The sequence below is a fragment of the Pseudomonas sp. PVC-3-1 genome (genome assembly GCF_057444315.1).
In genome coordinates, this window is record NZ_CM172023.1 from 2,775,113 (window position 1) to 2,829,240 (window position 54,128).

Sequence of the window (54,128 nt, forward strand, 5' to 3'; positions counted from 1 at the left end):
CGCTCACCCTCAACGTTCTGCGGCGCCGTGGCGCGGCCGAGGAAGGCGCTGACGCGGCGGTTGATGCGGGTCAGCAGCGGCGACTTGAGCGGACGTTCGATGTCACAGAAGAGGATCAGGCGCGATTCGTCCGTCTCGTTCTTCACCCAGTGAACGAAGGTCTCGTCGAACATCACGTCCTGGCCGTCGCGCCAGGCGTAAGGCTGGCCGTCGACGAAGATGCGGCACTCGTCGGAGTTCGGCGTGGCCAGGCCCAGGTGGTAGCGCAGCGAGCCGCCGTAGGGGTCGCGGTGCTTGTTCAGGTGGCTGCGCGGTGGCAGGCGAGTGAACATCGCGCCCTTGACGTTGGGGATGCTGCTCACCAGCTCCACGGTCTTGGGGCACAGCTGCTGTGCCGAGGGCAGGGGGCCGTCGTACCAGGTCAGGTAGAAGCGGGTCCAGCCCTTCTTGAAGAAGGAGCCGAAGCCGGCTTCGTTGTTGTTCAGGGCATCGCGGATGTAGCCCTCGTCGAACAGCTGCTCGGCTTCCTCGCGGATCATCTGCCAGTTGTCGCGCAGCTTGTCGAGTTCGGGGAAGCGCTCGCGGTCCAGGTAGGGCTTGGACGGCACGCTGGAGTTCAGGTACATCAGCGAGTTGTACGGGGCGAACCAGGCGGAGTGGTTCACCACCTGGCGCAGGAAGGGCAGTCGAACCTTGCCGCGCAGGTGCACGTAGAGGATGGCGACGAGGAAGATGGCCAGTATCGCGAGAACGATGAGCTTCAGCATCGAGGTTACGAGTCCGCTCCAGATGAGTGAATTCGAGCCAGGCACTTGCGCTGCGCTGGCACAGGCCCGAGGATTATACCCCCTGAGGACAGTCCCGCTGCACCTATGCGTTGGTCTGGGATTTGTCTGGCATCAATTGGGCTGTTGGAGAGCCTTGATTCATGAGCATGTCATTGCGTGATCAGTTGCTGAAAGCCGGGCTGGTCAACGAGAAGCAGGCCAAGCAGGCCGGCAAGCAGAAACAGAAGCAGCAACGCCTGGAGCACAAGAACCAGGTAGCCAAGGACGACAGTCAGCGTCAGGCAGCCCTGCAGGCCCAGGCCGAGAAGCAGGCTCGCGACGCCGAACTGAATCGCCAGCAGCAGGAGAAGTCCGAGAAGAAGGCCAAGGCCGCGCAGATCAAGCAATTGATCGAGGGCACGCGCCTGCCGAAGCTGGAGTCGGACGACTACTACAACTTCGTCGACAACAAGAAGGTCAAGCGCATCGCGGTCAACGACCTGATCCGCGACAAGCTCAGCCGTGGCAGCCTGGCCATCGTCAGCTATGACGGTCGCTACGAGATTGTCCCGCGTGATGCCGCGCTGCGTATCCAGGAGCGCGACGAGCGTCGCATCATCGTCCTCAGCGAGCCCAGCGGCGAGCCGGACGAGAACGATCCGTACAAGGATTATGTGGTGCCCGACGACCTCATGTGGTGAGGTCGTTGCGGCGGTTCAGCCTGCCGCATCCAGCACCACTCTTGCGAACAGCGCCTGCGCCGACAACGGTGTGATGGCGCGCAGACGGTCCAGCCGGAGTTCCCGGCTGGCGTCGTCCACTCGCACTTCCAGAAATTCCTCCAGCGATCCGTCAATGTTTCGCCGCGAGTGCGTGGTGAAGGCCTGGGCGTCGAACGCCAGGCCGTCACGCAACTCAATACGCAGCCAGTAACGGTAGAGGCAGGCGATCTCCAGGTAATCATGGAGATCGCACTGCAGCGGCTGGTAGTCGCCCATGTCGCCGGCCCTATTTGAGGTCGGCCAGTGCGGCGCCGAAGTTCAGGTGCAGCACCTGCCCATCGACCACCAGCGCCGGCACCGATTGCACTCCGGCCGCCTCGGCTTCGGCGACGCGCGGCGACTGCTCGCCCAGGTGCACCACTTCAACCTCTCGATTCAGCAGCGGCAACAGTGCACGCTCGGCTTCGACGCAGACGGGGCAACCGGCATGGTAGTAAACGGCTTTGCTCATGATCGTTCTCCTGATTAGTTATGTATCGATTCGATACCATTTCAGTCTGCGAGCGGAACAGGTCTTCTGTCAAACTGGTTTTTGATCGATACTATCTATCGGGAGGATTAGCCCATGACCGATACGACCCTGTACGACTACCTCGAACGCATCGCCAGTCTGATGCGCGCCTGGGCTCGCGAGCAGCCGCTGATGGCCGATCTGCAGCCAATCCAGCTGAGTGCGCTGAACTACCTGGCGCGCTGCAACCGCTATTCGAATACACCGCTGGGGGTGACGGATTTCCTCGGGCTGACCAAGGGAACGGTGTCGCAGTCGCTCAAGGCACTGGAGGCAAAGGGGCTGATCGAGAAGCGTCCGGACGCCCAGGACCGCCGCAGCGTGCATCTGGAACTGACACGGGAGGGCTGGGGGCTGATCGATGCCCTGGTGCCGCCGGCCTTCCTGCGCCGCGCCGAGGAGGCGCTGGGGGAGCGCAGCGAGTTGCTGGTCGAACTGCTGCGGGAGTTGCTGGCGACCGTGCAGCGCCAGGAGAACGTGCCGGGCTTTGGCCTGTGCCGCACCTGTCGCTTCCATCAGAAGCTGGATGATGGCGCCCTCTGCGGGCTGACGGGAGAACGCTTGGACGCGCGCGAAGGCGAGCTGATCTGCCGCGAGCATGCCGCGCCTGACGAAGCGGCCTGAGTCGATAGTTGTAGGAGCGAGCTCGCTCGCGAACTGAATTGACTCCGAAGTCGCCGGGAGCGCTGTTCGCGAGCAAGCTCGCTCCTACAAGATGCGGTAAGGCACAAATGAAAAAGCCGGGCATGAGCCCGGCTTTTTCATGACGCGGAAGCTATCAGAAGCGATAGGTCATCTGCGCGGTCAGGCCGTGGGCGCTGTTGTCGTACTTGGCGCTGTAGGCCGGCTGCAGTTGCAGGCCTGCCAGTTCCTGGCCGTCGGGCTGGTTCACACCGGCGGTGGATTCCCACAGGTAGGCGTATGCCACGTCGATGGTCATGTCGGCGTTGGGCGAGTAGCCGGCGCCCAGGGTGAAGATCTTGCGATCGCCCACCGGGATGCGCACGGTACGGTGCTCGTTGGTGGTCGGCGACGGATCGTAGGCGAAGCCGGTACGCAGCACCCACTGGTCGTTCCACTGATAGGAGGTGCCGATGGCCGCGGACCAGGTATCGTGCCAGCTCAGGTCTTCGCCGATGGTGTCGAAGGCTGCAATCGGAGCGCCGGTGTTCTGCACTTCGATGGACTTCAGACGGCTCCAGCGCGTCCAGGTGGTGCCACCGTAGACGGTCCAGCGGTCATCCAGTTTCTGGGTGATCGACAGGTCCAGGGATTCGGGCAGGGTGATGTCCAGGCTGGCGTCCATGCGCGAGTCGAACAGGCCGGCCGGCGAGTTGGACACGGTGGTGTGGCCCTTGAGTTCGTACTTCACCTTGGAGTGGTAGGTGGCGCCGATCGAAGTGCTTTCGGTCGGGGTGATCAGCAGGCCGACGTTGAAACCGGCGGCGGTGTCATCACCCTTGATGCTGATCTCGGTGTCATTCGGCGCGCCGAACAGGCCTTTGGTGGCCAGGTCGTTTTCCAGCTTGCCGTCGATGCGGTTGATGGTCGGACCGAAGCCGACTGCCACCACGTCGTTGAACTTGTAGCTGATGGTCGGCTGGACGGTGATCACCTGGACCTTGCTGTAGGAGCCATGGGAACGGCCCTGGAAGCTGCTTTCGTAGTCGTTGATGATGCCGTACGGCACGTAGATGCCCAGGCCGACGCTGACCTTGTCATCCAGCGGGGTGACGAAGTAGCCGAACGGAACGGCGGCCAGCGGAACGGAATCGCCCTTGTTGGAGCCGGTGGCAGTGCTGTTCGCGTCGCTGATATCGTCCTTGGCAGAGACAACGGCCAGACCGCCGCTGACTTCAGTACGCTTGAGCTTGGACATGCCGGCAGGGTTGCCGTAGATGGTGCTGGCGTCCAATGCCGAGGAAGCGCGGCCCGCGTAGGCGGTACCGGCGCCGCTGGCGCTCTGCTCGTTGATGGCGATGCCGTTGGCAAGCACCTGGGCAGAGGCAGCGCTGATGGTCAGTGCGAGGGTGGTCTTGAGCCATGTTGTTTTCATTGTAAGAGCAACTCCTGTGTTTATCGGCGCGCAAGCTACCAAGATTCCCGGGTCTTGGGTAGTGGTTGGCAGGCGCTCTACCTTGGGCTTCAGGGCTCAAACGAGCGTTCCATCTGAATGATGTCCGTTCGTCGCTGTATGTAAATATTTTCTGACCGGTTGGTCAGTATTTGGGTGTGTGATGTTCAGGCGACGCGGCTGAAATTTCCGACGTAGCTGTGCCAGGCGTCGACGAAGTCATGGAGGCGTCCGTGAGGGTGGAACACTTGGCGCCAGATGCGGGCCAGTTCCATGGGGTCATCTGTCAGCGGCAGGGGCAGGCGTTCCGCTTCCACCAGCATCCAGGCGATGGCGGTGCTGTAGCGCAGGTTGACCGTGAGTTCCAGGTGCGGCGCGTCGAGGAAGGCATGCTGGCTGGCCAGCCCTCGGACGCGGCTGGCCAGCTCGGGGTCCAGCGCCAGGAATCCGTCCCAGAGCGTCTGGTGTCGCTGCTCACCAATGCGATACAGCCCGTGGCCATGGCTGTCATCGAGGGCGCTCCCCAGCGCCGACTGACAGGCCGCTGCCCCCAGCAGCAGCGATTCGGCCGCGACACTGTGACGCCCCAGGTAGTGCAGGGTAGGGCGGATCACATACTGGCAGAGATCGTTCGCGGCGATTCCCATGACATCCTCGTCATCAATGACCGGCGGGGCTGGGCGTCTTGGCAGCTTCTGATGATTATCCTCGGCCCCGCCGGAAGCGGACTTAGCCGCTCGATTTGAAGTGTAGTGCGATGAAGATGATGTAAAGGACTGTTTTTAAATTGTTTCGTCGGCGCGGCTTTCCTTCATATTCCTTCTGGCGATTAGATGCTCGGCGCTAACTCCGGCATCGTAGAGAGCTTTTCCTCGGCCTCTTCATGGCCCTGGTCTGCCGCCTTCTGGTACCAGGCGCGGGCCTGCGCCGGGTTCTTTGCCACGCCACGACCCTTGGCGTAGCTCTCGGCGACCTGGAACTCGGCGTCCACATCACCCTGTTCGGCCGACAGCAGGTAGAGGGCGAAGGCCTTCTTGTAGCTGCGGGTCACGCCGGTGCCGTTCTCGTACATGATCGCCAGGTTGAACTGGGCGTCCTTGTCACCCTGGTCGACGGCCTTCTGGTACCAGTACACCGCCTTGGCCGAGTCCTGCTCGACTCCATCGCCATTGTCGTAGGCATTGCCGAGGTTGTACTGGGCGCAGGCATGGCCCTGCTGCGCGGCCTTTTCGTACCAATAGGCGGCCTTCTCGTAGTCCTGGTCGTACTCGTCGCTGCCCGAGTCGTATTCCAGGCCGAGCGTGTACTGGGCGGAGGCGTGGCCGGCCTTGGCGGCTTTCACCAGGTCCTCGCCATAAAGATCGGACCACTGGTCCTGGATGGCGCAGGGGGTGGCTTCGAGCTCTGCGGCGTGGGCGGGGATGGCGCTGCACAGGCCCAGCAGCAGGCTGGCCAGAAGGGTTTGGCGGATGCGCGAAGGCATGTGTTCACTCCTTTGAAGAATGGGCACGAGTCTGACCGATGCCCTGACACCTATCCATAGGAACGGAGGGCGCCGGTGTGAAGCGCCTTCCGTTTTTTCCGCCGGAGCGGGGTGATCAGTCGCCCTTGGCCACCGGGCGCCGGGCATCGGTGATCCATTCGCTCCATGAGCCCGCGTACAGGCGCCCCAGCGGATAGCCCGCCAGGCTCAGGGCGAACAGGTTGTGGCAGGCGGTGACGCCGGAACCGCAGTAGGCCACCAGGTCCTCGGCCGGGCGTCCGCGCAGCAGGCCGGCGAAGCGCTGGTGCAGGTGTTCCGGGCGCAGGAAGCGGCCGTCGTTGCCGAGGTTGTTGGTGAAGGCGGCGCATTGGGCGCCGGGGATGTGCCCGGCGACCGGGTCGATGGGCTCGACCTCGCCACGGAAGCGTGGCAGGCCGCGGGCATCGATCAGCGGCAGTTCAGCCTCGCCGAGTTTAGCGGCCAGTTCGCTGGCGCTGATCAGCAGGCTGTTGTCCGGCTCGCCCCTGAAGTCGCCAGGGCGCAGCGGTGTTTCGGCGGTGGTCAGGCGCAGGCCGGCGTTGCGCCAGGCGGTCAGGCCGCCGTCGAGCAGGTAAACGCCCTCGCTCTTGCCCAGCCATAGCAGCAACCACCAGGCGCGCGCGGCAAAGGCGCCGGGGCCGTCGTCGTACAGCACCACTTCGCTGTCGGCGTTCAGGCCCCAGGCGCGCAGGTGTTCCTGCAGGTGCTGCGGATCGGGCAGCGGATGACGGCCGGTGGTGCCAGGAATCACCGGCGAGGAAAGATCCCGGTTGAGATCGGCGAAATGCGCGCCGGGGATATGGTTCTCCCGGTAGCTGCGTGCGCCGTAGGCCGGGTCTTCGAGGGCGAAGCGGCAGTCGAGCAGGACGAGATTCGGGTCATCGAGGCGGGCGGCCAGTTGCTCGGGAGTTAGCAGGCGGGCTTGGGTCATGGGCGCATTCCTGTGTCGTGACGGGGCCGAAACGCATCATAAGGCTTGTACGATGAAAAGTTGGTGGGAGTTGGCGAACATGCACAACCAGCAATCGGCGCCGCGCAAGGCCGGCCCGCTGCGCGTGGCCCTGGTGGGGCTGGCGACCGTTCTGATCACTCTGGGCTACAGCGTCCGGGTCCTGGCGCTGGGCGCCATCGGCCGGCTGCGCCGCAGCAAGGTCGACGGTTTTACCCGCGATTGGTCGGGCAGTCTGCTGCGTCTGACCGGAGCGCGAATGAGCCGCCATGGCGAGGTGCCGGACTTCGGCGACGGCCGCCGCTACATGATCCTCTGCACCCACTCGAGCTTCTACGATATTCCAGCGATCTTCGTGAGCATGCCCGGGTCGATCCGCATGCTGGCGAAGAAGGAGCTGTTCGCGGTGCCGGTTTGGGGCGCGGCCATGCGCGCGGCGGAGTTCCCCTCCATTGACCGGCACAACCGTCACCAGGCCATGGCCGACCTGGCCAAGGCGCGGGAAATGATGGAAAGCGGCATCGTGCTCTGGGCCGCGCCCGAGGGCACGCGCTCCAAGGACGGCAAGCTGCAGCCGTTCAAGAAGGGCTGCTTCCGCCTGGCCCAGCAGACCGACGCGATCATCGTCCCGGTGGCGATTCGTGGTATCCAGCAACTGCTGCCGGCCGGCGGCCTGAAGCTGAATCTGGGCATGCCGGTGGAAGTGCATGTCGGTGCGCCGATCGATTCCACCCAGTTCACCGAGCACGGCATCGACGCGCTGATGAGCAAGGTGCGCGAGCGCATGCTGGAGTTGCTGGAGCCTTCCGCCGCGCCGGTGCCGGCGCCGGCCCTGAAAGAGCAGGCGCCGGCCTGAAGCGTCAATGGATGGGCAGCCGGCCGATGCGGTCGTTCTCCAGGCTGCCCAGGTAGAGCACGCCGTTCACCGGCTTGGCCGAGGTCACCATGCGCAGGTGCTGGCCGCTGGTGTCATGCAGGCTGCGCACGATCTCGCCTTTCTCGTTCACCTGGATCACCAGGCCGTAGGGCACCGGCTTGGGAAGCACGGCGCGCGGCAGCTTGGTGAGCTGGCGTTTCAGCCAGGGCATCTGCTGGATCATGTCAGCGTCGGCCTTTCGCGGCGAGGGCAGCGCGACCCAGAAGGTGCCGCTGCGATCACTGGCGAGGTTGTCCGGTAGGCCCGGCAGGTTGTCGATGAACACCTCATGCTGCCCGGCCTTCTCGCCCTTGAGCCAGTAGCGGGTGATGCGGTAGCGATAGGTCTCGTTGACCAGCACGAAGTCCTCGTTCTGTGACAGTGCCACACCATTGGCGAAGTACAGGTCCTTGAGCAGCGTTTCGGTCTTGCCGGTAGCCGGGTCGTAGCGCAGCAGGCGGCCGTGGGGGCGGGCTTCGAGAAGGTCGAGTATGTAGTCAGGCTGGTGGAAGCGGCTTGAGGCGTCGCTGAAATAGATGCGGCCATCGCTGGCGATGTCCAGGTCGTCGGTGAAGGCGAAGGGAACGCCGTCCGCTGAATCGGTCAGCACGCGGATCTTGCCCTGCGGATCGATCTCCAGCAGTCCCTTCCAGGCGTCGGCGACGATCAGGTTGCCGCTCTTGTCGAAGGCCAGGCCGAGCGGGCGGCCGCCGGTCTCGACAAAGGTTTCGGCCTTGCCGTCGGCGCCGATGCGCACGATGCGCCCGTCATCCAGCCCGGCGAAAACCCGGCCCTGGCTGTCCACGGCGGTGTCTTCGGGGCCGACGATCTGGCCCTGGGCGAGGAGTTCGGCCTTCATCAGTGTGTCATTGGGTTCCATCACGCCGGTCATCGCCGGCGCCATGGGCGGCGTCCAGGCCAGCGGGTCGATGGGGCTGGGCGTGAGCGCCAGGTAGACCGCCAGGGCGGCCACCAGCAGGACAACCAGTCCGAGAAGCTTTTTCATGCGCAAGCTGCCTTCTTGTTGTTGTGGGCGGGGCAAAGCGTAGAAGTTGCCATGCAGTCGTCACAGACCGATGGCCGAGTGGAATGCTCGCACATCATGCATCTCTATATAATGCGCGCACCGAAACGAAGGAGATGTTCGTGACCGTCCTCGACATTCAGTGGATTCGCGACGATGCCACCCTGGAGCGCAAGTGCCAGGACTGGAAAGAACTGCCGTACCTCGCGCTCGATACCGAGTTCATGCGTGTCGATACCTTCTACCCGGAAGCCGGGCTGGTGCAGGTGGGCGACGGCAGCGGCGTGTGGCTGATCGACCCGCTGCTGATCCGCGACTGGTCGCCTTTTGCCGCACTGTTGGAGTCGCCGCTGGTGGTCAAGGTGTTCCATGCCTGCGGCGAGGACCTGGAAGTCTTCCAGCGCCTGACCGGTAGCCTGCCGCAGCCGCTGTTCGATACCCAGCTGGCAGCTGCCTACCTGGGCATGCCGCATTCCATGGGCTACTCCAAGCTGGTGCTGGAAATCCTCGGCCTCGACCTGCCCAAGGACGAGACCCGCTCCGACTGGCTGCAGCGGCCGCTGACCGACATGCAGGTGCGCTACGCCGCCGAAGACGTGCAGCACTTGGCCGAGGTCTACGTGAAGCTCGCGCCGCGCCTGAGCGATGAGAAGCTGCAGTGGCTGCTGGCCGACGGCACCGACCTGACCCTCAACCAGAGCCGCGTGAGTGACCCGCAGCAGGCCTACCTCGACGTCAAGCTAGCGTGGAAGCTGGGTCGCCAGCAACTGGCGGTGCTGCGCGAGCTGTGCGTGTGGCGCGAGGAGCAGGCGCGGTTGCGCAACAAGCCGCGCAACCATGTACTGCGCGAGCACACCCTGTGGCCGCTGGCGCGCTTTCAGCCCAGCGACAAGGTCGCGCTGGCGCGCATTGACGACATGCACCCGCGCACCGTGCGGCAGGACGGCGACACCCTGATCGCACTGATGGCCCATGCGGCGAAGCTGCCCGAGGCGGTCTGGCCGCAAACCCTGCCCGAGCCATTGCCGCGCGAAATCACCCCGGTCCTGAAGAAGCTGCGCGAAGTCGGCCAGAAGGAAGCCGAGCGCCTGGAGATGGCGCCCGAGCTGATGCTGCGCAAGAAGATTCTCGAGGCCCTGCTCAAGACTGGCTGGCCCAACGGCCCCTACCAACTGCCCGATTCGCTGCAAGGCTGGCGCCGCGAGCTGATGGGGCAGGCCCTGCTGGACAGCCTGGCTGCCCAGGCTCCCGAATAACGCGGCCCACTGCATAACGTGGCCCACTCAATTACGCGGAAAGCACCGACATGAAACGCATCTGCTCCATCTACAAAAGTCCGCGCAAGAACGAGATGTACCTGTACGTCGACAAGCGCGAAGCCCTCAGCCGCGTACCCGAGGCGCTGCTCGCGGCCTTTGGCGCGCCCAGGCACACCTTCGACCTGGTCCTGAGCCCCGAGCGTCAGCTGGCTCGCGAAGATATCAATGTCGTGCTGGAAAACATCGAGAAACAAGGTTTCCACCTGCAGATGCCGCCGGCCGAAGACGAGTACATCGAACACCTGCCCGAGGAGTTGCTGCGCAGAAACGACCCGGTCTGATCGCGACTGGCTCGTCACTCCGCTCAGGCCGCGTATTTGCCCAGTGCTGGCACTGTGCAAGTTCGCGGCTTGAGCGCATTATGCGCGGAGAAATAGGGTTCAACGGAGCGGAACGCTTGGTCTCTGGCTGTGTCTATAGCCGCCTGACTTCCCTAGAACTGACCACGGTTTACCCCAGGGAAGCTCCCTTGAAGCGAGTCCAGATGCGCCAGCCGGAAATGCTCCACCGTTCGAAGCGAAAGGCCTGACCATGCGCCTGCTCGTACTCGATCGCGAACACGCCCTCTACGCCGCCCTGCTGATGGCGGCCGAACCCCGATTGACGGTGATCTCCGGCAATAATCCGGAGAACCTGCTGGAAGCGGCTGCAGAATGCCCGGTGTGGCTCGGCGAGCCGACTTTGGCGGCGCAACTGCTGCGCCGGGGCGTGCATCCGGTGTGGATTCAGTCGAGCTGGGCGGGCATCACCCCGCTACTGGCCGACGACCTGCCCAAGGACTATGCCCTGACCCGCGCCGTCGGCATCTTCGGCCAGGTCATGACCGAATACCTGCTCACCTACATGCTCGCCCACGAACGGCAGTTCCTCGGCCGCCTGGCCAGCCAGGTCGGCGTGCAGTGGGACGACCGTGTGCCGGGCAGCCTGAGTGGCCGGCAGATCCTCATTGTCGGCACCGGCGAGATCGGCCAGGCTGTGGCGCACATGCTGGCGCCCTTCGGCGTGGAACTGGTCGGCGTGGCGAAGAACCCGCGCGCTCTGGTGCCCTTCGGTCGCATGGGTGGGCTGGATGACCTGCCGCGCCTGGCCGAGACTGCCGACTACGTGGTCAACCTGCTGCCCGATACGCCGGAAACCGCCGATATCTACAACCTCGCGCTGTTCCATCGGATGAAGCCCACCGCGCTGTTCCTCAATGCCGGGCGCGGCACATCGGTCGTGGACGAAGACCTGGTCGCGGCGCTGGAAGGCAACCAGTTGGCCGGTGCGGTGATCGATGTCTGTCGCCAGGAGCCACTGCCGACGTCGCACCCGTTCTGGCACACACCGCGCCTGTTGCTGACCGGGCATACGGCTGCGCCGACGCTGCCGAGCCTGTTGATCGACCTGTTCCGCGACAACCTGACCCGCTTCTGGGCGGGACAGGCCATGCGTGGCGAGGTGGATTTCTCCCGCGGTTACTAATCGCCGTCACACCCATGAAAAAGGCCCCAATCGGGGCCTTTTCTTTTGGCTTTTCGCAGGAGCGAGCTTGCTCGCGAACCGATGGGCAGCGTGCCTTGCGGGTTCGCGAGCAAGGACTAGGCGTCCCCCTCGCTCCTACAGGTAGCATCAGAGCGAGAAATCGCCCTCGGCCACGATCTCCGCCAGTGGGCGGCGCGCATTGGGCACTTCGCGAGCCTGCAGGCTTTCGGAGAGGATCGACTTGTCGCCCAGTTTGCCAATGGCGATCACGGCGTGGATCTCATGGTCGGCCGGAACCTTCAGCTCGGTGCGCGCCAGTTCGCGATCGAAGCCGGCCATGCCGTGGGTGTGCCAGCCGGCCAGGCTCGCCTGCAGGGCGAGGAAGCCCCAGGCGGAGCCGGTGTCGAAGCTATGCCACAGGGCCGGTTTCTCCTCGCTGGAGCCGGGTGGGGCGAAGGTGGTCTTGGACAGCACGACGACCAGCGCCGACGCATGCTGCGCCCAGCCGCGGTTGAACTCGCCCAGCAGGTTCAGGTAACGCTGCCAGTTCGGCGTGTCGCGCAGGGCGAAGAGGAAACGCCAGGGCTGCGAGTTGAAGGAGGACGGCGCCCAGCGCGCGGCCTCGATGAAGCTCAGCAGGGTCTCCTGGGGAATGGCTTCGCCGTTGAAGGCGCGGGGCGACCAGCGATTGATGAACTGCGGGTCGATGGGGTGCTCGGAAACGCGAGGGTTGGCGCTCATGATGGCTCCTTGAAGGGCTTGGAATCTGCCGATGGTGCCGTGGTCGGCCGGGCATCGCGGTGGGGGCGGGCGGCTGGCGGGTCTCGCGGCACTGGTAGAAGGCAGGCGGACCGGGCCCGTGGGGCGATCAAACTAACCAGCGCGGCCCGCTCTGGCAAGCATTGCGCGGTCAATGGTCGCCTGCACTTGGCCTTGCTGCTCGTGGGGCTTAGACTTTGCGCCCCGTGAAATTGCCCCTGTACAAAAAATGGCCGCCAAAGTCGAACCCTTCTGGAAACGCAAAACCCTCGACCAGCTCGATCAGGAAGAGTGGGAGTCGCTGTGCGACGGCTGCGGCCTGTGCTGCCTGCAGAAGCTGGAGGACGAAGACGACGGCACCGTCTACTACACGCGTATCGCCTGCAAGCTGCTGGACCTGAAGACCTGCCGCTGCACCGACTACGCCAATCGCCGTGCCAGCGTGCCCGACTGCATTCAGCTCACTCCGGCCCAGGCCGACGAGTTCCAGTGGCTTCCGCCGACCTGCGGCTATCGCCTGGTATCCGAAGGCAAGGACCTGCCGCTGTGGCACCACCTGGTCTGCGGTGATCCGGACGCGGTGCACCATGAGCGAATCTCCCAGTCGGGGCGCATGCTCGCCGAAGGCTCGGTGCCCGAAGACGACTGGGAAGAGCACCTGATCTTCCGCGCCGGCTGATCCTTCCGCCGCTCAGGTCGCCCATGGCATGCTGCGCGTCTTCCGCCCCGGAGCCGCGCCATGCCCAGTCTCGAAAGCCTCAGCCTGTTCTTCATCGCCACCCTCGCGCTCAACCTCACGCCCGGCCCGGACATGCTCTACGTCGCCTTGCGTTCGGCCGCCCAGGGTACGGCGGCTGGTCTGATGTCGACGCTCGGGATCGGCGCTGGTTGCGTGGTGCACATGCTGGCGGCGGCCTTCGGGCTGTCGGCGTTGTTGATGATGTCCAGTGTGGCCTTCGGCGTGCTCAAGTGGCTGGGCGCGCTTTACCTGATCTGGCTCGGCGTGCAGTTGATCCGTGGCGCCTGGCGCGAGCAGCAGCACACCAGGCTTGAGCCCGCGCGGTTGGGCCGGGTGTTCTTGCAGGGCATGCTGGTCAACGTGTTCAACCCCAAGGTGGCGCTGTTCTTCCTCGCCTTCCTGCCGCAGTTCGTGCCTGCTGGCAGCCCGAACTTCGTGCTGCAGATTCTCTGCCTCGGCTTGCTGTTCAACCTCGGCGGCTGCCTGGTGAACGCGGTAGTTTCGGTGGTTGCCGGGCGCGTCGGCAACCGCGTGGGCAGCAACCCGACCTGGCGGCGCTGGCAGCAGACTGCCTCGGGTGGGCTGATCGTTGCCATGGGCCTCGGCCTGGCTGTCAGCAGCCGACGCTGACGGGCGTTCAGGCCGGTGTACGCAGCCAGTAGCAAGCTTCCTCGCCGGTCAGCGGCGCCTCGTTGTCCGGCAGTTCCACGCGTTTCTCCCACAGCGGGAACCAGCGCTCGTCCTTCTCGTCGTCAATGGTTGCCGGTCGCACTTTCGCGCGTAAGCGCCGTTCGCAGGCACCCCATTGCACGAAGTTGACCTGCGCTTCGATCGGGCTGACGGCGTTTGCGCCGCCGCGCGCGTCGGGAAAGCAGAGCTGCAGGTGATCGTCTTCCCAGAAGCAGATCTCGCAGATGACAGGGTCGGCTGGCGTTTCGACATGGCCGCGACGGAGCCGCATTTTGCGCAGGGCAAGGCGCGAGGAGAGAGATTTGGTATTCCAAATGAACGACGAGTAACGCGGCGCTGCGCAAAATGCGGCCCGTCCCTTCGGGCTGCGCGCCAAATCACGCCATGCGTCGTTGCGGGACTAGACAAGGGAATGCCATTGTCGTCGTCCCTCGCCTAGCCTGGCGTGATTTGGCGCGGCAGCGCGACTCATGTCGAAACGCCAGCCGACCCTGACGACCCCGGAGGGTCGCCGAAACTGAAATAGCCGCAGCAGGGACAGGTATAGAGCATCAGGCGTTGCCTTCGATGCCCAGCACCTTGAACAGGAAGGCGTATTCCAGCGCCACATCCTTCAGGCCCTGATAGCGGCCACTCATGCCGCCGTGGCCGGCTCCCAGGTCGGTCTTGAGCAGCAGCAGGCGGTCGTCGGTCTTGCTGACGCGCAGCTTGGCGACCCACTTGGCGGCTTCCCAGTACTGCACGCGGCTGTCGTTGTAGCCGGCCACCACCAGCAGGGCGGGATAGTCCTGGGCGCTTACGTTCTCGTAGGGTGCGTACGCCTTGATCCGCGCGTAGACCTCGGGCTCCTGCGGGTTGCCCCACTCGTCGTATTCGGTGACGGTCAGCGGCAGGTCAGGGTTGAGCATGCTGTTGAGGACGTCGACGAAGGGCACCTCGGCGATGGCGGCGGCGAACAGCTGCGGGCGCTGGTTGAGCACCGCGCCGATCAGCAGGCCGCCGGCGCTGCCGCCACTGATGGCCAGTTGCGCCGGGGTGCTGTAGCCGTGGTTGAGCAGGTGCTCGGCGCAGGCGATGAAGTCGCTGAAGGTATTCTGCTTGTGTTCCAGCTTGCCGGCGCGGTACCAGGCTTCGCCCAGCTCGCCGCCGCCGCGAACATGGGCAATGGCGAAGACGAAGCCGCGCTCCAGCAGACTCAGGCGGGCGTGGGAGAACCAGGGGTCGAGGCTTTCGCCATAGGCGCCATAGCCGTAGAGATAGAGCGGGGCGGGCTTGCCGCGGGCGATGTCTTCCAGCACATCGCGGCGGCCGACCAGGCTGATCGGCACCTGCACGCCATCGGCGGCTTCGGCCCAGAGGCGGCGGCTGTCGTAGGCGTCTGCGTCGAACGGGCCTTCCACCGGAGTTTGCTTGAGAACCTTCTGTTCGCCGCTGGCGAGGTCCAGCTGGCGGATCTGTGCCGGGCGGTTGAGCGCCTCGTAGCGCAGGCGGATGACCGGGCTGTCGAACTCCAGGCTGTCCTGCACGTAGAGGTTGTAGGCAGCGTCCGGCAGGTCGACGCGGTGTGCCCGCTGGCCGTGCGGGTGGACCTCGACGATGGGCAGGCCGCCTTCGCGCAGACTCAGGGTCAGGGCGCTGGCGTTGAGGGTGAGGCCTTCGAGCATCACGTCGTCGCGGTGTGCCACCAGTTCCTGCCAGTGGGCGCGGGTGGGTTGCACTTCACTGGCCTGGTACAGCGCGAAGTTGATGCCGGTCTGGTTGCTGCGGATCAGCCAGGCCCAGTCGCCGCCATGGCGGCCGTGGTCGGGATAGTACTCGTGGCCCTCCTCGCGCGACGCCAGGCAGACGAATTCGCCTTCCGGCGTATTGGCGTCCAGCACCCAGGCTTCGCTGGTGGTCTTGCTGTTGAGCAGCAGGATCAATTGGCGCTCGGAACTGGCGCGGTAGCAGTTGAGGAAGAAGCGTCCGTCAGGCTCTTCGAAAATCAGCTGCGCGCCGCTTTCGCCCAGGCGGTGGCGATACAGCTTGTGCGGGCGGTGGGTATCGTCCAGTTCGCCGAAGAACAGGGTGCGGTTGTCGTTGGCCCAGGTCAGGCTGCCGTCGCAGTCGTCGAAGGGCAGGGTGGTGATGCTGCCGTCAGACAGTTCCTTCACGTACAGGGTGTAGATCTCGTCGCCGCTGGTATCCAGGCTGTAGGCCAGCTTCGAATGATCCGGGCTGATGCTGAATGCACCGACCGACAGGAAGCCGTCACCGGCCAGCTCGTTCGGGTCCAGCAGCAGCTCTTCGGCGCTCTCCTCGACGGTCAGCGAACCATCGGCGGGGCGAGGGCTGCGATAGTGCCGCGGGTACTCGTCGCCGGCGGTGGTGCGCTGGTAGTAGAGCCAGGGTCCCCAGGGCGTGGGCAGCGACAGGTCGGTTTCGCGGATGCGGCCCTTGATCTCCTGGAACAGGGTTTCGCGCAATTGCGTCTGAGGCAGAAGTCGATCTTCCAGGTAGGCATTTTCTGCTTTCAGGTAGTCGAGGACGTCCTCTGCGTCGCGATTTTCCAGCCAGGCATACGGATCGGCGGCGGCTTCGCGGCGGGCGATGGGGGGCTGACGGTCTGTCATGGCGGCTCCTCGGGGCGGCGTGGATGACGCTCGGCTGCGCACCCATGGGGAAAAGCAGCTATCATACGCACCCCTCTGTCGACACCGCACGTACGCACGCGCATGAACGAACACGATTACACGCTTGCCTGGGGCGCCTACATTGCCGCCGGCCTTGGCCTGACCCTGGTCTGGTTCCTGATGACCGGCTGGATGTGGCGCTGGCTGCGCGAACCCCTGCGGGTGATCGTCATCGTCCTGCTGTTCACCCCCACCCCGGTGGACCCGGCGAACAACATGTATGCCCCGGCCATCGCCATCACCGCGCTGGACGTGGTGTTCAAGGTCGGCAACAACGCCTGGCGCGCCGTCTCCGACCTGGCCCTGGTGCTGCTCGCCGCGTTCGGCCTGTACCTGCTGTTCGTGCTGATCCGCTGGCCGCTGGAGCGTTCGCTGAAGAAGCGCCGCCAGGAAAAGATCGACGAAGACGAGCCGACCCTGCGCCAGCTGATGCAGCCTGAACTGGTCGAGGGCGTGGACTCCCACCCGAGCGAGCGGCACGACAACCGCGCGCGGATCGAACCGCGCCTGTAGTCCGGCCTTGCGTCCTGCCCCGCACGCGTCCAGCATGAACTGAACGGCCTTTCGAGGAGTTCCCATGGACTGCGTGTTCTGCGCCATTGCGGCCGGTCGCGTGCCGGCCCGTACCCTCTACGAAGACGACCATTTCATCGTGCTGCTGGACATCTACCCGCTGCGCCCCGCGCACCTGCTGCTGGTAGCTCGCGAGCACGCGACCTTCCTGCACCAGCTTTCGGAAAGCGCCCAGCAGGACCTGATCCCGCTGGCCGAGCGCATGGAGCGCGTATTGCGCCGCGCCGGCTATGGACGGGTCGGTATCAACCTGCTGGTCAACGACGGTCCCGCGGCCAACCAGCACGTCCCACATTTTCATCTGCACCTTATCCCGCGTGAATTGAGCGACCTGCCGGCACTGCTGCTGCGCGCGCTCACGCGGTTCCTGCCGTTGGGGCGGAAAAGGATGCAGAATCGCCTGGAACGCGAGCTGCATCAGCTGCGCGAGGCACTGATGGAGGAGAACTGATTCATGTGCGAGTTGCTCGGCATGAGCGCCAACGTCCCGACGGACATCGTCTTCAGCTTCACCGGACTGATGCAGCGCGGCGGCGGAACCGGCCCGCACCGCGATGGCTGGGGCATCGCCTTTTATGAAGGACGTGGCGTTCGGCTGTTCCAGGACCCGTCCGCCAGCGTCGAATCGGAAGTCGCGCGGCTGGTGCAGCGCTACCCGATCAAGAGCGAGGCGGTGATCGGCCACATCCGCCAGGCCAACGTCGGCAAGGTCTGCCTGGCCAACACGCACCCCTTCGTGCGCGAGATGGGCGGGCGCTACTGGACCTTTGCCCACAATGGCCAGCTCGCCGACTTCCATCCCGAGCCCGGCCTCTACCGCGCGGTGGGCGACACCGACAGCGAGGCGGCCTTCTGCGACCTGCTCAACCGCGTGCGCCGTGCCTTCCCTGAGCCCGTGCCGGTGGAGGTGCTGCTGCCCACCCTGGTCACCGCCTGTACCTCGTACCGCGAGAAGGGTGTGTTCAACTGCCTGCTCAGCGATGGCGACTGGCTGTTCACCTTCTGCTCGACCAAGCTGGCGTGGATCACCCGCCGTGCACCATTCGGGCCTGCGCGCCTGAAGGATGCCGATGTCACTGTGGACTTCCAGTCGGAAACCACACCCAACGACGTGGTGACGGTGATTGCTACCGAACCCTTGACCGACAATGAGAACTGGACCCTGATGCAGGGCGGCGAATGGATGCTCTGGTGGCGTGGCGAGATCGTCACCCAGGGCCGCATCTGAGCGGGACGTGAAGCAATCCCGGAACGCTGGCGCGACAACCGGGAGAATCTGCCGGCGCCTTGCACACCATAAGAACGAAAGGGGGAGAGAATGCTGCGCAGCTACGTACGCATGGTGTTATTCGCACTGGGGCTGATGGTCGCGGTCCAGGTGCCGGGGTTCATCAAGGATTACGCGCAACGTGTCGATGCCCATCGCATCGAGGCGGCGCAGGCGCTGCAGGGTTTCAAGGACACCTCCGGGCAGTTCTTCAAGGGTGATCTCAATGCCCTGGTGGCGCATTACCGTGGCAGCGCCGACCCGGTATTCCAGCGTGACGCTGACAACATCGAGCGGCTGATGCGCCGTGCTCAACTGTTCGAGAACGAATGGCAGGCGCTGCAGGGCAACTGGTACCAGCGCGCCCTGCACATGGTGACGGCGCCGAACCACGAGTTGCTGCAGGAGACCTACGCGAACTACCGCTACCAGGTGGTGCTGGAGCCTGAGGCCATCGGCTGGGCGCTGGCCGGCGGCCTGCTGCTGGCGTGGATCGCCGAGGTGTTGATGGCTTCGGTGGCCGCCCTGGTCGGCCTGGGAGACAACCGTCGCGCTTCGCGGCGCCACTGGAACTGAACCTCGACGGCTCTTCGTAGGAGCGAGCCGGTATCAGCCCGACGTGTCGATGTCAGGTGGGATGTCGTTGTTCGCGAGCAAGCTCGCTCCTACAGGTTGGCCTGACGCCCCAAGGCTTCCTCCGGCGATTCGTGGCGGCGGTAAGGGAATACATCGATGACCTTCCCCGCTCGGATCTGCTCCTGCAGCCCCTTCCAGTAGTCCGCATCGAACAGGTTGCCGTGCAGTTTGGCGAACTGCCGCCGCAGCTTCAGGTCGACGAACAGAAAACGCGGGAATTCCTCGGGGAACACGTCCATCGGCCCCACCGAATACCAGGGCTCGGAGGACATCTCGTCTTCCTCGTAGCGCGCCGGCGGGATGTGGCGGAAGTTCACCTCGGTCAGGTAGCTGATCTCGTCGTAGTCGTAGAACACCACGCGGCCGTGGCGGGTAACGCCGAAGTTTTTCAACAGCATGTCGCCGGGAAAGATGTTTGCCGCCGCCAGTTGCTTGATCGCCAGGCCGTAGTCGTACAACGCCTCGTGCACCTGGGCTTCGGTGGCGTGTTCCAGGTAAAGGTTCAGCGGGGTCATGCGGCGCTCGGTCCAGCAGTGACGGATCAGCACCACGTCGCCTTCCAGCACTACGGTTGACGGTGCTACGTCCAGCAGTTCGGCAAGACACTCGGGGTCGAACTTGCTCACCGGGAAGCGGAAGTCGGCGAACTGCTGGGTATCGGCCAGGCGACCCACGCGGTCGTGGTTCTTCACCAACTGGTACTTCTGGATCACCGTGGCGTGGTCCACGGTCTTGGCCGGGTTGAAGTTGTCCTTGATGATCTTGAACACGGTGTTGAAGCCCGGCAGGGTGAACACGCTCATCACCATGCCGCGCACGCCGGGGGCCATGACGAAGCGGTCGTCGGTGGTCGCCAGGTGGTTGATCAGCGCGCGATAGAACTCGCTCTTGCCCTGCTTGTAGAAGCCGATGGAAGTGTACAGCTCGGCGATGTGCTTGCCCGGCAGCAGGCGCTTGAGGAAGGCCACCATCTCTGCTGGCACCGGCGCATCGACCATGAAGTAGGAGCGGGTGAAGGAGAAGATGATCGAGACTTCCGCCTCATCGGTGATCACCGTGTCGAACTGGATGCCGCGCCCCTCGTGGTGTACCAGCGGGAACACCAGTGGCCACTGTTCCTCCGGAGTGAACAGGCGGCCCACCAGGTAGGCGCCCTTGTTGCGGTAGAACACCGAGCCGATCAGTTCGATGGTCAGGGTCGGGTCCTTGCACACCCAGTCCGGCAGGTTCGCGTGGAGCAGGCTGTCCATGCGCTCCAGGTCGCGCTCGCGGTCGTCGTAGTCCACGGCGAAACGATAGTCTTCGAAGATGCTTTCCAGCGCCTGGCGCAACTTGCCGCCGGGGCGGTAGATGCGCGTGTGCGGGTCGCGCGAATGGGCGCGCAGCGAAGGGCGGGTGGTGTGCACGAACATCGTGCCGTCGCTGATGTTGTCGTGGCTGAACAGGCCGCAGAAGATCGAGTTGAACCAGGTTTCCGCCAGCTCATCGTCGGCGCGCGGATCGATCAGCGTGATGTAGGCGCTCTTGGCGATGGGCCAACGCTCCACGTCCACCAGGTCGATGTCGACCATGGTGCGGGTCAGGCGGCCCACGGTCTCGGCGACCATTTCCTCATACAGGTCGATGCGTTCGGCGGAGGCGCGCTGGGCTTCCTGCCAGAGCGCCTGCTCGAAGCGCGCCGGCGCCCCGGCGGTGATCTGGTGGAACCTCGCACGGTAGTCGTCGAAGCCTTCGAGGATCAGGGTCGCGATCTCGGTCGCTGGCCAGTGCTGAGCCATGGGAGCGCCTCTGCAGTGTTCTTGTGCAGCGAGCTTAGCCATGGTGAACGGTGAGGGAAAGGGTGAATTCGCCGGAGGATCATGGCGCTTTCCCGTGAAATTAGCGCGTATGCTGGCCGGCCACGCTCTTGGATAAAGAGCCCTGGAAAAAGCCCTTTCGGCAAGGAGCCGGCACGCAATGGAAGACTTCCGCATCGAGCGCTGCACCGAGCATCACATCAATGGCCTCGCCGCCCTCTACAACGATCCGGCGGTGGCCCGCCAGGTGCTGCAGATGCCGTACCAGGCGCCGGAGCTGTGGCGCAAGCGACTGGTGCTGGACGACGAGCGCCGCGTCACGCTGATGGCAATGCACCAGGATCAGGTGATCGGCAGCGCCAGCCTTGAGCAGTACCCGCGCGTGCGCCGTAGCCAATGCGGCAGCATCGGCATGGGTGTAGCCGTGGCCTGGCAGGGACGTGGAGTCGGCACGCAGCTGCTGGCTGAGCTGATGGAGGTGGCCGATAACTGGATGGGCCTGCGTCGCGTCGAGCTGACCGTCTACACCGACAATGCGCCGGCCATCGCGCTGTACCGCAAGTTCGGGTTCGAGGTGGAAGGAACGCTGCGTGAGTTCGCCCTGCGCGACGGTGTTTATGCTGATGTGCTGAGCATGGCCCGCTTGCGCCGCATCTGACGGTGGACTTTGAAAGTCAGCTATGGATGGATGGTGTTCGCCACCAGCGTAGGCTGGTGGCTTACCTGCCCTGGAGCCTTCCGCGATGAATCCCGCTGCTCTGCTGAATATGTTCGGGCTGGCCGCCATCTGGGGCGCCAGCTTCCTGTTCATGCGCCAACTGGTACCGGCCATCGGCGTGATGCCGACGGCCTTCTTCCGAGTTGTGCTGTCGGCGCTGGGGCTAGTGGTGATCATGCTGGTCCTGCGCACGCGCTGGGACTTTCGCGGCAAGCTCGCGCGTATCCTGCTGATCGGGGTTATCGCCTCCGGCATCCCGGTACTGATGTACAGCCTGGCGGCGCAGTTTCTGCCAGCCGGATACTCGGCCATCTTCAACGCCACCACGCCGCTGATGGGCGTGCTGATCGGATCGCTGTTTTTCGGTGAGGCGCTCACCGGCGGCAAGGCTCTGGGCGTGCTGCTGGGGCTGGCAGGCGTTGCGGTGCTGACCCGTGCCGGCCCCGTGCCCTTCGATGCTCAGGTGCTCTGGGGTGCCGCTGCCTGCCTGGTGGCGACGACCTGCTACGGCTTTGCCGGCTTTTTCACCAAGCGCTGGATCAACGACCAGGGCGGGCTCGACTTCGCCGTCTCGGCCCTGGGCAGCCAGACCGGCGCAACCCTGTGTCTGCTGCCGTTCTTCCTCGGCACCAGCCTGGACATGCCGCTGGCGCCGCTGGCGCCGCTGGCCGAGCCGAAGATCCTGCTGGCGCTGGCCGGGCTGGGCTTCCTCTGCACGTCCTTCGCCTACGTCCTGTACTTCCGCCTGCTGGCCAGCATCGGCCCGCTGAAGACCATGACGGTGACCTTCCTGATTCCGCCCTTCGGCGTGTTCTGGGGCGTGCTGCTGCTGGACGAGTCGTTGTCCTGGGCACACCTGCAGGGCGGCGTGCTGATCGCCCTGGCGCTTTGGCTGGTGCTGCGGCCGGCGCCGGTGGCGAAGGTGGAGGCGGCGGGGTGAGGGCTACGGAGATTCCCTGATAGTTTGTGCCGACGGGTTTCCCTCTCCCCAGCCCTCTCCCTGAAGGGAGAGGGAGCAGTCTTCTGCGAGCTGTAACGCCCGAGTTCTTCTGGTGTTTGCAGGACTGCTCGGACCTTCCAGGCGGCACAGAATAGTCCCCTCTCCCTTCAGGGAGAGGGTTAGGGAGAGGGAGCAGGCCCCACGGTGGACTACCCGTTCCCCACCTCTTGGGCGTTTCCAGCGCCTCGTGCCGGAGCCGCCTGGCGAAACACCAGCATCAACCCCACCACGATCAGCCCCATGCCCAGCAGGCCGAGAGCAGACAGGCGATTACCGAATACCAGGTAATCCATCAGCGCCGTAACCGCCGGTACCAGATAGAACAGGCTGGTGACGTTGACCAGGTTGCCCGCTGCGATCATCCGGTACAGCAGCACAGTAGCCAGCACCGAGACCATCAGTCCCATCCACAGCGCACTGAGGATGAACGCGGCATTCCATTCCACGTGCAGCGGCTGGAAGGGCGCTACGGCGAGGCACAGCAACAGCCCGGCGATGTATTGCAGGGGCAGGGTGCCCAGCGGGTTCTCGCGGATGTTCTTCTGCAGGATCGACCCACCCGTGATCGACAGCAGCGCCAGCAGGCAACAGGCCAGTCCGGCGAAGGTCAGGCCCGAGAGCCCGATGCTCTGGTAAACCACCATGACCAGCCCGATCAGCCCGAGCGCCAGGCCGCCCAGACGCGCTGGCGAATGCCGGCGTTCCAGCAGGAAGCTGGTCAGCATCGGCTGCACGCCCAGCACGGTGGCGATCACGCCCGGGGTGACGTGCAGGTCCAGCGCCATCAGGTAGAAGATCGGATAGATGCCCAGCATCACCAGGCCGGTGAGCACGGCATGGCGCACCTGCCTGCGTTCGCGCGGCCAGCGCAGGCCGATCAGTGGCGAGAGGATCAGCAGCGCCACCAGCGCGGTGCCGAAGCGGGCGATGAGAAATACCATCGGTGAGGCATGGGCCAGGCCCCACTTGCTGATAATGGCAGCGCTGCTCCACAGCAGCACGAACAGGGAAGTACTGGCCAGGGCGGCCAGGGAAGAACGATTGAGCGAAATCATGCAATGCACCTGTCGTCAGGCAGATCACGACCGGCCTTCGGGGGCCGGACACATACCGGGAGCCGCGTCAGTGAGGCGCGGAAAACCAGGCGATGGAAAACGCGGTTGGCGTCAGAAGCTCACGCCGGGTGGCGGGTAGGCCGCACCGGGAGGCGGAGGCGACGCGACAGCGACGACAGGAGGGGGAGGGCAGGCCGCGCCCGCACCCGCGCCGCATGCCGGGGAGGCTGCAACGTTGATTGCCGGATCGGGCAATGGGTATCGGGACATGGAAGGCGAACCTGTTCAGTGGGGCAGCAACGGTGCTGCGTAGGCTGACTATAGCGGCCGCAAACGCGGCTGGCGAGCCCTGTGCGAGTCGCGCGGCAATGTGCGATTCCTGCGATAGAAACGACAAAGCGCACAGGCCGCATGTGTGCTGGCGCTTTTCGTAGGAGCGAGCTTGCTCGCGAACCGATTCCGTCGCGGGGCCCGTTCGCGAGCAAGCTCGCTCCTACAGGGCGTTTTCCTCCTGCGTCACCCATGGGGGCAAGCTCTGTCCGCGAGATTTGGAGCGGTCCAATCGTCAGAAACGACAACGCGCGCGTGCTGGCGTTTTTCGTAGGAGCGAGCTTGCTCGCGAACCGATTCCGTCGCGGGGCCCGTTCGCGAGCAAGCTCGCTCCTACAGGGGGTTTGCCTCCAGCAGCTTTCATGGGAGCGGGCTCAGTCCGCGAGACCCGGTCCGGTCCAATCGTCAGAAACGACAACGCGCGCGTGCTGGCGCTTTTCGTAGGAGCGAGCTTGCTCGCGAACCGATTTCGTCGCGGGGCTCGTTCGCGAGCAAGCTCGCTCCTACGGGGCGTTTGCTTCCTGCAGCTTTCATGGGAGCGGGCTCAGTCCGCGAGATCCGGCCCGTCCAATCGTCAGAAGCGACAACGCACGTGTGCTGGCGTTTTTCGTAGGAGCGAGCTTGCTCGCGAACCGATTCCGTCATGGGGCTCGTTCGCGAGCAAGCTCGCTCCTACAGGGGGGGGCCTCCTGCATCACCCATGGGGGCAAGCTCTGTCCGCGAGATTTGGAGCGGTGCAATCGTCAGAAACGACAACGCGCGCGTGCTGGCGCTTTTTGTAGGAGCGAGCTTGCTCGCGAACCGATTTCGTCGCGGGGCCCGTTCGCGAGCAAGCTCGCTCCTACAGGGTGTTTGCTTCCCGCAGCTTTCATGGGAGCGGGCTCAGTTTGCGAGATTCGGCCGGTCCTATCGTCAGAAACGACAACGCGCGGCCGGGGCCGCGCGTTGTCAGGCAAGGGCGACGCTTACTTGCCGGTCTTGATGGTGTTCCAGGTGCGGGTACGTACGCGGTCGATCTTCATCGGCATGGATTCGAGGGCGAACAGCTTGGCCATCTTGTCCTGCGGCGGGTAGATCGCCGGGTCCGCCTTGATCGCCTTGTCCACCAGCGGGTCGGCGGCCAGGTTGGCATTGGCGTAGTGCACGTAGTTGCTGACGTTGGCCATCACTTCCGGGCGCAGCAGGTAGTTCATGAAGGCGTAGGCGGCCTTCTCGTCCGGCGCGTCGTTGGGCATGGCGACCATGTCGAACCACAGCGGCGAGCCTTCCTTCGGGGTGGAGTACTGGATTTCCACGCCGTTCTTGGCTTCCTTGGCGCGGGTGGCGGCCTGCAGGATGTCGCCGGAGAAGCCGACGGCTACGCAGATCTCGCCGTTGGCCAGGTCGCTGACGTACTTGGAAGAGTGGAAGTAGCGGATATACGGACGCACCTTGAGCAGCGCTTCCTCGGCCTTCTTGTAGTCATCCAGCTTCTGGCTGTGATGCGGCAGGCCCAGGTAGTTCAGGGTGATCGGCAGCAGCTCCGGGCCGTTGTCCAGCACGGCGACGCCGCACTTGGCCAGTTTCTCCATGTATTCGGGCTTGAAGAAGATGTCCCAGGAATCGATCGGCGCGTTGTCGCCGAGGACTTCCTTGATCTTCGCCGGGTTGTAGCCGATGCCGGTGGTGCCCCACAGGTAGGGGAAGCCGTGCTCGTTGCCCGGGTCGTTCACTTCCAGCGCCTTCATCAGCACCGGGTTGAGGTTCTTCCAGTTCGGCAGCTGGCTCTTGTCCAGCTTCTTCAGCGCGCCGGCCTGGATCTGCTTGGCCATGAAGTGGTTCGACGGCACCACGATGTCGTAACCGGATTTGCCGGTCATCAGCTTGCCATCGAGGGTTTCGTTGCTGTCGTAGACGTCGTAGGTCGCCTGGATGCCGGTTTCCTTGGTGAAGGTCGGCACGGTGTCCGGGGCGATGTAGTCGGACCAGTTGTAGATCTTCACGCTGTCGGCCTGGGCGGCGCCGGCGGCCATGGTGAGCGAGAGTGCGAGGGTGGAGAGCAACGGGGCGGAAATTTTCATTCTTGTGTTCCTGACAACGGTGCGGAAAACCCGGCCATCCCCTAGAGATGGGCGACGCTGTGTCGCGGGGCTGGGCAAGAATTAACCATTTTGCCGGAACATGGCGAGGGGCCATGGCTGCCTGCGGGTCCGCAGACAGCGCACATGACCCGAGCCGCTGCCGATCGGAGCGGCGGGCGGGAATCCGCCCCGAAGAGGGGCGAAGTAGAGCTTACTGGACCAGTTCCTGGTCCTCGAACAGGCCGTCGAAGAGCATGGTGGAGAGATAGCGCTCGCCCGAATCCGGCAGTACCACCACGATGGTCTTGCCCTGCATGTTGGGCTCTTCGGCGAGTTTCACCGCGGCGGCCATGGCGGCACCGCTGGAGATGCCGCAGAGGATGCCTTCTTCCTGCATCAGGCGCAGGGCCATGTTCTTGGCATCCTCGTCGGCGATGGTGGCAACGCGGTCGACCAGGGACAGGTCGAGGTTCTTCGGCACGAAGCCGGCGCCGATGCCCTGGATCTTGTGCGGGCTGGGCTTGACCTCTTCGCCGGCCAGGGTCTGGCTGATCACCGGCGAGCTGACCGGCTCCACGGCCACCGACAGGATCGGCTTGCCCTTGGTGTTCTTGATGAAGCGCGACACGCCAGTGATGGTGCCGCCAGTGCCGACGCCTGCGACCAGCACGTCCACTGCGCCGTCGGTGTCGTTCCAGATTTCCGGGCCGGTGGTCTTCTCGTGGATCGCCGGGTTGGCCGGGTTGTCGAACTGCGCCGGCATGAAGTACTTGGCGGGGTCGCTGGCGAGGATTTCCTCGGCCTTGGCGATGGCACCCTTCATGCCCTTGGCCGGCTCGGTCAGGACGATCTCTGCGCCGAGGGCCTTGAGCACCTTGCGGCGCTCCAGGCTCATGGAGGAGGGCATGGTGAGGATCAGCTTGTAGCCACGGGCCGCAGCGACGAAGGCCAGGCCGATACCGGTGTTGCCGGAGGTCGGCTCGACCAGGGTCATGCCCGACTTCAGGCGGCCGCTGGATTCGGCATCCCAGATCATGTTGGCGCCGATCCGGCACTTCACCGAGTAGCCCGGGTTGCGCCCTTCGATCTTGGCCAGGATGGTGACGCCGCGCGGGGCGATGCGGTTGATCTGGACCAGCGGCGTGTTGCCGATGGACTGCGCGTTGTCGGCGAAAATGCGGCTCATGATGCGTTCCTTAGGTTCGGAGCTGTGCAGACCCAGCAGCCTATGCCCGGCGGGCGTTCGCGTCCAGTCGGGGCGCCGGCCTCAGTCTGCCGGCGCGTCGCTGAAGATGGCCTCGATGGGCAGGCCGAAGGCCCGCGCTATACGAAAGGCCAGCGGCAGGCTGGGATCGAACTTGCCACTCTCGATGGCGATGACGCTCTGCCGCGAAACCCCCAGTTGCAGGGCCAGGTCCTGCTGGCTCCAGCCGCGCCCGGCGCGCAGTTCCTTGAGGCGATTGTGCACGTCAAGTCCTCACACGAAGCGCCGGCGCAGTAGCACCACGGCGACGCCATAGGCCGCCCAGAACAACGGGAAGGCGAGGATCACCGGGAAGCGCGGCCACTCGGCGTACTGCTCCAGGAAGCCCCAGGCGCTGAACAGCCCGACCACCACGCCGCCGGCCAGCATGGCGGCGCGGGACAGCAGGAAACGCAGGAATTCGTCCGGCTCGCTGCGCAAGTAGCGGTCGAACACGTAGAGCATCGCCAGCAGCGGCAGCGCCGGAGAGGCGGCGGCCAGGACGCGCAGGGCATAAGGCAGCCGCTGCAGGTCCAGGCCCCAGCTGATCAGCGCGACCAGGGCTGAGTAGATGAACATGAGGGCGGCGCAGGAAAGGGTGTAGCGGCGCAGGGCGGGATTCATCGCGGTCTCCTTGTGATGTAAAGCAAACTTAACATCGGTCTTTTTCGGATGTAAAGTAAACTTGTCATCGGCAGGCCAATTGCGATCAGTCACCGCCTGACCCGCCATTCAATGACTGAATGCCGCGTCTGCGTTCACACTCGCCTTGGGTGCGCGGTATAGTCGCAGCTTGTCCGACCATTCGCCCGGCCCGGCAGATCGCCCGGCCCGCTATCGTTCGAGGATTCACCGATGAAGTTCGAAGGCACCCAGTCCTACGTCGCCACCGACGACCTCAAGCTGGCGGTCAACGCCGCCATCACCCTGCAGCGCCCGCTGCTGGTGAAAGGTGAGCCGGGCACCGGCAAGACCATGCTCGCCGAGCAGTTGGCGGAGTCCTTCGGCGCCAAGCTGATCACCTGGCACATCAAGTCCACCACCAAGGCCCACCAGGGGCTCTACGAGTACGACGCGGTCAGCCGCCTGCGCGACTCGCAGCTGGGCGTGGACAAGGTCCACGACGTGCGCAACTACATCAAGAAGGGCAAGCTCTGGGAGGCCTTCGAGGCCGAGGAGCGCGTGATCCTGCTGATCGACGAGATCGACAAGGCCGACATCGAGTTCCCCAACGACCTGTTGCAGGAACTCGACAAGATGGAGTTCTTCGTTTACGAGACCAACGAGACCATCAAGGCCAAGCAGCGCCCGATCATCATCATCACCTCCAACAACGAGAAGGAACTGCCGGACGCCTTCCTGCGCCGCTGCTTCTTCCACTACATCGCCTTCCCCGACCGCGAGACCCTGCAGAAGATCGTCGACGTGCACTACCCGAAGATCAGCGGCACGCTGGTCAGCGAGGCGCTGGACATCTTCTTCGACGTTCGCAAGGTGCCGGGCCTGAAGAAGAAGCCCTCCACCTCCGAGCTGGTGGACTGGCTGAAGCTGCTGATGGCCGACAACATCGGCGAAGCAGTGTTGCGCGAGCGCGATCCCACCAAGGCCATCCCGCCGCTGGCTGGCGCCCTGGTGAAGAACGAGCAGGATGTACAACTGCTTGAACGCCTCGCCTTCATGAGCCGCCGCGCCAGTCGCTGATTACCGGATTTGCTCTCGTAGGAGCGAGCTTGCTCGCGAACAGAACACCGTAGCGGGGCTCGTTCGCGAGCAAGTTCGCTCCTACAGGGCACATGCTCCACGAGAGGATGCAGCCATGCTGCTCAACCTGTTCAACGAAATGCGCGCGGCCAAGGTGCCGGTGTCGGTGCGCGAGCTGCTCGACCTGATCGATGCGCTCAAGCACCGCGTCGTGTTCGCCGACATGGACGAGTTCTACTACCTCGCCCGCACCATCATGGTGAAGGACGAGCGCCATTTCGATAAGTTCGACCGGGCCTTCGGCGCCTATTTCAAGGGCCTGGAAAAGCTCGACGACCATCTCAAGGCACTGATCCCCGAGGAGTGGCTGCGCAAGGAATTCGAGCGCCTGCTGACCGACGAGGAGCGTGCGCAGATCCAGTCCCTTGGCGGCCTGGACAAGCTCATCGAGGAGTTCAAAAAGCGCCTGGAAGAGCAGAAGGAACGCCACGCCGGCGGCAACAAGTGGATCGGCACCGGTGGCTCCAGCCCGTTCGGCTCCGGTGGCTTCAACCCCGAGGGCATCCGCGTCGGCGACGCCGGCAAGCGCCAGGGCAAGGCTGCCAAGGTCTGGGACCAGCGCGAGTACAAGAACCTCGACGACCAGGTCGAGCTGGGCACGCGCAACATCAAGATCGCCCTGCGCCGCCTGCGCAAGTTCGCCCGCGAGGGCGCGGCGGAAGAGCTGGACATCGACGGCACCATCGACCACACGGCCAAGGATGCCGGCCTGCTCAACATCCAGATGCGCCCGGAACGCCGCAACACCGTGAAGCTCCTGTTGCTGCTGGATATCGGCGGCTCCATGGATGCCCACGTGAAGGTCTGCGAGGAGCTGTTCTCGGCCTGCAAGACCGAGTTCAAGCACCTGGAGTACTTCTACTTCCACAACTTCATCTACGAATCGGTGTGGAAGAACAACCTGCGCCGCTCCAGCGAACGCACCGCCACTTTCGACCTGCTGCACAAGTACGGGCCGGACTACAAGGTGGTGTTCGTCGGCGATGCCGCCATGGCGCCCTACGAGATCACTCAGGCCGGCGGCAGCGTCGAGCACTGGAACGAAGAGGCCGGGTACGTCTGGATGCAGCGCTTCATGGAGAAGTACAAGAAGCTCATCTGGATCAACCCGTACCCGAAGGACACCTGGAACTACACCGCCTCCACGGGCCTCGTGCGCGAGCTGGTAAAGGAGCAGATGTTCCCGCTGACCCTGAGCGGCCTGGAAGAGGGCATGCGCTTCCTCTCCCGAGGTTGATCGTTCCCACTATTGAGCACCGGGACGGTGCGCGTGCACCGTCCCGATGTCCGCAAAGGTAACCCGTCAGCCGGAGGGGAAATATCTCGCCTGGCGTCGAAAGCCCCGCCCCGTGGGGATCGATACGGCCACGCCGGGTGGCCGGCACGCAACTTGCCTCACCCTGACCTGCGCCTGCCGCGGTAACATCGGGCGGCGCGCCGTAGCGTCTACGATGGGCATCGAATGAATCCTCTGACCTTCTCCCGCTCCACCTGGCTCAACTCCCTGCACATGACCTCGCTGACCGTCGCGCTGATGGAGTCCGAGGGGCACAGCCGCGAGTCCATCCTCGAGGGTAGTGGCATCACCGGTGACGACCTGCTCGACCTGCGCCGGCTGGTCAGCCCCTGGCAGGAGCAGCAGGTCTTCGGCAACGTGCAGAACCTCGCGGGCGAACCGGCCCTCGGCTTGCGCCTTGGCGTGCGCACGCGGATCACCGCCTATGGCCTGCTGGGCTATGCGCTGATCTCCGCGCCGACCCTGGGCGAGGCGCTGCGCATTGGCCTGAGCTACCCGGTATTGCTGGGCACCTACTTCCACCTCGCGCTGGAAGTGGACGGCGACATGGCCTGGCTGGTTGCCACCGGTTACGGCGAAGAGGAAGAACTGCGCCCATTCAACACCGAGCTGTGCCTGGGCTCGCTGAAGGTGGCCTGCGCTGACCTGCTCGGCCAACCGCTGCCGCTGGTGCGCGCGGAGTTCGATTATGAGGGGCCGGTGGATCGCCGTGCCGCTTACGCCACGCTCTTCGGCTGCCAGTTGAGCTTCAACTGTTCGCGCAGCGCCATCGGCTTCCCCGCGAGCTGGCTGGACATGCGCCTACCGCTGGCCGACGCCGTGACCCACCGGGAAATGCTCGAACAGTGCCGCCGACAGAACATCGACCTGGCCGCCCGCCGCGCCTGGCTGGACAAGGTCCGCGCGATCCTCGGCGAGCGCCTGCAGGAGCCGCCGGGCCTGGAAGAACTGGCGCGCCGCCTCAATTGCTCCTCGCGCAGCCTGCGCCGCCACCTGCAGCAACAGCAGACCAGCTACCAGCAATTGCTTGACGAACTGCGCTTCGCCCGTGCCAAGGAACTGCTGCAGGACGGCGACATGCCGATCTACCGCATCGCCGAAGAACTCGGTTTCAGCGAGACGGCCAGCCTGCGCCATGCCTTCCAGCGCTGGAGCGGCCAGCCGCCCAGTCACTTCCGTGCATAAACGCCGCGCGTGAAATTTCCCTGGGCTTGTCGTGGATCAAGGAGCCCTTGGATGTCCTGGGCATAGCCTTGAGGAATCCCACAAGGAAACCTCCGAGGGCCTGATCATGGCCAAGAAATTCCCGCTCAACCCGCCGCACCCCGAGCGTATCTGCTGGGGCTGCGACCGCTATTGCCCGGCCACCAACCTGGCCTGCGGCAATGGCGCGGATCGCACCATGCATCCAGCCGAGATGCTCGGTGATGACTGGTACCTGTTCGGTGACTGGGGTATCGAGGCGCCGAAGACGATTCCTGCGGTGCAGCTGGAGCCCTCCAGCTAGCGTATACCCGCGCCGTTGCGGCGCCGGTCAAGGCAAAAGCGCGCACTCCCTCCCCGGAGTGCGCGCTTTTTCGTCATCAGCCCTTGGCGGGGGTGATGCCGTAGATCTTCTGGAAGCGGGCGATCAGGCCGACCGGTTTCTTCTCTTCCTTCTGCATCAGGTAGACCACGCGTTCGCCGTTGGGACCGCTGGCGATTTCGGTGTGGCGGAAGATCGGTTCGCCCAGGCCGTTCATGTCGACCATGTCGCCGTAGCGCTGGGCCACATAGATCACGCCTTCCTGGCGGATTTCGCCGTAGAAGCCGGCGGCCGGCGGCAGGCTCTGCTTGTAGAACTGGTAGGAGGCGATCTTCTTCGCGTCCTTGTCCTTGTCCTCGGCGCGTACGACCAGCACGACGTTCTGGCCGAACTTGTCCTTCTCGCCCACTTCCTTGGTGTAGGTGGTCTTGCCGGTGACGATGTAGTCACGGTAGACAGCGGCGTCATCGAACAGGTAGAGGGTCTCGTCAGTACGCACCAGGTACCAGTCGTCGTTGTTGGGGGTGGCTTCCTTGCTGGCTACCGGAGCCTGCGCGGCGCAGCCGGCGAGGGCGGCAACGAGCAGGGCGAGAGATGCAGCTTTGTTGGCAGTCTTTTTATTGAACATCTTGGGGGCTTCCCTGGGTTGAAAGCCTGCGAGTTTCAGGGCGCCACGTAACGGATTGATGACGGCCAGATGACGAATTGTTTCCACGCCGCAGCGCCCGGAATCCGGGGCTGCGGCGGATATCGGGTCAATCAGGGGCGTGCTTCGAGGATCAGGTTGAACGGCGTTTCGGCGGCGCGGCGGAAGCGGCTGAAACCGGCTTCCTCGAATACCTTGCGCAGACGCGACTCGCCCGCCTGGGCACCAAGCCCCAGGCCGACTTCCTGGGACAGCGAGTTGGGTGTGCAGATGAAGGTGGAGGCGGCGTAGAACAGCCGGCCGACCGGGTTCTGGTTGTCGTCCAGATGATCATTGGCGAAGGGCTCCACCAGCAGTACGGTGCCGTCCGCCTTGAGTGCCTGGCGTGCGTGCTGCGCGGCACCCACCGGGTCGCCCATGTCATGCAGGCAATCGAAGAAGCAGATCAGGTCGTAGTCGTTGCCGGGGTAGTCCTTGGCGCTGGCGCGCTGGAAGTTGGCGCGACTGGCCACCTCGGCCTGATCCGCGCGCTGGTTGGCCACTTCGATGGACGGCTGGTGGTAGTCGAAGCCGACGAAGTTGGACGCCGGGAAGGATTGCGCCATGACGATGGTGGAGGCGCCGTGGCCGCAGCCGACGTCGGCGACCCGTGCGCCACGCTGGAGCTTGTCGACCACATCGTCCAGGGCCGGCAGCCATTCGGCCACCAGGTGCGCGCGGTAGCCAGGGCGGAAGAACTTCTCGGTGCCGGAGAACATGCAGGGGTGGTGATCGCCCCAGGCCAGGCCGCCGTCTCCGCGCATGGCGGCGACCAGCTTGTCCTTGTCGTGGTACAGCGCGGCGACCACGGAGGCGCCGCCGGCGACGTAGACCGGCGAGTCCTCGATGGCCAGCGCCATGGCCTGTTCTTCGGGCAGGCGGAAGTTGCCGTCCTGATGCTCCATGTAGCCGGAGGCGGCATGGGCGCTCAGCCACTCGCGCAGCAGGCGCGCATTGCAGCCGCTGCGCTCGGCCAGTTGCGCCGGGCTCAGCCATTGGCCATCGGCCATGGCTTTGTAGAGGCCCAGTTCTTCACCCAGGATGATGTTGGCGAGCATCGCCGCGCCACCCATGTCGGTGACCAGCTTGCCCATGAATTCGTTGAGTCTGGCTTCGTCCATCGCGCGAACTCCCGTACGAGGCCGCAGGGAGGCCCGGCGGCAACCGAGGAAGGAAGGCGGCAAGCGGCAATGCCGGGTGCCGCGACGGGCGCCGGCCAACGGCGGGCACGGGACGCTGCGGGCGCAACGGCGACTCCCGTGCGGGACTGTTGCGCGAAGGCCGGCGAAGCGACCGCCTCGCCGGCGTAACCACTTCATTCTACGGCGGCGGGTTCGCTCCGGTGTCGTCGCCGATTTGCGGTGCTGCCGTCTCGCCGGCGCTCTGCTCACGAACCACCTGCGGCCGCTGCAGAATCAGGTTCTGCGCCACGGTCAGGCTGATGCCGGCCTCGCGCAGGCCACTGAAGATGGTGAACAGCAGGTCGCTCTTGGTGCCATACACCGCGCGCGGGCTGCTCACGTTGCCCGAGGCGGCCAGCGTCAGGCCGGTGGCGCTCAGGTCCTTGAAGGTCACCGAAGGGGCTGGCGTTTCGACGATGTTCTGGTGCTCGGTATAGGCCTTGAGCATCAGTTCGCGGACCTTCTGCACGTCGGTATCCAGCGGCAGGGTGAGGTTGATGCCGACCACGCCCAGTGCGCTGCCCATGGTCACGTTGCGCACGTTCTGCGAGATGAACTGGGAGTTGGGCACGATTACCGTGGACTGGTCGGACATCTGGATTTCCGTGGCGCGCACGTTGATGCGGCGGATGTCGCCCTCCACGCCGCCGGTGAGGCTGACCCAGTCGCCCACCTTCACCGGGCGCTCGGTGAGCAGGATCAGGCCGGATATGAAGTTCTGCACGATGGCCTGCAGGCCGAAGCCGATACCCACCGACAGGGCGCTGACCACCCAGGTCAGGCTGGTGAGGTTGATACGCAGTGCCGATAGCACGAGCAGCACCAGGATGACCATGCCGATGTAACCCACCAGGGTCACCAGCGAGGCACGCATGCCTACGTCCATGCTGGTTTCCGGCAGCAGTTCCTCGGCCAGCCAGCGTTTGAGCAGGCGCAGGCCGAACAGCCCGGCGGCGAGGGTGCCCAGCGCCAGCAGGATGTCCTGCGGGACGATGTTCAGCCGGCCCAGGGATTGCCCGCTTTCCACCAGCCGTACCAGGCCCTGGAGCAATTCGCCGGGGCTGGTGCCGGTGGTGGAAAAGGCGATCAGCACCGTGGACAGCACCAGCAGGGTGCGCCCGGCGCCGGTCAGCAGGGTGGCGAACTGCGCCTGGTGGCGCGGGTCGACGCCCAGGTTCTCAGCCAGCCGCGCGCCGAGCTTCTGCCGGGGGGAGAGCAGCGCTTCGCACAGGTCGACGAACAGGGTCGTGAGCAGGTAGCCGGTAGCGCAGACAACGCTCGCCCAGAGCAGCTTGCCGGCAAGGAAATACGCCAGCGACAGGTAGCCGCTGACCAGTGCCAGGACGATGAGCAAGACGGTGATCATCATCGCCAGCACAATGATCCCGGCCAACGCCGACGTCTCGTGGCCCTCGCTCTCACGCCGCGCGCGCCGGTAACGGTAGAGCGCGATGGAGAACAGCACGGCGGTAGCGATGGCGGTGATGGCGTTCACCGCGACGGTCAACGCCAGGCTGGCGCCGCTGACGCTGTTCAGGCGCTCCTGGGTGCCGAGTACCAGCAACAGCCAGGCCATCAGCCACGGGAAGGGGGAGAGGGCGTCGGCCACCGGGTCGGGGAGGTCAGGCAGGCGCCAGGACGGTCGCTGCACTGCGAGCAGGGCGCGGCCCAGGCCGGCGGTGAAGGTGCAGAAGATCACCAGGGTCAGTAACTGATCGCCCAGGCTGGTCATGCTGTTATTGAGCTGATTGTGCCAGTCCAGCCCCTCGCGGATCAGCGCGGCGCCGCCGCCCAGGGTGAGAATGGTGGCGAGGCTGACCGCCACGGCGAGGGCGCTGCGACGCAGTCGGCCCACCGGAATCCAGCGGATCATCGCCTTGGTCAGCATCTGTTCCAGCAGGCGCCGGCCGGGAATCCACAGGAGCGCGCCAGCGATCAGGCAGGCGATGAAGGGCCAACGGTGTTCCGGCTGCCAGGTCAGTGCGAAGGCATCGCCGATCTGCCCGCGAATCGCCTGCAGGCGGGACAGGTCGTCGTCGGTCGGGCGGATCAGGCTGGACCAGAAGCGCGGGCTCAGTGGCGGCGGGTAGCGCGTGGCGATCTGCGAGTTGAACTGGCTGCGGCGCAGGTTGACGATCTGCGCGGCGAGGTCCTGGGCATTCTTGTCCAGCTGGTTGGCGCGGTCCTGCTGCTTCTGCTGCTGCTTCTGGTCGGCGAGCAGGTCGTTGCGCTGGTTGGTGAGGCTCGCCGCCTCGTTGGGCGTCATTGGGCCGAGGACCTTCAACTGGTCTTCGGTGCGCGCCAGTTGCGTGGTGATGTCCGCAGCGCTCTGTTCGGCGCGGGCCTGTACGCCCAGTGCTGCCTGGCGCAGATTGGACAGCAGGCCATCGTCGCTGTCGGCCGATACCCGCTGGCGGATCAATTCGAGACGGTCGCTCAACTGGTCAAGGCTGGCATCGTCAGGCAGGTCGGGCAGCTCGATCCCGGCGCCGGCCTGTACGTCGGTGGGCTCGCCCGCCAGCGCCAGTTCCGCTCCGGTGAACGACAAGCTCAGCATTAGCAGCACGCTATAGCAGGCGCGCAAGAAGGTTTCCCGCATGATCCCCCATCCTGTGGTCAAAACGCTTATCGGGTATTGACCCAGCAGCGCCGTGGCAATTCCCTGGAGCATAGCGCGGCTGCGCCTGGGCGAATTCGCCCAATCCGCGGATGCAGATGGTTAAGGGTCATAAATTCTGGCCACATCGATCCCCTTTTGGCCGCTCCCGCTGTTTTGCGAAGCGCAGGCGCTGGGCAGAATTCCGCCACCGGACAACAAGAATCCTTCAGAGGGTACTCCCATGCTTACCGTGTACAGCGACGATCACCGCCTGCATTTCGGCCAGTCCGAACTGGTCGACGGCAAACTCCAGCCCTGCTTCGAGATGCCCAGCCGCGCGGACACCGTGCTGGCTCGCGTGAAGTCGCAAAACCTGGGCGAGATCATCGAGCCCAAGGACTTCGGCATGGAGCCGATCCTGCGCGCGCACAACGCCCGTTACGTCGAATTCCTCAAGGGCGCCTGGGCGCGCTGGGCGGCCGAAGGCCACACCGGCGACCTGGTCTCCACCACCTTCCCGGGCCGCCGCCTGCTGCGTGACGGCCCGATCCCGACTGCGCTGATGGGCGAAGTGGGCCACTACAGCTTCGACACCGAGGCGCCGATCACCGCCGGCACCTGGCAGGCCGTGTACAGCTCGGCCCAGGTCGCACTGACTGCCCAGGACCACATGCGCCAGGGCGCCAGCACTGCCTTCGCGCTGTGCCGTCCGCCGGGCCACCACGCCGGCAGCGATTTCATGGGCGGCTACTGCTTCCTGAACAACGCCGCCATCGTCAGCCAGGCCTTCCTCGACCAGGGTGCCAAGCGCGTGGCCATCCTCGACGTGGACTACCACCACGGCAACGGCACCCAGGACATCTTCTATCGCCGCAACGACGTGCTGTTCGCCTCGATCCACGGCGACCCGCTGGTGGAGTACCCGTACTTCCTCGGCCACGCCAACGAGCATGGCGAAGGCGCCGGCGAAGGCTACAACCACAACTACCCGCTGCCGCACGGCACTGGCTGGGACGGCTGGTTCGCCGCGCTGGACGACGCTTGCCGGAAGATCGCTGACTATGCGCCGGACGCGGTGGTTGTATCGCTGGGCGTGGATACGTATAAGGACGACCCGATTTCCGAGTTCAAGCTGGACAGCCCGGACTACCTGAAGATGGGCGAGCGCATCGCTGCCCTGGGTATCCCGACCCTGTTCATCATGGAAGGGGGGTACGCGGTCGAGGCCATTGGCGTCAACGCGGTGAACGTGCTGCAGGGCTACGAAAGCGCTGCACGCTGATCGACAAGGTGGGGCGGACATTGATCCGCCCCACTGCATTTATTGGCTCGCGACCCGCTGTTTGTAGTGGTCAGAGTGCGAGCGCATCCAACTGGGGAAGGACATGAACAAGAATACCGCGCTGCGCGGCCTGCTCGCCGCCGCCACCCTCGTCACGGCCAGCGCCGCCAGCGCTGCGCCGGAAGTGCGCATCTACAACTGGTTCGACTACATCGGTCCGGACACCCTCAAGGGCTTCCAGAGCGAAACCGGCATCAAGCCGCAGTACGACGTCTACGACAGCAACGAAGTGCTGGAAGCCAAGCTGCTGTCCGGTCATTCGGGCTATGACGTGGTCGTGCCCAGCGACAGTTTCCTCCCCAACTACCTCAAGGCCGGCGTGTTCCAGCCGCTGGACAAGAGCAAGCTGCCGAACTGGAAGAATCTCAACCCTGCACTGCTGAAAGTGCTGGAGAGCAAGGACCCGGGCAACCAGTACGTGATGCCCTACATGTGGGGCACCAACGGCATCGCCTACAACGTCGACAAGGTCAAGGCCGTGCTTGGCGACAACGCGCCGGTGGACTCCTGGGACCTGGTGTTCAAGCCGGAGAACCTGGCCAAGCTGAAGTCCTGTGGCGTGGCCTTCCTCGATTCGCCCACCGAGGTGATTCCGCAGGTCCTGCACTACCTGGGCCTGTCGCCCAACAGTCACAATCCGGACGACTACAAGAAGGCCGAGGCTCTGCTGGCCAAGCTGCGTCCGAATATCACCTACTTCAGTTCCTCGAAGTTCGTCACCGACCTCGCCAACGGCGATGTCTGCGTGGCCCTGGCCTGGTCCGGCGGCGCGATGCAGGCGGCCAACCGCGCCAAGGAAGCGGGCAACGGCATCCATATCGAGTACCGCATTCCCAAGGAAGGCGCCGCGGCCTGGTTTGACGTGCTGGCGATTCCGAAGGACTCCAAGAACGTCGAGCAGGCCCACGCCTTCCTCAACTACCTGCTGCGCCCGGAAGTGGTCGCGCCGATCTCCGACTACGTCGCCTACGCCAACCCGAACCAGGCGGCGGACGGGCTGATCTCCAAGGAGCTGCACGACAACCCCAACGTCTACCCGCCGGCGGACGTGCAGGCCAAGCTGTTCTCGGTGGAAATGCTGCCGCCGAAGCTGGAGCGCATCCGTACCCGCACCTGGACCCAGGTGAAATCCGGGAAATAATGTCGCTGGCGGTGCTCTGAACAGCGGATTTCCGTTGGCGGGCAGCTGCTGCGAACTGGCATGATCGGCGGACTTTCTTTGAGGAAGTCCGCCGATTGTTCTTTCGGCTTCCCGCTTTTCTTTGATTGCTGAGCCCATTACTGCCGAGCCTTGTCATGAATACCCAAGCCACCATCGTCGAGCGCAAGGGCGCCGATGCCTTTGCCATCCAGGTCATGACCGGCCTGTGCATCATCTGGGGTATCCAGGCGGTGATGGTGAAACTGGCCGCGCACGACATCGCGCCGATCATGCAGGCCTTCGGGCGCAACCTGGTGGCTGCCGTGGTGGTGGGGTTGCTGATGTGCTGGCGCGGCGGCTGGGAAGGCTTCCTGCGCCATGGCACCGTCAAGGGCGGGCTGCTGGCCGGCGTGCTGTTCGCCGCGGAGTTCTTCTTCATCGCCCAGGGGCTGGTCTACACGTCGGCCTCGCACATGGCGGTGTTCATCTATACGGCGCCGATCTTCTCGGCGCTGGCGCTGCACTTCCTGCTGCCCAGCGAACGGCTTCGGCCGCTGCAATGGTTGGGCATCGGCGTGTGCTTCGCGGGGATCGCAATGTGCTTCGGTGGCGGGTTCGACCTGGCGAACATGGATAGCCGCATGTTGCTGGGCGATGCCTTCGGCGTGCTGGCGGGCTTCTCCTGGGGCATGACCACGGTGGCGGTGCGCACCACGCGGTTGTCCGAGGCGAAACCGATCCTGACGTTGTTCTACCAGTTGCTGATCGCCGCGCTGCTCCTGCCCTTCGCCGCGCTGGCGCTGGGCAAGACCCAGGACGTGAGCTTCACCGCCATCGGCGTGGGCAGTGTGTTGTTCCAGGGGTTGGTGGTGTCGTTCTTCAGTTACTTCACCTGGTTCTGGTTGCTGCGCCGCTACCTGGCGTCGAACCTGGCGGTGTTTTCCTTCATGACGCCGATGTTCGGCATCGCCTTCGGCGTGCTGATCCTCGGCGAGCCGCTGACCCTGAACTTCGTCGCCGGCGCCGTGCTGGTGCTGGCGGGTATCACCCTGGTGAGCAGTGAGCAGTGGATTCGCCGGATGCTTCGCCGCTGATGCGGGAATTGTCGCGCTCTTGATTCAGGTCAGGCGCTGCGACGAGGTAAGGCGATAGTCTTTGTTTCAAGGAGTGAGTGGCACGGGCGGAGAGTGGGACGCCGGGCTATTCTTCCTAGGGCGGCCCATGGTGGTAACGGGCCGCCCGACCTGAATTCGCACGAGGAGGTATCCATGAAAGTCTGGCTGCAAAGCATTGCGTGGAAACTCGGTGTCACGCTCGGCCTGATCGAGCCTCCACGTCTGCAACCCATCCCGATCCGCAGCGACGAGCAACGTCGCCTGATGGAGCAGCGCCGGCGCTACTGATCGCGCCCGCTACCGCAAAAGGAAAACCCGCCAGTCGGCGGGTTTTTTCTTGTCCGTCATTCGTGGGTCTTGAACCAGTCGTCGATCATTCCCTTCAACCGTTCCCCGGAGAAGCTGTCGAAGTGCCCGCCGTGCACGGTGCGCACCGGCAGTTCGCGCAGGCGCGCCAGGCTGGCGGCGTAGTCGTCGAGGTTGGAGTGGTAGGCGTCCTCGATGAGCGGGCCGTCGTAGATGATGTCGCCGGAGAACAGTGTCTGCGTCTTTTCTTCCCACAGGCTGATGCCGCCCGGCGAGTGGCCGGGAGTGTGCAGTACCTGCAGGGTGCGGTCGCCGAGGTCGAGCACGTCGCCTTCATCGATGGTGCGGGTCGCCGGTGCGGCCTTGACGCGGTATTCGGCATAGCACAGCGGGCAATCCGGGTGCGCGTCGAACATCTCGTCGTCGACGAAGGCCGTGGCCAGGGTGCGTTCGCCATCGGGGCTGGCGAGGATGTCGGCTTCGGCCGGGTGTACCAGGCGCTCGTCGAACTCGTGGTGGCCGGCGATGTGGTCGAAGTGAGTGTGGCTGGCCACGGCCAGCAGCGGGCGGTCGGTGAGCCAGGGCAGTTGCTCGCGCAGGCTGACCAGGCCGGAACCGCTGTCCACCAGCACGTCGCGGTCGCGGCCCTGGATATGCCACATGTTGCAGCGGTAGAAGGGGCGGACGTAGGGCTCGTGGATCAGGCTGACGCCGTCGTAGCAGTGGCGGACCTCGAACCAGCGGTCGCGGGTGACGATTTTCATGGCGGTGCGCCTTGTTGTGCTGAACGTAGGGCGTACAACCGTTCGCGGTTGTACGCCGATACACCGTGCCATTGATTGATAGCAGGGCCAAGCTCGGAGCGTTTGGGGCTCTCGTAGGAGCGAGCTTGCTCGCGAACAGTTCCGAGCTGGGTGGTTCGCGAGCAAGCTCGCTCCTACAGGAGAGGTGGCGGATCGGGGTGTGGATAACCCGCCTCGGTCCGGATCAGGGCGCGAAGGGCGCCGCTTCCATCACTTCCACGATCAGCGGACGATCGCTCGGCGCGTTACGCAGCAGCTCCTGCAGGTGCGCATGGTCGCGGGCGCGCTCGGCGGCGCAGCCGAAGCCCTTGGCGATGGCGAGGAAGTCCGGGGTGTAGATGTCCACGCCCAGCGGGGTGATGTCGCGGCGTTCCATGTAGCGCTTGATCTCGCCGTAGCCGTGGTTGTTCCACAGCAGGACGATGATGCCCACCTTGGCTTCCACGGCGCTGGCCAGTTCGGTCATGGTGAATTGCAGGCCACCATCGCCCATCAGGCTGATCACCGGTCGGCCCGGCTCGCCGAGCTTGGCGCCGATGGCCGCCGGCAGGCCGTAGCCGAGGGTGCCGTAGCCGGTGGAGGCGTTGAACCAGCGGCGGCCGCCGTCCAGTTCCACCAGGTGGTTGCCGCTGTAGACGGTCTGCGTCGAGTCGCCGACGAAGCGCGCATCGGGCAGCACTTCGAGGATCTTGCCGAACAGCTCGCGGTAGTGCGCCCAGCCGCTGAAGTCCTCGGCCAGTTGCGCGCGCACCTTGGCTGCACGTTGTGCGCCAGGGCTGTTGGCGTCGGCTTCGCGGGCCGGCAGCAATTCGAGCAGGGCGCGCATGGCGGTGCGCGCATCGCTGTGGATGGCGATGCTCGGCGCGTAGTTGCGCATCAGTTGCTGCGGGTCGATGTCGATGCGGATCAGCTCGCCGCCGATCTTGAAGTTGCCATCGAACACCACGTCGTAGTCGGTCTCGCCCAGCTCTGTGCCGATGGCCAGCACCACGTCGGCCTGCTCGGCCAGTTCGCGCACCGGCACCAGCGACTGGTTGCTGCCGATCAGCAGCGGGTGTTCGGGCTGCAGCAGGCCCTTGGCGTTGATGGTCTGCGCGGTCGGCGCGTCCAGGGCGATGGCCAGGGCGCGGGCTTCGGCCTGGGCCTCGACGCAGCCGCCGCCGAGCAGCAGCAGCGGGTTCTTGGCCTTGGCCAGTTTGGCGGCGGCTTCATGCAGCGGCGAGCGGGCCGGGGCAGGGCGCGCCAGTTGCACGCGCGGGCGCACCTGCATGTGGTCGGCCGGGGCGGTGATGATGTCCAGCGGCAGTTCGATGTGCACCGGGCGCGGGCGCTCGCTGTCGAACACGGCGAAGGCGCGGGCCAGCACGGCGGGCAGTTCCTCGACGCTCATCAGGGTGTGGCTGAAGGCGCTGACGCCGGCGACCATGGCGCGCTGGTTCGGCAGCTCGTGCAGGTAGCCGTTGCCGTGGGCGAGACGCGAGCGCTCGTTGACGCTGCTGATCACCAGCATGGGGATGGAGTCGGCGTAGGCCTGGCCCATTGCGGTGAGGATGTTAGTCATGCCCGGGCCGGTGATGATGAAGCACACGCCCGGCTTGCCGGTGACGCGTGCGTAGCCGTCGGACATGAAGCCGGCGCCCTGTTCGTGGCGCGGGGTGATGTGGCGGATGCTGCTGTGGGGCAGGCCGCGGTACAGCTCGACGGTGTGCACGCCGGGGATGCCGAAGACGGTGTCGACGCCCCAGGCTTCGAGTTGCTTGACGAGGAATTCGCCGCAGGTGGTCATGGCAGTTCCTTAGAGTTCGTGAGTGAGGTCGTGTCTGGTGTGAAGTCGTGGCCATCAAGCAAAGAGGGCGCGGAGATCATCTCGCCGCGCCCTCTTGCCTTGCGCAAGCGTTGGATCAGGCCGCGTCGGCGACCGCTGCCGGACGAGGCGACAGCAGGCTGACGACGATGAAGCTGATCAGGCCGATGGACAGGCTGTAGTAGATCGGGGTGTTGGCGTCGAAGCCATCCTTGAGCATGAACACCAGGGCGGTGATGAAGCCCAGGGCCATGCTGGTGATGGCGCCGGCGGTGGTGGCGCGCTTCCAGTAGATGGCGCCGATCAGCGGGATCAGCATGCCGCCGACCAGCAGGTTGTACGCCAGGGTCAGCGCGCTGAGCACGTCGTTCACCACCAGGGCGATGCCCAGGACCACGACACCGGTAACCAGGGTGCAGATGCGGTTCAGGCTCAGGCGGGTGGAGCGCTGGCCGGTGACGATCGGCAGCAGGTCCTCGGTGATGGTGGTGGAAGCGGCGAGCAGGCCGGCGCTGGCGGTGGACATCATCGCGGCCAGGGCAGCGGCGATCACCAGGCCACGAATGCCGTCCGGCAGGGCGGCGCTGACGATGGCGGCGAAGGCGTTGTTGACGTTGTCCAGGTCAGGCAGCAGCACCTTGGCGCACATGCCGATCAGCGCGCCGACCAGGCCGTAGATCACGCAGTACACGCCCGCGGCGGTGCCGGCGTACTTGGTGACCTTCTCGTCGCGGGCGGTGAATACGCGCTGCCAGATGTCCTGGCCGATCAGGATGCCGAAGAAGTAGATCAGGAAGTAGGTGATGATGGTGTCGTAGCCAATGGTGTGGAAGCTGAAGGCGGTAGCCGGAAGCTTCGCCACCAGTTCGTCCCAGCCGCCCACGCGGTACAGGCAGATCGGCAGCAGGATGAACATCAGGCCAACGGTCTTGATGATGAACTGCACGATATCGGTCAGAGTCAGCGACCACATGCCACCGATGGTGGAGTAGATCACCACGACGCCGCCGCCCAGCAGCACGGACACCCAGAAGGGCAGGCCGAACAGCACTTGCATGACGGTGCCGATGGCCAGGGTGGACACCACGCCGATCATCAGTGCGTAGGCGAACATGATCACCGCGGAAGCCTGGCGGGCCATCGGGTTGTAGCGACGCTCCAGCACCTGGGTCACGGTGAAGATGCGCAGCTTGAGCAGCGGTTTGGCCAGGAACAGGTTCAGCGCGATGATGCCGGCGCCCAGGGCGGCGCACAGCCAGAAGCCGGAGATGCCATGGACGTAGCCCAGGCGCACGGTGCCCACGGTGGAGGCGCCACCCAGGACGGTGGCGGCCATGGTGCCCATGTAGAACGACGGGCCGAGGTTGCGACCGGCCACGAGGTAGTCTTCGTGGGTCTTGGCGCGGCGCATGCCGTAATAACCCAGCCACAACATGCCAGCGGCATATATCAGTACGACGATCAGATCTAACGCCATGGTCGGCTCCTCACACTTGCATTGTCATTGTTGCCGCGCGCTTGTGGCGTGCGGTAGGCCATCGGACCGGCGGCAACCGGTCCGATGGAGGCTTTGGGGTGGTGCGGTCCGTGTCAGGTCACGGACGGTGAATCAGGCTGCTGGCTCGCTGATGCTGCGCACCGGGCGGTCATGGCTGGCAACCCAGCGCGGGCCCTTGGGGCCATACACGCCAGCGGGTTCCGGGAAGGTGCGCAGCAGGGCGACGTAGAGCAGGGCGGCCATGCCGAGGGTGACCGGCAGGCTGATGTCGATGCCGCCGGCCAAGTCGCCCAGGGGGCCTACGAACTGCCCCGGCAGGTTGACGAAGCACAGGCCCAGGGCCGCGCTCGGAATCCACGCGCCCATGCCGCGCCAGTTCCAGCCGTTGTGGAACCAGTAGGCGCCGCCTTCCTGACCACGGGTGAACACCTGCAGGTCATCGGCGTGGTAGAAGCCACGACGGATGATCAGGCCGAGGATCATGATCACCATCCAGGGACTGGTGCAGGTGATGATCAGCACGGCGAAGGTGGACACGCTCTGCACCAGGTTCGCGGCGAAGCGACCGATGAAGATGAAGGCGATGGACAGCAGGCCGATCAGCAGGGTGGCCTGCACGCGGTTGAGCAGACGCGGGAACACGCTGGACATGTCCAGGCCGGTGCCGTACAGCGAGGTGGTGCCGGTGGACATGCCGCCGATCACCGCGATCAGGCACACCGGCAGGAAGAACCAGCTCGGCGAAACTGCCAGCAGGCCGCCCACGTAGTTGTTCTGCGCGATGTAGTCCGGGGCGTTGACGGCCACGATGGTCGCGGTGGCCAGGCCGAACAGGAACGGGATCAGGGTCGCCAGCTGGGCGCAGATCACCGCCAGCATGATGCGCTTCTGCGAGGTCTGGCGCGGAATGTAGCGCGCCCAGTCACCGAGGAAGGCGCCGAACGATACCGGGTTGCTCATGGCCAGCAGGGCGGCGCCGATGAAGGCGGCCCAGAAACCTTCGCTGCCCATCTGCACGGTACCGGCGTAGCCTGCATCGAAGGGGCCTGCGAAGGCGAACAGGCCGAGCAGGAACAGCAGGCTCGCGGCCCATACGGCGATCTTGTTGACCATCAGCATGAAGCGGAAGCCGTAGATGCAGACGATCAGCACCAGCACGGCGAACAGACCATAGGCCAGGCCCAGGGTCAGGTCGGTTTCCGGCAGGTCGAACAGGCGCTTGGCGCCACCGATCAGTGCATCGCCCGAGCTCCACACGGAGAGGGAGAAGAAGGCGACGGCGGTGAGCAGCGACAGGAACGAGCCGACGATCCGCCCGTGCACGCCGAAGTGGGCGCCCGAGGAGACCGCGTTGTTGGTGCCATTGAGCGGGCCGAACAGGCCCATCGGTGCGAGGATGATCGAGCCGACCAGCACGCCGAGGACGATGGCCCAGACGCCGGCCTGGAACGACAGCCCGAACAGGACCGGGAAGCTGCCGAGCACGGCGGTGGCGAAGGTGTTGGCGCCACCGAAGATCATGCGGAACAGGTCGGTGGGCGTGGCGTTGCGTTCATTGTCCGGGATCTGTTCGACCCCGAATGTCTCGATCGTTGTGATTGCGTGTGCGTTGTTCTTGTTATCCATGACTTCCTCCCGGGGAGCCCTGTCTTTATGGCGTCGGCGACGGTGACAGGTGCTCGTGTGTGGCCAGCCAGCGGCCCTGTTTCGGATCACGGCGGAAGACGATGGTCTCCCGTTCGTGGTTCAGGCTTTCCTCTCCCTGGATGCGCAGCCGCGTGGCGACGTCGTGGCAGAACACGGCCACGTCTTCGCCCTGCAGGCTCACAAAGGTGTTGCTCGAAAGGCAGTCAAGGACTTCGAAGCCATCGTCACGCAGCCAGCCTTCCCACACCTCGCGGTAGGCCGCGCGCGAGAGCAGCGGCACCGGCCAGGTGTGGAAAATGAAGGAGGCGTCTTCGCTGAACGCGGCGAAGTAGGCTTCGGTGTCGGTGCGCGCGAAGGCTGCCACGAGATCGCGGGCAGCCTCCAGCACCTGTGCTACGCAGGCGTCGTTATTCATTGTTGTGCTCGTGCGCTCAGCGGCGCTCTACGCCCGGGAGGATGCAGAGCATTTCGTACAGCAGGTTGGCGCCGAGCAACGAGGTGTTGCCGGTGGTGTCGTAGGGCGGGGAGACCTCGACCAGATCGCAGCCGATGATGTCCAGGCCCTGGCAGCCACGGACGATCTCGATCGCCTGGATGGTGGTCAGGCCGCCGATTTCCGGGGTGCCGGTGCCGGGCGCCCAGGCCGGGTCGATGCCGTCGATGTCGAAGGACAGGTAGACCGGGCCGCCGCCGACTTTCTCGCGAACTTCGGCCATCAGCGGTTCCAGCGACTTGTGCCAGCACTCTTCGGCCTGCACCACGCGGAAGCCCTGCTTGCGGCTCCAGTTGAAGTCTTCAGCGGTATAGCCCTGCGCACGCAGGCCGATCTGCACCACGCGGTCGCAGTCCAGCAGGCCTTCTTCCACCGCGCGGCGGAAGGTGGTGCCGTGGGCGATCTTCTCGCCGAACATGTGGTCGTTCACATCGGCGTGGGCGTCGATGTGGACCAGGCCGACCTTGCCGTGCTTCTTGTGGATGGCACGCAGGATCGGCAGGGTGATGGTGTGGTCGCCGCCCAGGGTCAGCGGGAGGATGCCGTGGTCGAGGATCTTGTCGTACGCCTCTTCGATGATGCGTACGGCTTCCATCAGGTTGAAGGTGTTGATCGCCACGTCACCGATGTCGGCGATGTTCAGCGAGTCGAACGGCGCAGCGCCGGTGGCCATGTTGTACGGACGGATCATCACCGACTCGGCGCGGATTTCGCGCGGCCCGAAACGAGTGCCGGAGCGCAGGGAGGTGCCGATGTCCAGGGGCACGCCGACGAAGGCGGCATCGAGCTGGTTGAGCTCTTCGGGGGACTGGATATGCGGCAGGCGCATCATGGTGGCGATGCCGCCGAAACGCGGCATTTCGTTACCGCCCAGGGGCTGGTGAAGTTTCTTGTCCATGGGGAGGGCCTCAGGCTGATCGCTGTCTTCGTGGAAACAGGCTTGTTGAATACTGAGACCGGATTCTCATCACACCGGGTAGTGGAAAAAATCGCTGGCTACAAATAATCACTTCAGAGTTTTCTAAACTAATAACGGTCGCTAGACTGCGCTACCTTGCCGCAGCAGACGGCCCGCCGGGCTTGTGGCCTGCGGTTCCTGAATAGATAGCTGGCTTGCTATCATCCTTTTTTCAGGTACAGAAAGTACTGAACTAGAGCGGCCCGGCCGCGGTTTTGCGGAGTCTTCATGAGCGCCAGCGCATTGCCCGACGTCAAACTGCTGCGGATTTTCGCCTGTGTGGTGCGTAGCCAGGGCTTCGCCGCGGCCCAGCAGGAACTCAACCTGTCGACCTCGGCGATCAGCACCTACATGAGCCAGCTGGAGAACCAGCTGGGCATCGTGCTCTGCCACCGTGGCCGTGGCGGTTTCGGGCTGACCAGCAAGGGCGAGCTGTTCCATCAGGAAACCCTGCGCATCCTCGGCGAGCTGGAAGGTTTCGAGCGCTACGCAGCGACCTTGAAAGGCGAGCTGCGCGGCACCCTGAACCTCGGCGTGCTGGACTCCACCGTGAGCGACCCGGCGCTGCCACTGGCGGATGTGATCGGTTCCTTCAGCAGCCTGCATCCGGCGGTACACCTGCACCTGCAGGTGCAGAGCCCCTACGAGCTGCAACTGGCGGTGCTGGACAACCGTCTGGACCTGGCCATCGGCTCCTTCTTCAGTCGGATGAACGGCCTGGTCTACCAGCCTCTTTATAGAGAGCAGCACTGGTTGTACTGCAGCGACCGCCATCCGCTGTTCGACGGCCGGCGGATTCCCGCCGAGCTGATCACCCAGCAGCGCATGGTCGGCCGTGGTTACTGGAGCCAGGCCGAGTTGGCGCGGCACGGCTTCAAGCACAGCGCCGGCACTGTGGAGAGTATGGAGGCGCAGCTGATCCTGATCCTTTCTGGCGGTTACATCGGTTATCTGCCCGAGCACTACGCCCACCCCTGGGTGGAGCAGGGCCGACTGCGGGCACTGTTGCCGGCGACCTTCGGTTACCAGGCGCCGTTCTCGTTGATCCTGCGCCGTGGCCGTTCCCGCGAGCCGCTGATCCAGAACTTCCGCGACCTGCTGCGCACCCAGCCGAGCCAGTCATGAGCCGCGCCCGTTGCCCGCGCTGCGAGCGCCCGCTGAACCACTGCCTGTGCGCGCTGATTCCCCGTGTGGATAACCGTACCCGCGTTCTGCTGTTACAGCATCCAAGTGAGGTCGGACATGCGCTGAACACCGCACGGCTGGCGGCGCTTGGGCTGGCCAATGCGGAGCTGATGGTCGGTGAGGATTTCACTGACCTCGATCTGTCCGCCTGGGACGCCTGGCTGCTGTTCCCCGGCGAATCCGCCGTGGCGCTGGTCGAACTGGCCGCCCGTCCTGTGGATAAACCACGCCTGCTGGTCGTCCCCGACGGCACCTGGCGCAAGGCGCGCAAGCTGCTGCACCTCAACCCCAATCTCGGGACATTGCCGCGCGTGGTGCTGCCGGGCGGGTTGAGCTCGCGCTACCGTCTGCGCAAGGCGCCGGCGGAAGGCGCGCTGTCCACCATCGAAGCGATAGTGCATGCGCTCGATGTGCTGGATGCGCCGCAATCCCATGCCGACCTGCTGCGCCCGTTCGATGCGCTGATCGATGGGCAGATCGCCGCGATGGGCGAGGAGACCTTCCAGCGCAACCACGGGCCGCGCCGCTGACCCGCTTTTCGTAGGAGCGAGCTTGCTCGCGAACCGATTGTCCGGCGACTGCGGAGTGGGGCGGGTTCGCGAGCAAGCTCGCTCCTACAAGAGCACGGTGCGGCTGGTTTCGTTATACTGCGCCCCTCATTCCCCTTCGCGAGGTGTTCGTCCGATGCGCAATTGATGCCGCCGTGGTTTCACGGCCCGTTTCCTTCCCTGGCCCGTTTCCGGGGGAATTCCGGCATCAATCTGGTACTGCGCATGACGAGCCCGTTCACCCTGGCGCTGCAAGGCGTCTCTTTCCAATTGCCCAGCGGCGAGCTGCTGCTGAGCGACCTCAACGAAACCTTCGACGACCGCCGCACCGCGCTGGTCGGGCGCAATGGCGCGGGCAAGTCCTTGCTGGCACGGATCATGGCGGGTGAGTTGGCCGCCAGCACTGGTCGCTGTCTGGCGTCCGGGCCGGCGCATTACCTGCCGCAACATATCGAGCCGCAAGCGTTCCGCAGCGTCGCGGAGTTGGCCGGCGTACAACCGCTGCTGGATGCGCTGGCCCGGGTCGAAGCCGGTGAAGTCGAACCGGCAGACTTCGAGCAACTCGACGGCCACTGGGATATCCGCGCCCGCCTGCAAGCCGAGCTGGCAGCCGCCGGGCTCGCCCATCTGCTGCCGGATACGCCTGCCTCGCGCCTCAGTGGCGGTGAGTGCACGCGGGTAGCGTTGCTCGGCGCCTGGCTCAGCGACGCGGACTGGCTGATTCTCGACGAGCCGAGCAACCATCTGGACCGCGCCGGGCGCGAGGCCTTGCGTGAGCAACTGCAGCGCTGGCGCGGCGGGCTGATCCTGATCAGCCATGACCGTCTGCTGCTGGACGGTATGCAGCGGATCGTCGAGCTGTCGTCCTCTGGTTTGCGCAGCTACTCCGGCGGCTATGCCTTCTACCGTGAGACTCGCCAGCAGGAGCAGGACACTGCCCAGCGCGAGTTGCAGCGGCGCAAGCTGGAGCGCGATCGCCAGCAGCACGCCATGCAGGAGCAGCGCGAGCGCCAGGAGCATCGGCAGGCGAAGGGGCGCAAGGATGCCAGGGAGGCGAACCAGGCGAAGATCCTTGTCGATCGGCAGAAGGAACGCAGCCAAGGCAGCATTGCGCGCCTGGCCACGCAGCACGATGAGCGCCGCGAGCGGCTGGCGCAGGAGGTGCAGGAGGCTTTTGAGCAGTTGCGCGAAGACGTTGCGGTGGTACTGCACGCGGCGGACTGCGAGTTGCCCGAGTCACGAGGGGTGTTAATGCTGGAGGCGCTGCGCCTGCCGTATGGCAATGCTGCGCCGCTGGACCTGCAACTGAGCGGGCCGCGCCGCGTGGCGATCACCGGGCGCAACGGCAGCGGCAAGTCGACGCTGCTCAAGGTGGTTGCAGGCGTGCTCGACCCAGCGGCCGGTTCTTGCCAGGTGAGGGTGCGCAGTGCCTACCTGGATCAGCATCTCGCCGCGCTATTGCCCGAGCGCTCGGTGCTGGAACTGCTGCAGGAGCGTAATCGAGCGGCGGAGCCGTCGCTGTTGCGGACGCGGCTGGCGCAGCTGGGATTGCCGGCGGCCCGGGTCGAGTTGCCCTGTGCGCTGCTCAGCGGCGGCGAGCGACTGAAGGCGGCGCTGGCGTGCGAGCTTTACGCCGAGCATCCAGCCCAGTTGCTGCTGCTGGACGAGCCGGATAACCACCTCGACCTGCCGTCTCGCGAGGCGCTGGAAAACCTCTTGCGGCAGTACCGCGGCGCGCTGCTGGTGGTGTCCCATGACGAGGCGTTTCTCGGCCGGCTGCAACTGGAGGCGCGGCTGGAGTGCGGGGCGGGCGGCTGGCGTTGGTTGGCTGAGTGAGGCTTTACCGGCCGGGAAGGGCTGGGTAGGATCGACCTCCCTCTCTTTCCGGCTGCCTCTGCCGTGCTCCGCCCAGGCGTTGATTCGCGAAGCGGGCATTCATGCTGCCGACGCTCCTGCGGCCGTCACCTTGCGTGGCGTGCTATCCCTTTGTGATCTGCTGAATCAGGATGGATTCATGCTCATTCGCCAACGCATCACCGCGGACAACCCGCGCCTGCTCGATATCTGGCTGGGCGCCGTGCGCGCGACCCACCACTTCCTGCAACCCGCCGACATCGAGGCGCTTTTGCCTCAGGTTCGCGACCTCTATCTGCCCGCCGTCGAGGTCTGGGTGGCGGTGGACAGCGAAGACCGCCCGCAGGGCTTCATCGGCCTCAACGAATCCCATGTGGAGATGCTCTTCATCGATCCGGATAGCCGGGGACGGGGCCTGGGCCGCGCGCTGCTGGATTTCGTGCGCGAATCGCGCGGGATCTTGAGTGTCGACGTCAACGAACAGAATCCTCAGGCGGTGGGTTTTTATCTGCACTATGGCTTCGCTCAGACCGGGCGATCGCCGCTGGATGGCGAGGGGCGGCCGTTCCCGCTGCTGCACATGAGCCTGCCGGGCGGTCAATAAGCACAGGCAGAACTTGTAGGAGCGAGGGGGACGCCTAGTTCTTGCTCGCGAACGGACGCCACCGATGGGTTTGTTCGCGAGCAAGCTCGCTCCTACAAAAAGCCGGGGGTTACGTTGTGCGCTCGGTCTCTCCGCTGCCGAAGCGGATGCTCCGCGCGCCAAGCTTGAGCAGGCTGTCGGCGAACAGGTCGCTGGCGGTGTGGCGGCAGTCCCAGGCAGCTTCCCAGTCTTCCTGGCGGCGCCAGTGCAGGCGGCCTACCAGGCGCGGCGGTTCGCCTTCGGCATGCAGCTCGCTGGCGAGGTAGCCGGGGCGCAGGTAGAACAGCTCCTGCAGGTGCGACAGGTAATCGCACAGCCGCGCGGCAATGTGCGGGCGTTGCTGCGGCGTTACGTCGATCTCGATCTGCAGCACGAAGTGAGGGTTGTCCACGCAGGCATGGGCGGTGATCGGGGCGGGTTGCGTCATGTTCCTTGGCTCCCTGGCTTGAACCGAATGCCTGGCGAGGGTAAAACCTCAACTTAAGTTGAGGTCAATAGTCCATGAAAGAATCTTCTTCCTGTTCGATGCACCGCGAGTTGAGTGTCGGCGAGCTGGCCAGGCGCGCTGGCGTTGCCGTTTCCGCGCTGCACTTCTACGAGGCCAAGGGCCTGATCAGCAGCGCGCGCAATGCCGGCAACCAGCGCCGCTATTCGCGGGACACGCTACGCCGGGTAGCGGTGATCAAAGTTGCGCAACGGGTCGGCATTCCCCTGGGCGAGATCGCCGAGGCGCTGGGCTCGCTGCCGAAAGGGCACAACCCGTCGGCAGCGGACTGGGCGCGCTTGTCGGCACGCTGGCGGGATGACCTGAACGAGCGGATCGAGAAGTTGCTGCTGCTGCGCGACCAGCTCGATGGCTGCATCGGCTGTGGCTGCCTGTCGATGGAGGCCTGCCCGCTGCGCAATCCGGGGGACAAGCTGGCGGAGGAGGGGCCGGGGGCGCATTGGCGGGGGGATGAGTGATGGAGGGTTCGCGAGCAAGCTCGTTCCTGCATGGCGCACCCGGCACCTGTAGGAGCGAGCTTGCTCGCGAATGCTCGGCTCAGCGCTCCCGCAAGGCTTCCCAACGCGCCTTGAGCACCGGCTTCAAGATGTAATCCAGCACGCTCTTCTCGCCGGTGATGATGTCCACCGTCGCCACCATGCCGGGGATGATCAGCAGGGGCTTGGCGTCTGTGCCCAGGTGGTTCTTGTCGGTGCGCACCTGGATCATGTAGAAGCTGTTGCCCTTGTCATCGGTGATGGTGTCGGCGCTGATCACTTCCAGCTTGGCCTTGAGCCCGCCGTAGATGGTGTAGTCGTAGGCGGTGAACTTCACCGTGGCCGGCTGGCCGGGGTGGAGGAAGGCGATGTCCTGTGGGCGCACCCGCGCTTCCACCAGCAGGTTGTCCTCCAGCGGGACGATTTCCACCATGTCGTTGCCTGGCTGCACCACGCCGCCGATGGTGTTGACCTTGAGCTGCTTGACGATGCCGCGCAGGGGCGCGACTACCAGTGTGCGATTGACCTTGTCGTCGATGGCGCGGCTGGTGGCGGTGAGCTTGTTGAGGTCGGTACGGACGTCGTTGAGCTCCTTCAGCGCGTCACTGCGAAAGCCCAGTTTCGATTCCTCGATCTTGCGCTGGATCTCGTTCACCGCCGCTTCGGCGCGGGGGATGGCGAGGTTGGTGGCATTCAGGTCGCCGCTGATTTCCACCGCGCTGCGGCGCAGGCGTAGCAGTTCCACCGGGGACACCGCACCGGCCTTCACCAGCGGCTCGGACATGTTGATCTCCTGCTGCACCAGCCCGAGGCTCGAACGGTACTGCTGGGTCTTGGCGCGGAATTCCTGCAGCTCCTGGCCTTTCTGCCGCAGTTGTTCCTGAAGAATGCTCAGTTCGCTGTTCTGCCGCTGCATACGGGTCTGGTAGAGCGCCAACTGGTCTTCCACCACCTGCGGCGCGGCTTTCTTCAGGTCGTCGGTGAACACCGGCTCGCGCCCTTCGGCTTCCGCGCTCAAACGTTCGACGCGGGCTTCCAGGGAGTTGCGGTCGGCCTCGGTCTCGCCCTTGTTGGAGGAGAAGCGGGTGTCGTCCAGGCGCAGCAGCGGCTGCCCCTTGTTCACCACCTGGCCCTCGCGGACGAAGATTTCCGAAACGATGCCGCCCTCCAGGTTCTGGATGGTCTGCACCTTGGAGGAGGGGATGGCCTTGCCTTCGCCCTTGGTCACTTCTTCGATGTCGGCGAAGTAGGCCCAGGTGATGGCCGCCACCAGCAGGCCGAGCGCCGCCCAGAGGGTGATACGGGTGGCGTTTGGCGAGTCTTCCAGCAGGGTGCCCTGGACCTCGGGCATGAATTCGGTGTCGCGGGCGCCGTTGCCGCCCAGGTAACCGCGGATCGATTGAGAAAAATGCATGGCCATTACCCCGCTGCCGGGCCGACGTGGCCCTTGCGCAATGCTTCGATGACCGCTTCTTTCGGGCCGTCGGCGACGATGCGGCCGCTGTCGAGCACCAGCAGGCGGTCGACCAGGCTGAGCATCGAGGTGCGGTGGGTGACCAGCAGCAGGGTCTTGTCGCGGCAGGCCTCGTGCAGGCGCTTGCGGAGGATTTCCTCGCTGCTGTTGTCCATCGCGCTGGTGGGTTCGTCGAGCAGCAGGATCGGCGGATCGAGCAACAGTGCGCGGGCCATCAGCACGGCCTGGCGCTGGCCGCCGGAGAGCAGCTGGCCGCGCTCGCCCACCGGGCGGTCGAAGCCGGCCGGGTGTTGCCGGGCCAGTTCGCTGACGCCGGTCAGCTCGGCCACTTCGAGCATCCGCGCATCGCTGACGTAGCGCGCGCCGAGGGTCAGGTTGTCGCGCAGGCTACCGGCCAGCAGCGGCAGGTCATGGGCCACGTA

The 54,128-nt window shown here is 64.9% G+C and carries 56 protein-coding genes (2 of these 56 running past the window's edge); 27 read left to right on the plus strand and 29 right to left on the minus strand.

Features of this window, described 5'->3' with window-relative positions:
• Positions 1–767, minus strand: the 5' portion of a protein-coding gene (locus AC2T4A_RS13045) for an aspartyl/asparaginyl beta-hydroxylase domain-containing protein (RefSeq protein ID WP_486743458.1). 166 nt of this gene lie to the left of the window's left edge; 767 of the gene's 933 nt are visible here — the first part of the coding sequence; the start codon lies at positions 765–767; its stop codon lies off the left edge, out of view.
• 161 nt (positions 768–928) lie between these two features.
• On the opposite strand from AC2T4A_RS13045, the gene AC2T4A_RS13050 reads away from it, so the two are divergent.
• Complete coding sequence (locus AC2T4A_RS13050) at positions 929–1,468, plus strand: DUF2058 domain-containing protein (protein ID WP_054908697.1); 540 nt, start codon at positions 929–931, stop codon at positions 1,466–1,468.
• A 15-nt stretch (positions 1,469–1,483) separates the two neighbouring features.
• Here the strand turns inward: AC2T4A_RS13050 and AC2T4A_RS13055 are convergent, their stop codons facing one another.
• Positions 1,484–1,765, minus strand: coding sequence for a Rho-binding antiterminator (locus tag AC2T4A_RS13055; RefSeq protein WP_416745260.1), 282 nt, complete (start codon positions 1,763–1,765; stop codon positions 1,484–1,486).
• A gap of 10 nt (positions 1,766–1,775) precedes the next feature.
• Positions 1,776–2,000 (minus strand): glutaredoxin family protein, encoded by a 225-nt coding sequence (locus tag AC2T4A_RS13060; RefSeq protein ID WP_416745259.1) that lies wholly within the window; start codon positions 1,998–2,000, stop codon positions 1,776–1,778.
• A 114-nt stretch (positions 2,001–2,114) separates the two neighbouring features.
• Between AC2T4A_RS13060 and AC2T4A_RS13065 the strand changes: the two genes are divergently transcribed.
• Entirely contained in the window at positions 2,115–2,684 is a 570-nt protein-coding gene (locus AC2T4A_RS13065; protein WP_486743459.1) for a MarR family winged helix-turn-helix transcriptional regulator, read from the plus strand.
• Positions 2,685–2,838: 154 nt separating this feature from the next.
• Here the strand turns inward: AC2T4A_RS13065 and AC2T4A_RS13070 are convergent, their stop codons facing one another.
• The 4 genes from AC2T4A_RS13070 to AC2T4A_RS13085 form a co-directional block, all read right to left on the minus strand.
• The gene (locus tag AC2T4A_RS13070; protein WP_486743460.1) at positions 2,839–4,116 is read right to left on the minus strand and encodes an outer membrane protein transport protein; all 1,278 of its coding nucleotides are present in this window, start codon (positions 4,114–4,116) and stop codon (positions 2,839–2,841) included.
• A gap of 185 nt (positions 4,117–4,301) precedes the next feature.
• Complete coding sequence (locus tag AC2T4A_RS13075) at positions 4,302–4,781, minus strand: hypothetical protein (RefSeq protein ID WP_416745256.1); 480 nt, start codon at positions 4,779–4,781, stop codon at positions 4,302–4,304.
• Positions 4,782–4,963: 182 nt separating this feature from the next.
• A complete protein-coding gene (locus AC2T4A_RS13080; protein WP_486743461.1) occupies positions 4,964–5,617 on the minus strand; it encodes a tetratricopeptide repeat protein in 654 nt (217 codons plus the stop codon).
• Positions 5,618–5,732: 115 nt separating this feature from the next.
• On the minus strand, positions 5,733–6,587 hold the full coding sequence (locus AC2T4A_RS13085) for a sulfurtransferase (protein ID WP_486743462.1): 855 nt from the start codon (positions 6,585–6,587) through the stop codon (positions 5,733–5,735).
• Between the two features lie 79 nt (positions 6,588–6,666).
• Here AC2T4A_RS13085 and AC2T4A_RS13090 point away from each other — a divergent pair, with 79 nt between their 5' ends.
• Positions 6,667–7,461, plus strand: a complete 795-nt coding sequence (locus AC2T4A_RS13090; RefSeq protein WP_486743463.1) for a lysophospholipid acyltransferase family protein — start codon at positions 6,667–6,669, stop codon at positions 7,459–7,461.
• A 4-nt stretch (positions 7,462–7,465) separates the two neighbouring features.
• On the opposite strand, the gene AC2T4A_RS13095 is transcribed toward AC2T4A_RS13090, so the two are convergent.
• Positions 7,466–8,527 carry an SMP-30/gluconolactonase/LRE family protein gene (locus AC2T4A_RS13095; RefSeq protein ID WP_486743464.1) on the minus strand — a complete coding sequence of 354 codons (1,062 nt, stop codon included), beginning with the start codon at positions 8,525–8,527 and terminating at the stop codon, positions 7,466–7,468.
• A gap of 134 nt (positions 8,528–8,661) precedes the next feature.
• Between AC2T4A_RS13095 and rnd the strand changes: the two genes are divergently transcribed.
• The 3 genes from rnd to AC2T4A_RS13110 all read left to right on the plus strand — a co-directional run bounded on the left by rnd (position 8,662) and on the right by AC2T4A_RS13110 (position 11,328).
• Positions 8,662–9,801 carry a ribonuclease D gene (gene rnd / locus AC2T4A_RS13100; RefSeq protein ID WP_416745251.1) on the plus strand — a complete coding sequence of 380 codons (1,140 nt, stop codon included), beginning with the start codon at positions 8,662–8,664 and terminating at the stop codon, positions 9,799–9,801.
• A 50-nt stretch (positions 9,802–9,851) separates the two neighbouring features.
• Positions 9,852–10,145 carry a YcgL domain-containing protein gene (locus tag AC2T4A_RS13105; RefSeq protein WP_416745250.1) on the plus strand — a complete coding sequence of 98 codons (294 nt, stop codon included), beginning with the start codon at positions 9,852–9,854 and terminating at the stop codon, positions 10,143–10,145.
• A 250-nt stretch (positions 10,146–10,395) separates the two neighbouring features.
• Positions 10,396–11,328, plus strand: coding sequence for a D-2-hydroxyacid dehydrogenase (locus tag AC2T4A_RS13110; protein WP_486743465.1), 933 nt, complete (start codon positions 10,396–10,398; stop codon positions 11,326–11,328).
• Positions 11,329–11,475: 147 nt separating this feature from the next.
• Here AC2T4A_RS13110 and AC2T4A_RS13115 read toward each other — a convergent pair whose 3' ends face one another.
• Positions 11,476–12,069 carry a nitroreductase family protein gene (locus AC2T4A_RS13115; protein WP_054907202.1) on the minus strand — a complete coding sequence of 198 codons (594 nt, stop codon included), beginning with the start codon at positions 12,067–12,069 and terminating at the stop codon, positions 11,476–11,478.
• 247 nt (positions 12,070–12,316) lie between these two features.
• Between AC2T4A_RS13115 and AC2T4A_RS13120 the strand changes: the two genes are divergently transcribed.
• Both AC2T4A_RS13120 and AC2T4A_RS13125 read left to right on the plus strand, forming a co-directional pair.
• Complete coding sequence (locus tag AC2T4A_RS13120; RefSeq protein ID WP_081520308.1) at positions 12,317–12,766, plus strand: YcgN family cysteine cluster protein; 450 nt, start codon at positions 12,317–12,319, stop codon at positions 12,764–12,766.
• Positions 12,767–12,826: 60 nt separating this feature from the next.
• Positions 12,827–13,456: a LysE family translocator gene (locus tag AC2T4A_RS13125; RefSeq protein WP_486743466.1), complete on the plus strand. Its 630-nt coding sequence runs from the start codon at positions 12,827–12,829 to the stop codon at positions 13,454–13,456.
• A gap of 7 nt (positions 13,457–13,463) precedes the next feature.
• Here the strand turns inward: AC2T4A_RS13125 and AC2T4A_RS13130 are convergent, their stop codons facing one another.
• Both AC2T4A_RS13130 and AC2T4A_RS13135 read right to left on the minus strand, forming a co-directional pair.
• Positions 13,464–13,892, minus strand: a complete 429-nt coding sequence (locus AC2T4A_RS13130) for a CPCC family cysteine-rich protein (protein ID WP_486743467.1) — start codon at positions 13,890–13,892, stop codon at positions 13,464–13,466.
• A gap of 175 nt (positions 13,893–14,067) precedes the next feature.
• Positions 14,068–16,128 carry a S9 family peptidase gene (locus tag AC2T4A_RS13135; protein ID WP_486743468.1) on the minus strand — a complete coding sequence of 687 codons (2,061 nt, stop codon included), beginning with the start codon at positions 16,126–16,128 and terminating at the stop codon, positions 14,068–14,070.
• Between the two features lie 102 nt (positions 16,129–16,230).
• Between AC2T4A_RS13135 and AC2T4A_RS13140 the strand changes: the two genes are divergently transcribed.
• The 4 genes from AC2T4A_RS13140 (at position 16,231) to AC2T4A_RS13155 (ending at position 18,604) form a co-directional block, all read left to right on the plus strand.
• Positions 16,231–16,701, plus strand: a complete 471-nt coding sequence (locus tag AC2T4A_RS13140; RefSeq protein WP_416745245.1) for an MFS transporter — start codon at positions 16,231–16,233, stop codon at positions 16,699–16,701.
• Between the two features lie 64 nt (positions 16,702–16,765).
• A complete protein-coding gene (locus AC2T4A_RS13145; RefSeq protein WP_416745244.1) occupies positions 16,766–17,212 on the plus strand; it encodes an HIT family protein in 447 nt (148 codons plus the stop codon).
• A 3-nt stretch (positions 17,213–17,215) separates the two neighbouring features.
• A complete protein-coding gene (locus tag AC2T4A_RS13150; protein ID WP_416745243.1) occupies positions 17,216–17,989 on the plus strand; it encodes a class II glutamine amidotransferase in 774 nt (257 codons plus the stop codon).
• A gap of 90 nt (positions 17,990–18,079) precedes the next feature.
• Positions 18,080–18,604, plus strand: coding sequence for a DUF2937 family protein (locus AC2T4A_RS13155; RefSeq protein ID WP_478379736.1), 525 nt, complete (start codon positions 18,080–18,082; stop codon positions 18,602–18,604).
• 89 nt (positions 18,605–18,693) lie between these two features.
• Here the strand turns inward: AC2T4A_RS13155 and aceK are convergent, their stop codons facing one another.
• On the minus strand, positions 18,694–20,442 hold the full coding sequence (gene aceK / locus AC2T4A_RS13160; protein ID WP_416745241.1) for a bifunctional isocitrate dehydrogenase kinase/phosphatase: 1,749 nt from the start codon (positions 20,440–20,442) through the stop codon (positions 18,694–18,696).
• Between the two features lie 178 nt (positions 20,443–20,620).
• Here aceK and AC2T4A_RS13165 point away from each other — a divergent pair, with 178 nt between their 5' ends.
• Both AC2T4A_RS13165 and AC2T4A_RS13170 read left to right on the plus strand, forming a co-directional pair.
• Positions 20,621–21,118, plus strand: coding sequence for a GNAT family N-acetyltransferase (locus AC2T4A_RS13165; RefSeq protein ID WP_486743469.1), 498 nt, complete (start codon positions 20,621–20,623; stop codon positions 21,116–21,118).
• A gap of 85 nt (positions 21,119–21,203) precedes the next feature.
• Positions 21,204–22,118: a DMT family transporter gene (locus AC2T4A_RS13170; protein WP_486743470.1), complete on the plus strand. Its 915-nt coding sequence runs from the start codon at positions 21,204–21,206 to the stop codon at positions 22,116–22,118.
• Positions 22,119–22,327: 209 nt separating this feature from the next.
• Here AC2T4A_RS13170 and AC2T4A_RS13175 read toward each other — a convergent pair whose 3' ends face one another.
• The 5 genes from AC2T4A_RS13175 to AC2T4A_RS13195 all read right to left on the minus strand — a co-directional run bounded on the left by AC2T4A_RS13175 (position 22,328) and on the right by AC2T4A_RS13195 (position 27,490).
• The gene (locus tag AC2T4A_RS13175) at positions 22,328–23,233 is read right to left on the minus strand and encodes a DMT family transporter (RefSeq protein WP_416745238.1); all 906 of its coding nucleotides are present in this window, start codon (positions 23,231–23,233) and stop codon (positions 22,328–22,330) included.
• A 1,295-nt stretch (positions 23,234–24,528) separates the two neighbouring features.
• Positions 24,529–25,575 (minus strand): polyamine ABC transporter substrate-binding protein, encoded by a 1,047-nt coding sequence (locus AC2T4A_RS13180; protein WP_416745648.1) that lies wholly within the window; start codon positions 25,573–25,575, stop codon positions 24,529–24,531.
• 259 nt (positions 25,576–25,834) lie between these two features.
• Positions 25,835–26,809, minus strand: a complete 975-nt coding sequence (cysK, locus tag AC2T4A_RS13185; protein WP_416745237.1) for a cysteine synthase A — start codon at positions 26,807–26,809, stop codon at positions 25,835–25,837.
• Between the two features lie 81 nt (positions 26,810–26,890).
• Positions 26,891–27,091, minus strand: a complete 201-nt coding sequence (locus AC2T4A_RS13190) for a helix-turn-helix transcriptional regulator (RefSeq protein WP_416745236.1) — start codon at positions 27,089–27,091, stop codon at positions 26,891–26,893.
• 9 nt (positions 27,092–27,100) lie between these two features.
• Positions 27,101–27,490 carry a hypothetical protein gene (locus AC2T4A_RS13195; protein ID WP_416745235.1) on the minus strand — a complete coding sequence of 130 codons (390 nt, stop codon included), beginning with the start codon at positions 27,488–27,490 and terminating at the stop codon, positions 27,101–27,103.
• A gap of 231 nt (positions 27,491–27,721) precedes the next feature.
• Here AC2T4A_RS13195 and AC2T4A_RS13200 point away from each other — a divergent pair, with 231 nt between their 5' ends.
• The 4 genes from AC2T4A_RS13200 (at position 27,722) to AC2T4A_RS13215 (ending at position 31,431) form a co-directional block, all read left to right on the plus strand.
• Positions 27,722–28,567 (plus strand): AAA family ATPase, encoded by an 846-nt coding sequence (locus tag AC2T4A_RS13200; RefSeq protein ID WP_015476360.1) that lies wholly within the window; start codon positions 27,722–27,724, stop codon positions 28,565–28,567.
• Positions 28,568–28,682: 115 nt separating this feature from the next.
• Entirely contained in the window at positions 28,683–29,864 is a 1,182-nt protein-coding gene (locus AC2T4A_RS13205; protein WP_486743471.1) for a vWA domain-containing protein, read from the plus strand.
• Positions 29,865–30,089: 225 nt separating this feature from the next.
• The gene (locus AC2T4A_RS13210) at positions 30,090–31,109 is read left to right on the plus strand and encodes an AraC family transcriptional regulator (protein WP_416745234.1); all 1,020 of its coding nucleotides are present in this window, start codon (positions 30,090–30,092) and stop codon (positions 31,107–31,109) included.
• A gap of 106 nt (positions 31,110–31,215) precedes the next feature.
• A complete protein-coding gene (locus AC2T4A_RS13215; protein WP_138520417.1) occupies positions 31,216–31,431 on the plus strand; it encodes a DUF3079 domain-containing protein in 216 nt (71 codons plus the stop codon).
• 76 nt (positions 31,432–31,507) lie between these two features.
• Here the strand turns inward: AC2T4A_RS13215 and AC2T4A_RS13220 are convergent, their stop codons facing one another.
• The 3 genes from AC2T4A_RS13220 to AC2T4A_RS13230 all read right to left on the minus strand — a co-directional run bounded on the left by AC2T4A_RS13220 (position 31,508) and on the right by AC2T4A_RS13230 (position 35,914).
• Positions 31,508–32,077, minus strand: coding sequence for a hypothetical protein (locus AC2T4A_RS13220; RefSeq protein ID WP_416745230.1), 570 nt, complete (start codon positions 32,075–32,077; stop codon positions 31,508–31,510).
• Positions 32,078–32,208: 131 nt separating this feature from the next.
• Positions 32,209–33,255: a class I SAM-dependent methyltransferase gene (locus AC2T4A_RS13225; protein WP_416745229.1), complete on the minus strand. Its 1,047-nt coding sequence runs from the start codon at positions 33,253–33,255 to the stop codon at positions 32,209–32,211.
• 199 nt (positions 33,256–33,454) lie between these two features.
• Positions 33,455–35,914, minus strand: coding sequence for a DUF3772 domain-containing protein (locus AC2T4A_RS13230; protein WP_486743472.1), 2,460 nt, complete (start codon positions 35,912–35,914; stop codon positions 33,455–33,457).
• A 241-nt stretch (positions 35,915–36,155) separates the two neighbouring features.
• Between AC2T4A_RS13230 and AC2T4A_RS13235 the strand changes: the two genes are divergently transcribed.
• From AC2T4A_RS13235 to AC2T4A_RS13250, 4 genes are all read left to right on the plus strand, one after another.
• Positions 36,156–37,196 (plus strand): histone deacetylase family protein, encoded by a 1,041-nt coding sequence (locus tag AC2T4A_RS13235; protein ID WP_416745227.1) that lies wholly within the window; start codon positions 36,156–36,158, stop codon positions 37,194–37,196.
• A gap of 103 nt (positions 37,197–37,299) precedes the next feature.
• On the plus strand, positions 37,300–38,397 hold the full coding sequence (locus tag AC2T4A_RS13240; protein WP_416745226.1) for an extracellular solute-binding protein: 1,098 nt from the start codon (positions 37,300–37,302) through the stop codon (positions 38,395–38,397).
• A gap of 155 nt (positions 38,398–38,552) precedes the next feature.
• Complete coding sequence (locus AC2T4A_RS13245) at positions 38,553–39,491, plus strand: DMT family transporter (protein ID WP_416745225.1); 939 nt, start codon at positions 38,553–38,555, stop codon at positions 39,489–39,491.
• 174 nt (positions 39,492–39,665) lie between these two features.
• Positions 39,666–39,800 (plus strand): PA1414 family protein, encoded by a 135-nt coding sequence (locus AC2T4A_RS13250; protein WP_260403232.1) that lies wholly within the window; start codon positions 39,666–39,668, stop codon positions 39,798–39,800.
• Between the two features lie 56 nt (positions 39,801–39,856).
• On the opposite strand, the gene AC2T4A_RS13255 is transcribed toward AC2T4A_RS13250, so the two are convergent.
• The 6 genes from AC2T4A_RS13255 to speB all read right to left on the minus strand — a co-directional run bounded on the left by AC2T4A_RS13255 (position 39,857) and on the right by speB (position 46,961).
• Complete coding sequence (locus AC2T4A_RS13255) at positions 39,857–40,582, minus strand: MBL fold metallo-hydrolase (RefSeq protein WP_416745224.1); 726 nt, start codon at positions 40,580–40,582, stop codon at positions 39,857–39,859.
• Between the two features lie 223 nt (positions 40,583–40,805).
• On the minus strand, positions 40,806–42,407 hold the full coding sequence (locus AC2T4A_RS13260) for a 5-guanidino-2-oxopentanoate decarboxylase (protein ID WP_478379742.1): 1,602 nt from the start codon (positions 42,405–42,407) through the stop codon (positions 40,806–40,808).
• A 115-nt stretch (positions 42,408–42,522) separates the two neighbouring features.
• Positions 42,523–43,902, minus strand: coding sequence for a sodium:solute symporter family protein (locus AC2T4A_RS13265; RefSeq protein WP_416745222.1), 1,380 nt, complete (start codon positions 43,900–43,902; stop codon positions 42,523–42,525).
• Positions 43,903–44,034: 132 nt separating this feature from the next.
• Positions 44,035–45,549: a purine-cytosine permease family protein gene (locus AC2T4A_RS13270; RefSeq protein WP_416745221.1), complete on the minus strand. Its 1,515-nt coding sequence runs from the start codon at positions 45,547–45,549 to the stop codon at positions 44,035–44,037.
• A 25-nt stretch (positions 45,550–45,574) separates the two neighbouring features.
• A complete protein-coding gene (locus tag AC2T4A_RS13275; protein ID WP_045212325.1) occupies positions 45,575–45,985 on the minus strand; it encodes a YybH family protein in 411 nt (136 codons plus the stop codon).
• Between the two features lie 16 nt (positions 45,986–46,001).
• On the minus strand, positions 46,002–46,961 hold the full coding sequence (gene speB / locus AC2T4A_RS13280; protein WP_045212323.1) for an agmatinase: 960 nt from the start codon (positions 46,959–46,961) through the stop codon (positions 46,002–46,004).
• A gap of 288 nt (positions 46,962–47,249) precedes the next feature.
• Between speB and AC2T4A_RS13285 the strand changes: the two genes are divergently transcribed.
• From AC2T4A_RS13285 to AC2T4A_RS13300, 4 genes are all read left to right on the plus strand, one after another.
• Entirely contained in the window at positions 47,250–48,146 is an 897-nt protein-coding gene (locus tag AC2T4A_RS13285; RefSeq protein ID WP_024765259.1) for a LysR family transcriptional regulator, read from the plus strand.
• Entirely contained in the window at positions 48,143–48,736 is a 594-nt protein-coding gene (locus tag AC2T4A_RS13290; RefSeq protein WP_486743473.1) for a tRNA-uridine aminocarboxypropyltransferase, read from the plus strand. Before AC2T4A_RS13285 ends, AC2T4A_RS13290 begins: the two co-directional genes overlap by 4 nt.
• A gap of 243 nt (positions 48,737–48,979) precedes the next feature.
• The gene (locus AC2T4A_RS13295; protein WP_486743474.1) at positions 48,980–50,590 is read left to right on the plus strand and encodes an ABC-F family ATP-binding cassette domain-containing protein; all 1,611 of its coding nucleotides are present in this window, start codon (positions 48,980–48,982) and stop codon (positions 50,588–50,590) included.
• Positions 50,591–50,768: 178 nt separating this feature from the next.
• Positions 50,769–51,212 (plus strand): acetyltransferase, encoded by a 444-nt coding sequence (locus AC2T4A_RS13300; RefSeq protein ID WP_486743475.1) that lies wholly within the window; start codon positions 50,769–50,771, stop codon positions 51,210–51,212.
• Between the two features lie 109 nt (positions 51,213–51,321).
• Here AC2T4A_RS13300 and AC2T4A_RS13305 read toward each other — a convergent pair whose 3' ends face one another.
• Positions 51,322–51,678: an antibiotic biosynthesis monooxygenase gene (locus AC2T4A_RS13305; RefSeq protein WP_416745218.1), complete on the minus strand. Its 357-nt coding sequence runs from the start codon at positions 51,676–51,678 to the stop codon at positions 51,322–51,324.
• A 74-nt stretch (positions 51,679–51,752) separates the two neighbouring features.
• On the opposite strand from AC2T4A_RS13305, the gene soxR reads away from it, so the two are divergent.
• The gene (soxR, locus tag AC2T4A_RS13310; RefSeq protein WP_416745217.1) at positions 51,753–52,214 is read left to right on the plus strand and encodes a redox-sensitive transcriptional activator SoxR; all 462 of its coding nucleotides are present in this window, start codon (positions 51,753–51,755) and stop codon (positions 52,212–52,214) included.
• Positions 52,215–52,293: 79 nt separating this feature from the next.
• Here the strand turns inward: soxR and AC2T4A_RS13315 are convergent, their stop codons facing one another.
• Positions 52,294–53,646, minus strand: coding sequence for an HlyD family type I secretion periplasmic adaptor subunit (locus AC2T4A_RS13315; protein ID WP_486743476.1), 1,353 nt, complete (start codon positions 53,644–53,646; stop codon positions 52,294–52,296).
• A 5-nt stretch (positions 53,647–53,651) separates the two neighbouring features.
• Positions 53,652–54,128, minus strand: partial view of a type I secretion system permease/ATPase gene (locus tag AC2T4A_RS13320; protein ID WP_416745646.1) — the end only. 1,686 nt of this gene lie beyond the right edge of the window; the window shows 477 of its 2,163 coding nt (coding positions 1,687–2,163); the start codon falls outside the window, past its right edge; it ends in the stop codon at positions 53,652–53,654.

Bases quoted from the DNA above. Each gene is read 5' to 3' on its own strand.
- AC2T4A_RS13225 (WP_416745229.1), bottom strand. From the start codon at position 33,255: ATGGACGAAGCCAGACTCAACGAATTCATGGGCAAGCTGGTCACCGAC.
- AC2T4A_RS13220 (WP_416745230.1), bottom strand. From the start codon at position 32,077: ATGTTCAATAAAAAGACTGCCAACAAAGCTGCATCTCTCGCCCTGCTC.
- AC2T4A_RS13170 (WP_486743470.1), top strand. From the start codon at position 21,204: ATGAATCCCGCTGCTCTGCTGAATATGTTCGGGCTGGCCGCCATCTGG.
- AC2T4A_RS13075 (WP_416745256.1), bottom strand. From the start codon at position 4,781: ATGGGAATCGCCGCGAACGATCTCTGCCAGTATGTGATCCGCCCTACC.
- AC2T4A_RS13105 (WP_416745250.1), top strand. From the start codon at position 9,852: ATGAAACGCATCTGCTCCATCTACAAAAGTCCGCGCAAGAACGAGATG.
- AC2T4A_RS13305 (WP_416745218.1), bottom strand. From the start codon at position 51,678: ATGACGCAACCCGCCCCGATCACCGCCCATGCCTGCGTGGACAACCCT.
- AC2T4A_RS13270 (WP_416745221.1), bottom strand. From the start codon at position 45,549: ATGGATAACAAGAACAACGCACACGCAATCACAACGATCGAGACATTC.
- AC2T4A_RS13205 (WP_486743471.1), top strand. From the start codon at position 28,683: ATGCTGCTCAACCTGTTCAACGAAATGCGCGCGGCCAAGGTGCCGGTG.
- cysK (WP_416745237.1), bottom strand. From the start codon at position 26,809: ATGAGCCGCATTTTCGCCGACAACGCGCAGTCCATCGGCAACACGCCG.
- AC2T4A_RS13055 (WP_416745260.1), bottom strand. From the start codon at position 1,765: ATGGGCGACTACCAGCCGCTGCAGTGCGATCTCCATGATTACCTGGAG.
- AC2T4A_RS13090 (WP_486743463.1), top strand. From the start codon at position 6,667: ATGCACAACCAGCAATCGGCGCCGCGCAAGGCCGGCCCGCTGCGCGTG.
- AC2T4A_RS13235 (WP_416745227.1), top strand. From the start codon at position 36,156: ATGCTTACCGTGTACAGCGACGATCACCGCCTGCATTTCGGCCAGTCC.
- AC2T4A_RS13275 (WP_045212325.1), bottom strand. From the start codon at position 45,985: ATGAATAACGACGCCTGCGTAGCACAGGTGCTGGAGGCTGCCCGCGAT.
- AC2T4A_RS13140 (WP_416745245.1), top strand. From the start codon at position 16,231: ATGAACGAACACGATTACACGCTTGCCTGGGGCGCCTACATTGCCGCC.
- AC2T4A_RS13200 (WP_015476360.1), top strand. From the start codon at position 27,722: ATGAAGTTCGAAGGCACCCAGTCCTACGTCGCCACCGACGACCTCAAG.
- AC2T4A_RS13115 (WP_054907202.1), bottom strand. From the start codon at position 12,069: ATGAGCGCCAACCCTCGCGTTTCCGAGCACCCCATCGACCCGCAGTTC.
- soxR (WP_416745217.1), top strand. From the start codon at position 51,753: ATGAAAGAATCTTCTTCCTGTTCGATGCACCGCGAGTTGAGTGTCGGC.
- AC2T4A_RS13250 (WP_260403232.1), top strand. From the start codon at position 39,666: ATGAAAGTCTGGCTGCAAAGCATTGCGTGGAAACTCGGTGTCACGCTC.
- AC2T4A_RS13245 (WP_416745225.1), top strand. From the start codon at position 38,553: ATGAATACCCAAGCCACCATCGTCGAGCGCAAGGGCGCCGATGCCTTT.
- AC2T4A_RS13175 (WP_416745238.1), bottom strand. From the start codon at position 23,233: ATGATTTCGCTCAATCGTTCTTCCCTGGCCGCCCTGGCCAGTACTTCC.
- AC2T4A_RS13240 (WP_416745226.1), top strand. From the start codon at position 37,300: ATGAACAAGAATACCGCGCTGCGCGGCCTGCTCGCCGCCGCCACCCTC.
- AC2T4A_RS13260 (WP_478379742.1), bottom strand. From the start codon at position 42,407: ATGACCACCTGCGGCGAATTCCTCGTCAAGCAACTCGAAGCCTGGGGC.
- AC2T4A_RS13230 (WP_486743472.1), bottom strand. From the start codon at position 35,914: ATGCGGGAAACCTTCTTGCGCGCCTGCTATAGCGTGCTGCTAATGCTG.
- rnd (WP_416745251.1), top strand. From the start codon at position 8,662: ATGTTCGTGACCGTCCTCGACATTCAGTGGATTCGCGACGATGCCACC.
- AC2T4A_RS13120 (WP_081520308.1), top strand. From the start codon at position 12,317: ATGGCCGCCAAAGTCGAACCCTTCTGGAAACGCAAAACCCTCGACCAG.
- AC2T4A_RS13285 (WP_024765259.1), top strand. From the start codon at position 47,250: ATGAGCGCCAGCGCATTGCCCGACGTCAAACTGCTGCGGATTTTCGCC.
- AC2T4A_RS13095 (WP_486743464.1), bottom strand. From the start codon at position 8,527: ATGAAAAAGCTTCTCGGACTGGTTGTCCTGCTGGTGGCCGCCCTGGCG.
- AC2T4A_RS13155 (WP_478379736.1), top strand. From the start codon at position 18,080: ATGCTGCGCAGCTACGTACGCATGGTGTTATTCGCACTGGGGCTGATG.
- AC2T4A_RS13255 (WP_416745224.1), bottom strand. From the start codon at position 40,582: ATGAAAATCGTCACCCGCGACCGCTGGTTCGAGGTCCGCCACTGCTAC.
- AC2T4A_RS13125 (WP_486743466.1), top strand. From the start codon at position 12,827: ATGCCCAGTCTCGAAAGCCTCAGCCTGTTCTTCATCGCCACCCTCGCG.
- AC2T4A_RS13265 (WP_416745222.1), bottom strand. From the start codon at position 43,902: ATGGCGTTAGATCTGATCGTCGTACTGATATATGCCGCTGGCATGTTG.
- AC2T4A_RS13080 (WP_486743461.1), bottom strand. From the start codon at position 5,617: ATGCCTTCGCGCATCCGCCAAACCCTTCTGGCCAGCCTGCTGCTGGGC.
- AC2T4A_RS13165 (WP_486743469.1), top strand. From the start codon at position 20,621: ATGGAAGACTTCCGCATCGAGCGCTGCACCGAGCATCACATCAATGGC.
- AC2T4A_RS13135 (WP_486743468.1), bottom strand. From the start codon at position 16,128: ATGACAGACCGTCAGCCCCCCATCGCCCGCCGCGAAGCCGCCGCCGAT.
- AC2T4A_RS13150 (WP_416745243.1), top strand. From the start codon at position 17,216: ATGTGCGAGTTGCTCGGCATGAGCGCCAACGTCCCGACGGACATCGTC.
- AC2T4A_RS13060 (WP_416745259.1), bottom strand. From the start codon at position 2,000: ATGAGCAAAGCCGTTTACTACCATGCCGGTTGCCCCGTCTGCGTCGAA.
- AC2T4A_RS13065 (WP_486743459.1), top strand. From the start codon at position 2,115: ATGACCGATACGACCCTGTACGACTACCTCGAACGCATCGCCAGTCTG.
- AC2T4A_RS13195 (WP_416745235.1), bottom strand. From the start codon at position 27,490: ATGAATCCCGCCCTGCGCCGCTACACCCTTTCCTGCGCCGCCCTCATG.
- AC2T4A_RS13085 (WP_486743462.1), bottom strand. From the start codon at position 6,587: ATGACCCAAGCCCGCCTGCTAACTCCCGAGCAACTGGCCGCCCGCCTC.
- AC2T4A_RS13295 (WP_486743474.1), top strand. From the start codon at position 48,980: ATGACGAGCCCGTTCACCCTGGCGCTGCAAGGCGTCTCTTTCCAATTG.
- AC2T4A_RS13110 (WP_486743465.1), top strand. From the start codon at position 10,396: ATGCGCCTGCTCGTACTCGATCGCGAACACGCCCTCTACGCCGCCCTG.
- speB (WP_045212323.1), bottom strand. From the start codon at position 46,961: ATGGACAAGAAACTTCACCAGCCCCTGGGCGGTAACGAAATGCCGCGT.
- AC2T4A_RS13050 (WP_054908697.1), top strand. From the start codon at position 929: ATGAGCATGTCATTGCGTGATCAGTTGCTGAAAGCCGGGCTGGTCAAC.
- AC2T4A_RS13180 (WP_416745648.1), bottom strand. From the start codon at position 25,575: ATGGCCGCCGGCGCCGCCCAGGCCGACAGCGTGAAGATCTACAACTGG.
- aceK (WP_416745241.1), bottom strand. From the start codon at position 20,442: ATGGCTCAGCACTGGCCAGCGACCGAGATCGCGACCCTGATCCTCGAA.
- AC2T4A_RS13290 (WP_486743473.1), top strand. From the start codon at position 48,143: ATGAGCCGCGCCCGTTGCCCGCGCTGCGAGCGCCCGCTGAACCACTGC.
- AC2T4A_RS13210 (WP_416745234.1), top strand. From the start codon at position 30,090: ATGAATCCTCTGACCTTCTCCCGCTCCACCTGGCTCAACTCCCTGCAC.
- AC2T4A_RS13215 (WP_138520417.1), top strand. From the start codon at position 31,216: ATGGCCAAGAAATTCCCGCTCAACCCGCCGCACCCCGAGCGTATCTGC.
- AC2T4A_RS13070 (WP_486743460.1), bottom strand. From the start codon at position 4,116: ATGAAAACAACATGGCTCAAGACCACCCTCGCACTGACCATCAGCGCT.
- AC2T4A_RS13315 (WP_486743476.1), bottom strand. From the start codon at position 53,646: ATGCATTTTTCTCAATCGATCCGCGGTTACCTGGGCGGCAACGGCGCC.
- AC2T4A_RS13300 (WP_486743475.1), top strand. From the start codon at position 50,769: ATGCTCATTCGCCAACGCATCACCGCGGACAACCCGCGCCTGCTCGAT.
- AC2T4A_RS13145 (WP_416745244.1), top strand. From the start codon at position 16,766: ATGGACTGCGTGTTCTGCGCCATTGCGGCCGGTCGCGTGCCGGCCCGT.